Raw genomic sequence first — 57,671 nt, 5'->3', positions numbered from 1 at the left:
CTGATCGGCGCGGCTGCCGAATTCGGCCAGCACGTCGCCCGGCTGGTACTCGCGCTGCTCGAAGCGCCCGGCGAGCTCGGCCAGCGCCGCCTCGTCGTCGAATCCGCGCAGCGGCGCGAGTTCTCCTAGCTCGGGCGGGATGACCCGGACCTCGGACCCGCTGGTCACGAACGTGACCCGGCCGTCGCCGACGGTGTAGGACAGCCGCCGGTTGACGCGGTACGTGCCCGCGGACACCTCGACCCACGGCAGCACCTTCAGCAGCCACCGCGAGCTGATGCCCTGCATCTGCGGGACGGACTTCGTGGTCGTGGCCAGCTGCCGCGCCGCCGCGCGGCCTAGGCTCAAGGGTTCCCGGTCTTCCACGTCCGCGGAGTCGACCGGATCGGTGACAGTCACAGCGAAACCACCTTGTCTGGGAAACGTTGCCTTGGCTCAGGAGTTCTGGGATCAGGAGCGGTAGCGAGGGTTCGTGGCGTGCCATTCGAAGCCGCCGCCCATCCAGTCGCGGACGCCGGCGAGGAAGCGCTGCAGTTCCGGCGACGGGATCGAGAGCAGGGCCCGGTGCCCTTCCTCGAACTCGCGCACGATCCGGTTGTGCAGCGCGACCGTGGCCTCGACCGCCTCGGAGACCGGGCAGTCCCGGTCGGCGGCGATCTGCAGCACCATGTTGCAGACCGGGTTCTCGTCGGCGGCGTCCTTGGCCACCGAATGGAGGTCGTTGACCAGGACCGTCGCGGTGCCCGCGCGCATCATCGCCTCCCGCACGCGCGGGTCGTAGTAGAACGGCGCGGGCAGTTCGTACCCGCCGACGGCGTCGATGAGGGTCATCGAGGTGTAGAAGCTGTCGTGCTGGCGGGCCGCGAGGTACTCCCAGGCCGGGGGATAGCGGCCGGTGTGGCGCCACGCGGCGTAGGCGTCCCAGCTGACGAACATCGCGAACGTCGAGTAGCACACCCGCTGGACCAGCACCGGCGAACCGTGCCGGCCCAGGTGATCGACCGCGGAGTGGAACCCGACCCGGATCGGATCGGCCCGCAGCGCCTCCTCCAGCGGCTCGGAGAACTCGCCGGCCGGCGCGACCGGGTCCATCGCGGCCATGACAAGCGCCAGCCTCGGCGGGAGTTCGGTCGGCGACGCGCCGAGGGAACTGTCGTCGGCGTAGTAGTCGTCGGCCGCCCACCACACCGCGTTGAGCTGCGCGGCGATCAGCAGCCGGTCGGGATCGGAGGAATCGGGATGGGCGAGCATCACCAGCCTGCCGAACGTGGCCCGCGCGATCTGGTCCAGCCCCTCGCCCTCGAACCCGCAGTCCTCCGCCCACGCGACGAGCCGCCGGTCGACCTCCTCGGCGAGCGCGTCGTCCACCCGGCGCACGGCCGGGCAGTACAGCGGCGAAGCGCTGCCGTCGCCCCATTCCCGTTCCGCGTACGCCGGATCCTGCCCGCGCGGCGGCGCGAACTGGGCCGCGATCCGTGCCGCGGAGGTGCCCAGCCCGAGCGGGCCCGCGAGCGCGAGGTCCGGGCGGACCGCTGCGATTCCGGACATGTCGGCCCGCCCGGTCAGACGCGGTCGGCGGCGATGAGCAGGTAGTGGAAGCTGCCCTCGCGATAAGCGGTCAGGAACGGCCCTTCGATGCCGGTCGCGACGGACGACTGCTCGCGCAGCTCCCAGTACGGGATCGTCGCCTCGGTGAGGTCGACGACGCTGATCGGGACGAATCCGTTGGCGGTCAGGGCTTTGAAATAGTCGCCGCGGGCGTGGATATTGCAGATGTAATGCTGGTCGATCTGGCTCACCGCGCGCGAGCGCCCGCCGGTCAGGTCGTTGTAGCAGCCGGTGATGGTGACGAATCGCCCGCCGGGGGCGAGCTGCCGCGCGTGTTCGGCGAAGAGTTCGTGCAGATCGACGTACATCGTGCTTTCGTTGTTCCAGATTCCGGCGAAATCGCCGCTTTCGAATCCGGTGTCGAGCATGTTCCGGAGATGGAATTGCACCGCGCCGTCGATTCCGCGCAGCCGCGCCTGTTCATTGGCGAATTCGACCTGCTGCTCGGAAATGGAGATCCCGTCCACCCGGCAGCCGAACCGCTGGTGCGCCTGCACGCTCGTGCCGCCGCGCCCGCAGCCGGCGTCCAGCAATCGTGCCGTGGGCCCGATGTCGCCGAGGTGGCGCAACAGGAACTGCGACTGCGCGGTCTCCAGCCGGTGCATTTCGGCGATGATCGCCTTGTCCCGGCTCTCCCCGGTTCCGTTCAGGACGGACGGGTCGTAGTCGCCGATTCCGTAGTGGTGGTGGTAAAGCCCGTCGACGTCGCCGAGGCGCAGGTTCACCGGATCCTTTTCGGCATTCCAGTAGTCGGCGACCGACTGCTGATACGCGGTGCGGGCAACCGGACGGGCAACAGACGTCATCATGTACTCCCTTTTCGGACCGCAATTTCCGCCTCGGCGCGCGGTGAACTGTGCCGGCCCGCTCCCGGGGCGGTGCGACGCGGTCGGCATTTCTCCCTCTGCGTCCGAGGCTAGCGAGGATTCTTTTACCTGGACAAGACGATTCGAGGGAATTCACTCGCGGGCTGGCGCGAGCCGTTCGGCGTGCCTCTTCTGGCCTAGGAAGCCACTCGTGCGTGGTGTTCGCGCGCCGGTGGCCGGGGCACGATCGATGCCGCTGAGGACACGGGAGGATGACGGTGGGCAACAGCCTGTGGACGATCCCGGCGGACGGGTGACGCCCGATGGGCCTAAGCGGTTCCGGACCCCGGAATTTCGGGGCCCGCCGGTCCCGGGCTTCGCGGCTCCGGGACCGGCTCGGGCCGTCACGCGGCTCGGGCGGTCAGTTGAAGGAGGACTACCCCTCCGACAATCAGCGCGAGCGCGAGGATCCGCGGGAGGCTGACGGGTTCGCGGAGCCAGAAAATCCCGACTATGGCGGTGCCGACCGCGCCGATCCCGACGAACACCGCGTACGCCGTCCCGACCGGAACCGTCTTCATGCCGACGTTCAGCACGTACAGCACGAGGACGGTGAGCACGCCGCAGACGAGCGTCGGGACGAGTTTGGTGAAGCCGTCAGTGAGGTGAATGCTGTGCGCCCAGGCGATTTCGAGCAGCCCGGCCGTGACTACGGCGATCCAGCCCATCGTCAGGCCTCGTCGAGCGCTGCGCGAACGTCGGACGGCAGGGCGAGCCGCTGGGCGGCGACGAGGTCGGCGAGGTGGTCCGGGTCGCTCGTGCCCGGGATGACGGCGACGTTGGGCGCGAGGTCCAGAAGCCAGGCGAGGGCCAGCGTCGCCGCCGAAACACCGAGCCGCCGGGCGTGCGCTGCCAACGGCGAAGTCTCCTTCGCCAGTGCTCCGTTGCCCAGCGGACGGAACGCCAGATACGGGATCCCGGCAGCGGTGGTGGCGTCCAGGACGTCCCGGCCGCCGGAGTGTCCGAAGTGGAACTCGTTCTCCACGGACGCGATCGGCGAGACCGCACGTGCCTGTCCCAGCAACTCGAGGGTGACGTTCGAGACACCGACGTGTTCGAGCAGGCCCTCGTCGCGCAGTTCGGCGAGCGCTCCGACGGTGTCCGCCCACGGCACTGTGCTGTCGGGCATGAACCTGGCGTGCACCAACGGAATCCGTTCGACGCCAAGCTGCGCGAGGTTGTCCCGGACGGCTGCTTTGACCGCCTCCGGCGTGGCATCGGCGACGAAACCTCCGTCCGGGCTGCGGCGCGCGCCGACCTTGGTGGCGATGAGCAGGTCGTCCGGGTAGGGCCGGAGCGCCTCGGCGAGCAGGCGGTTCGCGACCTCGGGCCCGTAGTAGCCGGAGGTGTCGATCAGCCGGATGCCCGCCTCGACGGCGGCGCGGACGGCCGCCTTGGCGCGCTCCGGATCGGCCGGTTCTCCCATGGCCTTCGGTCCCGCGAGCTGCATGGTCCCGTAACCGATCCGGCCCACGGCGCGGCCGGCGAGCGTGAACGAGTGCATTGGTCTGCCCCCATCTGTCATGTGGACACTGTGTCCACTTATGACTGTACTCGATCCGGACACGCTGTCCAGATACAGTGACGGGGTGAACAGCAAGCCAGTGACGGAGCGGGCGGACGCCGCGGCGAACCGGCAGCGGATCCTCGCCGCGGCCGAGGACCTGTTCGCCACGAGAGGCCCGGACATCACGATGGGCGACCTGGCGACCGCGGCGGGGGTTGGCCGCGGGACGCTGTACCGGCGCTATGACAGCGTCGCCGCGGTGGCCGTCGCGCTGCTGGACGAGCACGAACGCCGGTTGCAGGAGGCGATGTTGTCCGGACCGCCGCCGCTCGGGCCGGGCGCCGCGCCGCGGGAACGGCTGGTGGCGTTCTACGACGCGATGATCGATCTGCTGGAGCGGCATTTGCCGCTGGCGCTGGGCGCGGAGACCGGGGCGCGGCGGTATCAGACCGGCGCGTATGGGTTTTGGCGGGTTTTCGTGGCCGCGCAGGTGCGGGAGGCCGGGTTGCGGGACGAGGCGCTGCCGGACGTGCTGCTGGCTCCGCTGGCGCCTGATTTGTATCAGAATCAGCGGCATGAGCGGGGAATGTCGGTTGCGGCGGTGAAGAAGGCGCTGCATCGGCTGGCTTACGCGCTGCCGTCGGAGTGAGTTTCCTTTGGATTGAGTTCGCCGGGCGGACGGTGTCGTGCTGATGGGGATTGACTGATTTGTCCCGCGCCTGAGGCGGAGTGAGTTCGCTGGTGCGCTTGAGCTGCCGCCCGTCGGGAAGGGCGGCGGCAGAGCGGCCCGGAACCGGCGAAAGCGGAGTAAATTCGCCGGATGGACAGCGGCACGCCGATGCGGATCGGCTGGATCTGCCTCGCGGTGGTCAGCGCCGGGATCCTCGGTTTCGGGATCGTGGTCGCCATCGCGCCGCCGGCCGGGGACTCGCTGCTCTACCGCGCCGACGCGCTGGCCACCGCCGGGCTCGGGCTGTTCGGCGGGCTGATCGCGGTGCTCCCGTTCCGCGCTGGCGAGCGGTGGGCGTGGTTCGCGCTGTGGTTCTACCCGGTGTTCTGGCTCGCGCATCTGGTGTTCCGGCTTCCGCCGGGCACCGATCACGTGCACCAAATCGTGTTTGCCGTGTTGTCGTTGGCGGGCTTGCTGGTACCGGTGCGGTCGTTCTTCCGGACTCCGGTCGAGGGTCATCACGCGCGCCGGTAATCCGCAATCGCGCCCGGCGGCGCGCCCGCCGTGTCATCATTCCCGGCGTGTCCACGAGAAAGCCCGTTGCGGCAAGGGATTCCGCCCGGAAAACGACTCCGGCGAGCGGTCGAGCCGTCGCGCTGCGTGCCGGGTTGTGCTGGCTCGTCACGATAGTGCTCGGCGGCGCGGCGGCGGTCGGCTTCGTCAGCACCAGCACAGTGGCGTCCGCGGCGGGCTTGCTTTTCGGGCTCCTGCTCGCCGCACTGGCGACGTCGGCGGTGTTCATGTTCTCCGGACGCGGCTGGTTCCTCGTCGGAGGCTTCCTGCTGACCGCGTTCTACCTGGCCTGCGTCGGGGTGACCGCGGTCGGCCACCTCGCGGCGGACGGCAATCGGTACCGCGCGATCGCGGTGTCCTCCGAATGCCACCACGTCAAGGGCGGCACCGCCTGCACCGCGCGCGTCAACCGCCCGGACGGCACGCTGCTGGCCGAGGACCTGCCGGTGGAGTCGCGGATGAAAGCCGGCGAGAAAGTCGACGTCGTCGAGGACCGGGCGGGCATCGTCAAGACACATCGCGCGGACGAACTGGACCCGGACGCGCTGCCGGTCGACCTGATGTTCCTGGCGACGTCGGCGGTGCTGCTGGCCGGGTTGTTCGGGTGGAGTGCTTGGGTGGGGTTCCGGAGGCCGGTGTCTCGCCGCTGACATTGCGGGGATGTCTGCTCGTTCGTCTCTGGCCCCCGCCCGAAGCCCTGGTCATGCTCCAGTCGGAACCGTTCGACGCGGGAGGACGCCTTCATGACCATGCAGCCTGAACGCGGCGCGGCCGTGCCGTTGCCCGACTTGTGCGTGCACGAGCTGTTCGCCCGCTACGCCGCCGCGGCACCGGAAGCCGCGGCCGTCTTGTACGGCGGCGAACGGCTGGACTACGGCGAGCTGGACCGCCGGGCCAACCAATTCGCGCATCTGCTGCGGGCGCGGGGAATCGGGCCGGAGACGCCAGTCGCGCTGTGTCTGGAGCGCGGGACGACGCTGCTGGTCGCGATGCTCGGAATCCTCAAGGCGGGCGGCTATTACGTCCCGCTCGATCCCGGTTATCCGGCCGAACGGCTCGCGTTCATGCTCGGCGATTCCGGCGCGACGGTCGCGGTCACCGAAGCGGCGCTGGCGGACCGCGTCCAGGCCGCGCCGGCGGTCGTTCTCGCCGACGAGGCCGACCTCAGCGGCTGGCCGGACACCCCGCCGGTCACGAATCTGGTGCCGGACAACCTGATCTACCAGATGTACACCTCCGGTTCCACCGGTCTGCCGAAGGGCGTGCAGGTGACGCACCGCGGGGTGGTCCGGCTGGTGCATGGCTCCGGATTCGCCGATTTCGGGGCGGGAGAAGTGTTCCTGTTGCTGACGTCGTTGTGCTTCGACGTCTCGACGTTCGAGCTGTGGGGCGCGCTCGCCACCGGTGCGGCGCTGGCGGTCCTGCCGCCCGGTGTGCCGACCGCGGCGACGATCGAGGAAGCGGTGCGCAGGTTCGGGGTAACAACGGTGTGGCTCAGCTCCGGATTGTTCGGGCACGTGGTGGACGACCGGGTCAGCGCGCTCGCCGGGGTGCGGCACGTGATCGCGGGCGGCGACGTCGTGCCGCCGGTGCAAGCGCGGCGGGTGATCGAAGAACTCGGGGCCGAGATGAGCAACGGCTACGGTCCGACCGAGTGCACCACTTTCGCTTGTGTACACCGGGGAATGACGGTCGCCGACACCTCCGGTCCGATCCCGATCGGCAAGCCGATCGCGAACACGCACGCGTTCGTCGCCGATGCCGACGGCGTGCCGGTCGAGCCCGGTGAACGAGGCGAATTGCGGCTCGGCGGTCCGGGTGTCGCGCGCGGCTATTTCCGTCGCTCGGCGCTGACCGCGGAGCGATTCGTTCCCGACCCGGCGGGCGGCGGCGGTCGGCTTTACCGCACTGGCGACGAGGTCGCGCTCCGCCCGGACGGGACGTTCGCGTTCTTCGGACGGCTTGATCAGCAGGTCAAGATCCGGGGTTTCCGTGTGGAGCCGGGCGAGGTGGAAGCGGCGCTCACGGCGCATCCGCTCGTGCGGTCGGCCGTGGTGGTGCCCTACGATCGCGACGGCGGCGACCGGGTCCTGGCGGCGCACGTGGTGGCTGAGCGGCCCGCGGTGGCTGAGCTGCGGGAATTCCTGCTCGCCCGGTTGCCCGCGCACGTGGTGCCGTCGCTGTGGTCCTGGCTCGACGAACTGCCGATCACGCCCAACGGCAAGGTGGATCGCGCGGCGCTGCCGGAACCGGAGGAAGCCGGGCCGACGGGGGAGTTCGTCGCGCCGAGGACGCCGGTCGAGGAGGCCGTCGCCGAGGTGTGGCGGGAATTGCTGGACCTGCCCCGCGTCGGGGTCCACGACGATTTCTTCGCCGATCTGGGCGGGCATTCGCTGCTGGCGACCCGGGTGGTGGCGCTGCTGGGGGAGCGGTTCCCGGTGGAGCTGCCGGTGAGCACGGTTTTCGAGGCGTCGACGGTGGAACTGCTGGCGGCGGAGGTGCATCGCGCGGTGGCGGAGTATGTGGCCGGTCTGTCCGATGTGGACGTCGAGCACGCGCTGGGCTGAGCGAGCGGGCAGCGCCGTCAGCGCCGCACAGTGGTGAGCATCGGAGTGATGCTCTTGAGCTCGCCGAGGAGGTGCGTTGCGCCGCGCCGCACCTCCTCGTTCGCGCTGCGCGTGAGCGGCTCGCATATCCCGACTGCCGCGTCACGGTCGCCGGAGGTGACTCCCAAGACCTCGGTGATCGCTCGCTCGATCCAGTCTGCGTGGTTCAAGTCAGCCGTCAGGAGCGCTGTCGCCACCAAGCTGAGGCCAATGGCGTCGAGACGCCGCAGCAGGGCTTCCGTCGTTTCGTAGGTGACGCCGGTGTCTTTGCTGTCCAGCACGAGTTTCACCAGGACCGGTTGAGCCTCGGCGACCTCGGCGAAGCGTACCAGGCCGCATCCGGCGTCGATCCTGTCCTGGTAGGCCGGACTGCTCGCCAGCGCGACCAGCGAAGCCACGCACGCGTGTCTCTTTCCCGTATCCACGAGTACACCTTCCACCGGTGACGGTTTTGGAGCAACGGAATACCGGAAGTGACTGGTCTCAGGCTTGTTCGATGACCGTCGCCAGCTCCGCGACCGTCCGGGCAGCGAACAGGTCCCGCAGCGAGACCCGGACCCCGAGCTGTTTCCGGATCCGCGCGAGCACCCGGGTCGCCAGCAGGGAATGCCCGCCGATACGAAAGAAATCGTCGTGCACGCTGATTTCCTCCACCCGCAGCACCTCCCGCCAGATATCAGCTAAAGCGTGCTCCACCGCCGACGACGGTTCCGCGATCGGTTCCGCGCGTACCGCGTTCTCGACCGCCGGATCCGGCAACGCGGCCCGGTCCACCTTCTTGCTCGGCGTCAGCGGCAGCGCGGCCATCGCGACCCACTGCGCCGGGACCAGATAATCCGGCAGCTGCGACCGCAGGCTCGCTCGCAGTGCGGCGAAATCCGGCTCACCGGACGCCGCGACGACATACGCGACCAGCGTCCGCTCCGGCAGCTCCTTCACGACCACGGCAGCGGCGCGCACCGCGGGATACGCGTCGAGGGCGGCTTCGATCTCGCCGAGTTCGATCCGGAAACCGCGGATCTTCACCTGGCGGTCGAGCCGGCCGAGGAACTCCACCGTCCCGTCCGGGCGGAATCGCGCGAGGTCGCCGGTGCGGTACAGCCGGGCGCCGGTCGAGTGCGGGTCCGGCACGAACTTGTCCGCGGTGAGCCCGGGGCGGCGGAGGTAGCCGCGCGCCACCCGGAGGCCGCCGAGGTGCAGTTCGCCGGGCACGCCGGCGGGTGTCGGCTGCCCGGCGGCGTCGAGGATGTACGCGGTGGTCGCGGCCACTGGACGGCCGATGGGCAGGCTGGGGGCGTCGAGGTCGGCCTCGTCGGCCCACTGCAGCATGCTGGAGATCGTCGCCTCGGTCGGGCCGTAGCAGGCGAGGAAGCGGCCGGGCAGGCGCAGGTCGCGCCAGCGTCGGGCGTCCTCGGTGGTCACGACGTCCGCGCCGACGTTCACCATGTTCAGCCAAGCGACTCGCGGATCGCGCGGGGTGAGCACGCCGAGCAGTTCGCGGTAGTAGGCCGGGGTCAGGTTGACGCTGGTGATCCGGTGCCGGCCGAGCTGGTCGGCGAGTTCCTCCGGCTCCCAGAACAGCGGATCGCTCAGCACCACCGACGCGCCGGCCAGCAGCGGCGCGCCGATCTGCTCGAGCGAACCGTCGAAGGCCAGCGAGGCGAGCGAGAGCACCCGGTCGGCCGCGGTGATTCCGTACTCACGGGCGATGAGCTGCGCGTGTTCCGCATAGGAGTCGTGCTGGATCTGGACGCCCTTCGGACGTCCGGTCGAGCCGGAAGTGTAGATGACGTAAGCGAGATGCTCCGGATTGATCATCCAATCAGGACTGTCCGAAGAGGTCGCAGCGGTGTCGTCGATGGTGACGACCGGGCAGCCCGCGAACAGTCCGGCGTAGCGCTCGTCGGTGACGACTGCGGCAGCGCGGGCGTCTTCGACGAGGTAGGCGAGCCGCTCAGGCGGGTTGGCCGGGTCGAACGGGACATACGCCGCGCCGGATTTCAGCACGCCGACCAGCGCGACTACGGCGTCGACGCTTCGTTCGAGGCAGACACCGACCGTCGATTCCGGGCCGAGTCCGCTCGCGCGCAGGTGCCGGGCGAGGCGGTTGGCCGCCGCGTCGAGTTGGGCGTAGGTCAGTTCCTGGCCGCCGCAATGCACAGCGAGGCGGTCCGGGGTTTCGGTCGCTCGCTGGGCGAACAGGTCGGGGAAACAGCCCGGTGCCACCTCGTAGCCGGGTGCCGAGCCCCAGCCGGACAGCAGAGTCAGTTCCGAGTCCGGCGTCAGGCGCAGTTCGCTCAGCCGTTGCGCGGGATCGCTGGCGATGCTTTCCAAGAGGCGCTGGAAGCGTGCGGCCAGCCGGTGCGCGGTGGCGGGCTCGAACAGGGCGGTCGGGTAGGTCAGGGTCCCGGTCAGCGAGCCGTTCGGGCGGTGTTCGAATTGGAGTCCGAGGTCGAACGACGCGGCCGTCCAGTCCACATCGGACTCCTCGACGTCCAGCCCGGGCAGCCGGAACCGTTGCCCGGGCACCTCGTGCAGGCCGAAGAACGCCTGCACCAGCGGGTTGCGGGACAGATCGCGGTCCGGTTCGCATTCGCCGACGAGCCAGTCGAAGGGGACGTCCTGGTTGCCGAAGGCGTCCAGCGCGGTTCCGGCCACCTGGTCGAGGAAAGCCGTGAAGGCCGGATCGCCGCCGAGGTCGGCGCGCAGCACGAGGGTGTTGACGAAGAACCCGGCCAGCCCCTCGACCTCGGCGGGGGCGCGACCGGCGACCGGGCAGCCGACGGCGATGTCCGTGCCGCCGGTGTGCCGGGCGAGAAAGACCTGGTAGGCGGCCAGCAGGACCATGAACGGCGTCGCCCGGCGGGACCGGCCGAGCGCGGTGAGGGCCTCCGCGAGCGCGGCGGGGACCTCGATCCGGACGGCGGCCCCGGCCGGATCCCACACCGGTCCGCGGGGACGGTCCGCCGGCAGCTCCAGCGGGGTCAGCCCGGCGAGCCGTTCGCGCCAGTAGGCGAGCTGGCCCGCGAGCCGGGTCTGGGCGTCTTCCCGTTGCCAGAGCGCGAAATCGGCGTACTGGACCGGCAAGGCGGGCAGTTCGGGCAGGGCACCGGCGTGGAACGCGCGGTAAAGCTCGGCGAGTTCGGCGGCGAAGACGTCCCAGGACGCGCCGTCGAACGCGATGTGGTGCACGACGACCAGCAGCACGTGCTCGCGCGCGTCGAGGCGGAGCAGCCGGGCCCGCAGCGGCAGGTCGGTCGCGAGGTCGAAGGGCACGGCCAGCTCAGCCGCGACGACGGTGTCCAGCTCGTCCTCGGCGACGCCTTCGATCGGCAACGGCACCGGCTGAGGTTTCCCGACCACCTGGACCGGCACGCCCTCGCGGCTGCGATACCGCGTCCGCAGCACCTCGTGCCGCGCGACGAACGCGTCGAGCGAGCAGCTCAGCGCGGCCACGTCCAGCTTGCCGCGCACGCGGAGCGTCAGCGGGAGGAGGTATTCGGTCCCGCCGGGCCGCAACGTGTCGAGGAACCACAGTCTTTCCTGCGAGAACGACAGCGGCAGGTCGCCGGGCATGGTCATGGCGACAGGGTGGCCGTTCTTCGCCGGCGTGCCCAGAGCCGGGACGGCGCGTGCGTTGCTGCGCGTTCTTCTCTGTCGCGCCGCCGTACGCGCGGGAAGGCTCGGCTCGCGACGGGACGGGTGTGCCCGGCGCGAAGACGAGGAGGACCGCATGAGCGAGGACGAACGCACCTACGGCGTCGTGCTCAACGACGAGGAGCAGTACTCGATCTGGCTGGTCGACCGCGAACTGCCGGCGGGCTGGCGGTACGAGGGGAAGCGCGGCCCGAAGCAGGAGTGCCTCGACCACATCGACGAGGTGTGGACCGACATGCGTCCGAAGAGCCTGCGCGACCGGATGCGCGCGGACGCCTCGGCCTGACTTCGCCCGCCACGTCCGTGAGGGGAACCCTGATGGACTCAGATTCCCTCAGGGTTCCCCTCACGGACGTTCGCCAGCACCGCTGATCGACCCGCAGGGGGAGCGATGACCACCGAACAGTCCCGGCGCGACGAGCTGCTGGAGCGCTATCTGGCCAAGGCGCCGGCCCGCCCGGCGACGGCGATGCGGGCCGATCGCAGCCGCCGGTTGCCGCTTTCTCCGGCGCAGCAACGGGTCTGGGTGCTGGACCGGCTCCGGCCCGGCGGTACCGAGTACGTGGTGACCGCGGCGTGGCGGCTGCGCGGCCCGCTCGACGTGTCGCGCTTGCGGGCGTGCTGGCTGACGATCGTGGAGCGGCACGAGATCCTGCGCTCCACCTACGTCGAACGGGACGGCATCCCGGAGCAGCTTGTCGGGGAGCCCGAGGTCGAGCTGACTGTCCAGGACGTCGCGGCGGAGGACGTCGAGGCGGTCACCCGGGAAGCAGCGTCGGTGCCGTTCGATCTGGCGCGGGATCGGCCGTTGCGGGTCCGGGTGCTGCGGCAGTCCGAGACGGAGCACGTCTTGCTGCTCGTCGTGCACCACATCGCTTACGACGGGTGGTCGACGTCGGTCGTCGCGCGGGAGCTCGGGGCGCTCTATGGCGGGGAAACCTTGCCGGAGCTGCCGGTCCAGTATGCCGATTTCGCTTCCTGGCAACGGAAGCACGCGACCAGTGAGCGAGTGACGGAGCAGATCGAGTTCTGGCGTCGCCGTCTTGACGGTGTTGCGCCGTTGACCCTGCCGACCGACCGTCCTCGCCCACCGGTGCACGATCCGCGCGGGAACATCCTGCGGTTCACTGTGGACGCCGAACTCGGGGCTGCCGTCGCCGCGCTCGGCCGGGCGCAGCGGGCGACCACATTTATGGTGCTGCTGGCCGCGTATCAGATTCTGCTGAGCCGGTATTCGGGTCAGGCGGATGTCACGGTCGGCACGCCGGTCGCCGGGCGCACGCGAGCTGAAACGCAGGGGTTGATCGGGCTCTTCCTGAACACTCTCGTGCTGCGGGCCGAGGTGGACGGTTCGTTGTCGTTCAGGGATTTCCTCGACGGAGTTCGGCGGGACACCCTTGACGCTTACTCCCATCAGGACGCGCCGTTCGAGCGACTGGCCGACGAGCTGGCACCGGACCGCGATCTGTCCCGCAATCCGCTCTTTCAAGCCATGCTCGTGCTGCAGAACACCGCTGACGCCGGGTTCGCGGCGGCCGGAGTGCGCGGCGAGCAGATCCATTCTCCTTGGCACAGCGCGAAGTTCGACCTGACGATGGAATTGACCGAGCGGGCGGACGGCAGCCTGGACAGCGTGCTGGAGTATCCGGTCGCGCTGTTCGATCGGTCCACCGTCGCGCGGATCGGCGGGCATTTCACCGAATTGCTGCGCGGGATTGTCGCGAATCCCGGCGCGCGGTTGTCGGAGCTGCCTTGGATGAGTGCCGCTGAAGGTGCGGAGCTGGCGCAGTGGAACGACACTGATGTCCCCTTCGAAGGCGGGACGTTGCTGTCGCTCATCGCCGAAGGCGTGGCTGCCGGTGGAATCGCGGTGGTGGCGGACGGCAGAGAAGTGTCCTATGTGGAGCTTGACGACCTGTCGAACCAGGCGGCGCATTGGCTTCGGGCGCGTGGAGCGGGGCCGGAGTCGGTGGTGGGGGTCCGGCTGGAGCGCGGCTTGGAGATGGTGGTCGCGCTGGTCGGGATTCTCAAGGCCGGGGCGGCGTATTTGCCGTTGGATCCGGATCATCCGGAGGACCGGCTGCGGTTCATGGTCGAGGATTCCGGTGCCGGGGTGGTGATTGAGCCGGGTGACCTCACAGCTCTCGAGAAACCTCGATATCCGGTGGATGTTCTGGTGCGGCCGGAGAACGCGGCGTATGTGATCTACACGTCGGGGTCGACGGGGCGGCCTAAGGGTGTGGTGGTCGAGCATCGCGGGATTGTGAATCGGCTGCGGTGGATGCAGGAGGAATACGGTCTGACGCCTGCGGATCGGGTGTTGCAGAAGACGCCGTTTGGCTTTGATGTGTCGGTGTGGGAGTTTTTCTGGACTCTCTCCGTTGGCGCGACGCTGGTGATGGCGCGGCCGGGCGGGCATCGCGATCCGGTCTATCTGGCCGAAGTCATGGCCGAGGGAATCACCACGGTGCATTTCGTGCCGTCGATGCTGCGGGCGTTCCTGGCCGGTCCGGTGCCTTCGCTGCGCCGGGTGCTGTGCAGCGGCGAGGCATTGCCGGACGAGCTGGCGGAACGGTTCCATCAAGTCATTGACGCCGAGTTGCACAATCTCTACGGGCCGACAGAGGCCTCGGTGGACGTCACGGCGACCCGGTGCTTGCCGGGGGAGACTGTCACGATCGGCCGCGCGATCGCGAATACCCGGGTGTTCGTGGTGGACGCCGAGTTGCGCGAGGTGCCGGTGGGCGTGCTCGGCGAGCTGGTCATCGCCGGGGTGCAGCTGGCGCGCGGCTATCTGAACCGGCCGTCGCTGACCGCCGAGAAGTTCGTCCCCGACCCGTTCGCGCGGCAGCCCGGTGAACGGCTGTACCGCACCGGCGACCTCGCCCGAAGGCTGCCGGACGGCCGGATCGAGTATCGGGGGCGGCTCGATCACCAGGTCAAGATCCACGGCAACCGGATCGAGCTCGGCGAGGTCGAGGCGACCCTGCTGACCCACCCCGACCTGCGCGCGGCTGCGGCCGCAGTGCACGATGACCGGCTGGTCGGCTATTTCGTGGCCGAGCCCGGCCGTACCCCGGACTCGGCCGAACTGCGCGCGCATCTGGCCCGCACACTGCCGGAACCGATGCTGCCGTCGGTGTGGCTCGCGCTCGACGCGTTGCCGTTGACCGCGAGCGGCAAGATCGATCGCAATGCTTTGCCGACGCCAGAAGGCGGACAGACCGCGCGTTACGTCGCGCCGCGCACCCCGGCGGAGGCGGCGGTGGCCCGCGCGTTCGCGGCGGCGACCGGCGTCGAGCGGGTCGGGGCGGAGGACAGCTTTTTCGCGCTGGGCGGGGATTCTCTGCGCGCCATCCGGGCTGTTGGGCTGCTGAACGCGGAGGGGATCGAAGCGAGCGTCGCGGATCTCTTCCGCCGGCAGCGGGTGGCTGACTTCGCCGCCCAGCTCGGCGGTCTTGCGGCTGCAGTGGAGGCGGTCGAGCCGTTCGCGCAGCTTGCCGCTGATCAGCGCGACGCGTTGCCGGACGACGTGTTGGACGCTTATCCGTTGTCGCTCGCGCAGGCGGGCATGGTGCACGAGATGCTCGCCGGAGCCGACCGCGGGCTCTACCTGAACCATCTCGGCTACCCGGTGCACGAGGAGTTCCGGCTGGACGTGTTGCAACAGGCGGCAAACCGGCTGGTCGCGCGGCACGAGATCCTGCGCACCTCGATCGACTTCGCCGCGGTTCCGCCGCTGCAGCGGGTGCACGAGACCGCCGTGCTGGAGGTGACCTGCGAGGACCTGCGTGCGTTGTCCGCCGACGAGCAGGCCGCGAGGGTGCGACAGTACCCGGAGGAAGACCGGGTTCGGGGCTTCGACCTGCTCCGTCCTTCGCTGCTGCGCCTTCATGTCCACTGGCTCGCCGATCGCGAGTGGCGGTTGTCGTTCAGCTACGTGCACGCGATTCTCGACGGCTGGAGTCAGAATTCGCTGGTCGCGGAGCTGATTTCGGAATACCGGGCCGGTGCCGCCGGGCCGGTCGAACCGCCGCCGCCGGTCCGGTTCGCGGACACGGTCGCCAGGGAGCGGGAGTCACTGGAGTCCACAGTGGACCGCGACTTCTGGGCGGCCAGGGCGAGTGCGGCCGAGCGGTTCACCGTCCCGACCGGCTGGGCAGGCGAGGACGACGGGGTGTATCGCACGGTGCGGGTGCCGTTCGACGACCTGACGGCCCGGTTGCGGGTGGTCGCTTCCTCGGCCGGGGTTCCGTTGAAGAGCTTGTTGCTCGCCGCGCATCTCACCGTGCTTCGGACGGTCGCTGGGCACGACCGGCCTTTTCAGACCGGTGTGGTGACCAACAGCAGGCTGGAACGTGTTGGTGGGGACCAGGTGCGGGGCATGTTCCTGAATACCGTCCCGTTCGTGGTTCCGCCGGATGCGCGGGACTGGCCGGAGCTGGCTCGCGCGGTCTTCGCGGAGGAGACCGCGATGTGGCCGCATCGGCATTTCCCGTTGCCCGCGATGCAGGCCGCTTGGGGCGGGCAGGCTCCGCTCGTCGATGTTTTCTTCAACCACACGGATATGCACGTGCTCGCGGAGGCTTCGGTCGACCTTGCCGAGGTTGCCGACAGCACGCCCAACGAGTTCGGGCTGTCTGTCTCTACCGTGCCCGGTGCGTTCGTGCTGGAGGCGTTCACTTACCGGATTTCCGTTGCGCAGCTGGAGTTTCTCGCCCGGTTGTACCGGCACGTGCTGGAACGGATCGCCGCCGCGCCGACGGCCGATCCGCGCCGATGCGGGCTGCCCGCCGGGGATCGGGCCGCGCTGCTGCGGAATCCGGCGCGGACCGAGGCTGCGGGCCGGATGCTGCCGGAGTTGTTCGCCGCCACTGCGGCCGAGCATCCGGACGCGCCTGCCGTGCGGTGCGGCGAGGTGACGCTCACTTATCGGGAATTGTCGGTGCGGGTGGTTAGGCTGGCGAGGTATCTGAGAGAACACGGGGTGCGACGCGGGGCGCTGGTGGGCGTGCTGCTCGATCGCGGTCCGAGCCTGCTCGTCGCGCTGCTCGCCGTGCATCGGGCGGGGGCGGCGTATGTGCCGATCGACCCGCGTTATCCGGCGAAGCGGGTCGGTTACGTAATGGCTGATTCGGGTGTGGAGGTGGTGCTGAGCGAGGAGCCGCTGGCTGGGCTGCTGGAGGGGACGGGCTGTTCGGGGGTGCTGCTGGACCGGGATGGCGCGGTGGTTGAGGTGCGCCCGGGGGTGCTGGTGGATCCGGATGCCGGGACGGTTGGGGCGAGCCCGGTGGTGCGGTTCGGCCGGGATGCTGTGGCGGTTGAGGCGTGTCCGGCGGTGCCGTCGGGCCTGGATGCTGCAGTGGGCGGGGCCTGCTCGGGGGTGCTGTCGGATCGCGGTGCGGCGGCCACCGAGGGTGGCTCGGGGGTGCCGTTGGATCGGGAGGCCGGGGCAGTTGAGGCGAGCCCGGCGGTGCAGCCGGGCCGGGATGCTCCGGCAGTTGAAGCGCGGTTGGTGCCGCAGCTGGACCGGGACGCGGTGGCCGTAGAAGGCAGCCCGGCGGATGTCCCACCCCCTCGGCCGGACGGGGACGAACTCGCTTACGTCATCTACACCTCCGGCTCCACTGGTCAGCCCAAGGGCGTCCAGATCAGCCACGCCGCGCTTGCGAACTTCCTGCTGTCCATGCGCGAACGGCCTGGTCTCGCGCCGGGCTCCGCGGTGCTCGCCTTGACCACGGTTTCGTTCGACATCTCCGCGCTGGAGCTGTACTTGCCGCTGGTGGTCGGCGGGCAGGTGATCGTCGCGACGGCGGAGGAGTGCATTGATCCGCAGCGGCAGGCCGCGCTGATCGAGCGGACCTTGCCGTCGGTGGTGCAGGCGACGCCGTCGGGCTTGCGGCTGCTGGTCGATTCGGGCTGGACTCCTCCCGCGGAACTCACCGTGTTCGCCGGCGGCGAGAAGCTCCCGGGGGATCTGGCCCGCCGGCTCACCGCGGGCGGGGCGCGGCTGTGGGATCTCTACGGTCCGACCGAAACGACGATCTGGTCCACCGTCGCCGCACTCGACGGGGATGTCGTCGTCGGCTGGGAACCGGTCGCCAATACCGACGTTTACCTGCTCGGCGACGATCTGGAACCGGTGCCGCTGGGAGTGGTCGGCGAGGTGTGGATCGGTGGGGACGGGCTTGCCCGCGGTTACGCCGCCCGCCCCGGGCTGACCGCGGAGCGGTTCGCGCCCGATCCGCACGGGCACCGGCCCGGCGGGCGGCTCTACCGCACCGGCGACCTGGCCCGGCGGCGGCCGGACGGGGCGGTGGAGATCCTCGGCCGGGCCGACGACCAGGTGAAGGTCCGCGGGCACCGGGTCGAACCGGGCGAGGTCGAGGCTGTGCTGCGGGCCGACCCGCGAATCCGGGACGCGGCGGTGCAGCCGACTCCTACCTCCGACGGTGGCCTGGAGTTGACCGCCTACGTGGTCGCCGTCGGGGAACTGTCCATTGCGGACGTCCGAAAGAGACTTTCCGGGATCTTGCCGGATTACCTGGTGCCCAGCGGTTTCGTCCTGCTGTCGGAACTGCCGCGGACTCCAGCCGGGAAACTCGACCGGGCCGCGTTGCCCGCGCCGGAACCGGTTGCGCGGGAGCGTCCGCATGTCGCGCCGCGCGGGCCGGTGGAGGAACTGGTCGCGGGGGTGTGGGCGGAGGTGCTCGGCGCCGAACGGATCGGCGTACGGGACGATTTCTTCGACCTCGGCGGGCATTCCGTCGCCGCCACGCGAATCTCGGTCCGGTTGCGCGCCGCGTTGGACGCCGACGTTCCGGTGCGCGCACTGTTCGACCATCCGACCGTCGAGGCGCTCGCGGCCGCGGTCGCCGGGTATCCGCGGCTCGCGCCGGAACCGGCGGCTCGGGCGACGATCCGGCCGCGTGCGGCGGTGCGGCCGGTGAGTGAGGACGTATGAGCGAGACATTGCTGAACCTGGTTGCCGAGGGCGTGACTGCCGGTGGAATCGCCGTGGTCGCGGACAACCGAGAAGTGTCCTACGCGGAGCTGGAAACCCTCTCGAACCAGGCAGCGCACCGGCTCAGGTCGATGGGGGTCGGTCCGGAGTCGGTGGTGGGAGTGCGGCTCGAGCGCGGCCTGGAGATGGTGGTCGCGCTGCTGGGAATCCTCAAAGCGGGAGCGGCCTACCTGCCGTTGGATCCGGACTATCCGCAGGACCGGCTGCGGTTCATGGTCGAGGATTCCGGCACCGGAGTGGTGGTCGGGCCGGGTGATCTCACGGATCTCGACGAGCCGACGGCACCGGTGGATGTCGCGGTACGGCCGGAGAACGCGGCGTACGTGATCTATACCTCGGGGTCGACGGGGCGGCCCAAGGGTGTCGTGGTCGAGCATCGCGGGATTGTGAACCGGCTGCGGTGGATGCAGGACGAGTACGGTCTGACACCGCAAGACCGCGTGCTGCAGAAGACGCCGTTCGGTTTTGATGTGTCGGTGTGGGAGTTTTTCTGGACGTTCTCCGTTGGCGCGACGCTCGTGATGGCGCGGCCGGGCGGGCACCGCGACCCGGTCTATCTCGCCGAAGTCATGGCCGAGGGAATCACCACGGTGCATTTCGTGCCGTCGATGCTGCGGGCGTTCCTGGCCGGTCCGGTGCCTTCGCTGCCGGTCCGGCGAGTCTTGTGCAGCGGTGAAGCGCTGCCGGACGAGCTGGCGGAACGGTTCCATCAAGTCATTGACGCCGAGTTGCACAATCTCTACGGGCCGACAGAGGCCTCGGTGGACGTCACGGCGACCCGGTGCTTGCCGGGGGAGACCGTCACCATCGGCCGTCCGATCGCCAACACTCGCGTTCATCTCCTCGAAGGCGAGCTGACCATCGCGGGAGTGCAGCTGGCGCGTGGATACCTGAATCGTCCGGCGCTGACTGCCGAGAAGTTCGTGCCCAATCCCTTCGCGCAGAAGCCTGGCGAGAGGCTCTACCGCACCGGCGATCGCGCCCGGCAGCGCGAGGACGGCGCGTTCGAGTACCTGGGCCGGTTCGACCATCAGGTCAAGATCCACGGCAACCGGATCGAGCTCGGCGAGGTCGAGGCCGCGCTGCACGCACACCCGATGATCGCCGCGGCGGCGGCCGCGGTGCATGACGAGCGGCTCGTCGCTTACTGCGTGTACCGCGACGGAGCCCCGCCCTCGACGTCCGAGCTGCGGGCGCACCTGGCCCGCACCTTGCCGGAGCCGATGCTTCCGGCGGTGTGGACCTCGCTGGCCGCGCTGCCGCTCACCCCGAGCGGCAAGATCGACCGCAACGCGCTGCCCGCGCCCGACAGTGCCCGTCCCGCGCTGGCGGTCGCGTACGCCGAACCCCGGAGCGCGACCGAAAAGGCGATCGCCGAGATCTGGGCGGACGCGCTCGGGATCAGCCCGGTCGGCGTCCACGACCCGTTTCTCGAACTCGGCGGCCGTTCGCTGGCCGCTGCCCGGATCTGCGCCCGGGTTTCCCGCAGCACCGGTCGGCGGTTGTCCGTCGCGGATCTGTTCGTCGCAAAGACGGTCGCGGAGCTGGCCGAGGTGGTCGCTTCGGCGCCGGCCACCGAGGTCCACAGTGGACAGAAAGAGATTTCGGCGGCACAGCACCGGATGTGGTTTCTCGACCAGCTGTCCGGACCTTCCTCGACGTACACCATGTACGAGGCCTATCGATGCACCGGAGAGCTGGACGTCGAGGCGTTGCGGCGTGCGCTGGCCGAGGTGGTCCGGCGGCACGAGACGTTGCGTACGACGTTCCGGAGCCGTCGCGGCGAGCCGGAACTTGTCGTTGCCGCCGAATCCGAGGTGTCGTTGACGGTGGTGGACGGTTCGGCGGAGGAAACCGTCGACGCCGAGATCTCGCGGCCGTTCGACCTGGCTCGCGGGCCGTTGCTGCGGTGCACGGTGATCCGCGGCGGGCCCGGCCGGTTCACGCTGCTCGCGGTGCTCCACCACATCATCGCCGACGACACCTCGATGGAGATCTTCTGGCGCGACCTCGCCGAATGCTACGCGGGGCGGGCGTCCGCGCTGCCGGAGCTGGCCGAGTCCGCTGTCCTGCCGGACCGTTCCGGCCTCGAATACTGGAAGTCCGCGCTGGAAGGCGCGCCTCCGGCGATCGAACTCCCGGAGAGCCTTCCGCGGCCGGCTCGTCAAGCGCAGCTGGAAGGCACTGTCGAATTCTCGTTGCCACGCCACGTCATCTCCGCGCTCGACGCGGTCGCCACCGAGGCGGGCGCGACGGGGTTCATGGCTCTGCTGGCCGCTTTCGTTCTCGACCTGCGCCGTGCCACCGGCCAGGACGATCTCGTCGTCGCCACGTTCGCCGGCAACCGGCCGTCGGTCGAGGCCGAAGACCTGATCGGGCTGTTCGTGAACACGCTCGCGCTGCGCGTGCGCGTCCCCGGCGATCCGGCGTATCCGGAGGTGCTCGACGCGGTGCGGGAGGCGGTGCTCGGCGGGTTCCGGCACCAGGACGTCCCGTTCGACCAGGTGGTGACGGCGCTGCGGCCGCCGCGCGATCTGAGCCGGAATCCGGTGGCGCAGGTGGCGTTCCAGTCGCTCGGCTCGCTCGCGGACCGGCTTCGGCTCGACGGCGTTCGCGCTGAGCCGTGGCGGGCCGGGCAGGGCGGGAATCCCTTTGACGTGCTGGTGACGGTTCGCGAGCATCCCGACGGCGTGGCCGGAACGCTGCATTACGACCGGGCGCTGTTCACCGAAGCCGCCGCGAAGACGATGGCCGATCGGTTCGCCCAGGTCGTGCACACGGTCGCGGCCGACCCGGCCACGCGCGGTTCGGAGCTGCCGGGATGAGCGGATCTCCTACACTGGCCGGGTGGACGGGGAAGCGGCGTACCGGCCGCAGCTCGGCGAACGCGAGCTGCGGGTGCTCCGGCTCGTCGCCGACGGGTACAGCAACAGCGAAATCGCGGCCGAGCTCGGCTGGTCGGAGCACACGGTGAAGAACGCGCTGTACGACCTGATGGCCACGCTGGGAGTGCGGAACCGGGCGCACGCGGCGGCTTATGCCGTGCGGAACGGCTTGATCTAGGCCAGGCCCGGCGTCCGTGAGGGGAACCCTGAGGGAATCAGATTCCCTCAGGGTTCCCCTCACGGACCTTGGCGGCGCGAGCCTAAATAAGCCCCTGCCGAAGCGCGAAAGCGACCGCGTGCGCGCGATTGCGCAGCCGCAGCCGATGGGTGATGTCGTGCACGATCGCCGTGACCGTCCGGGCCGAATAGGCCAGAGCGGACGCGATCTCCGCGGTCTCGTGCCCGTCGGCGACCATGCGGAGGACGTCGCGTTCCCGGTCGTCCAACGTCGGCACTTCGGGCTCCGCGCTCTGCCGTGACTCGAACAGGTCGCTCAGCAAGTCCGGCGGCATGGTGCCGTGGCCGGTCGCGGCCGCGCGCACGGCGGAGACCAGCGTCTGCTCGCAGGCCTGTTCTCGCCGCAGCACCCCGCAAGCGCCCGCCTCGATCGCGCGCGCCGCCCGGGCCGCGTCGACCTTGCCGGTCACCAGCAGCACGGTGGCGTTGCGTTCCTTCGCGGTCCGGATCGCCTCGACGGCCGCGTCGTCGACCTCGTCGACAGCCAGCACCGCGACCCCGCCGTCGCCGCCGGTGAACTCGGCGCGGCCGTAAAGGGCGCTTTCCAGTCCGGCGCGCAGGAACGGGTCGGCGGCGAGCACGCGCACCGGGATGGTCCGTTCGAGGGTGGTCATTTTCCCTTCTCCTCTCCGATAGTCGCCACCGCGGCGGGTTCTGGTTCGGGTTCTTCGAGCAGGTCCGGCAGTTCTTCCACGCGGCGCAGCGAAGGCCGGGCCGCCAGCGCGCCCAGGACGACCAGCAGCAGTCCGGCGAGCAGGAACATCAGCGCCATGCCGCGGCCGGGACCGGTGCCGATCAGCTGGCCTGCGGAACCGGCCAGCGCGCCGTCCGGGCGCATGAGCGGCTCGAACACGCCGTCGGCGAGCGGGCCGGCGACGAGGTAGGCCACCGGGCTCGCGGCCTGCGACACCGCTCGCGAGGTCGCCATGACCTTGCCGAGGTTGGCCGGGTCGACCTTGCTCTGCAGCACGGTCTGCGCGGTGCCGGTGATCACCGGCAGGGTGAAGAGGAAGAACGGCCCGATCGCGATGACCAGCGCCAGCGACGGCGCCAGCGAGTGGACGGCCAGCGCGATCCCGCCGAACGCCATGAAGGCGGCGATCCCGCGCATCCGCTTCTTGGGCCCGCCCCAGACGCCCATCACCAGGCTCCCGGCGAACAGTCCGCAGCCGCCCGCGAACACCTGGAAACCGAGTCCGGCGGGGCTGGCGAAGGACAGCACCAGCGGGCGGACGAGCGTCCCGGCGACGCCGAAACAGAAGTAGAACCCGGCGAGCACGCCGAGCAGCCCGGTCAGCCCGGGACGCCGCCGCAGCTCCGCCCAGCCCGCCGGGACCTGCCGCCAGATCGACGGCGCACCCGGCTCCGGCGCGGCGGTGCGCACTGCCGCGCGGGGCAGCGGAACCAGCGCCACGACCAGCAGCGACGCGGCGAACGTCACGAGGTCGATCAGCACGACCCCGCGCAGTCCGGCGAGCGCGAGCAGCGTCCCGGCGACGACCGGCGCGGCGATCTGCGCGCTGAACACCACCTGCGACAGCCCGTTCGCCCGGCTGAGGTGCTGTTTCGGCACCAGGAGGGGGATCATCGCGCTGAAGGTGACTTGCTGCAGGGTTCCGCACATCGCGGTCAGGGCGGTCACGACGTAGACGTGCCAGGTCTGCAACTGGTCCGCGTTGATCAGCAGCGCCAGCGCCCCGACCGAAACGAGCGCGACGCCGTCCGCGGCGACGAGGATCCGGCGGCGGTGCAGCCGGTCGGCGAGCGCGCCCGCGAACGGTGCGATCAGCAGCGCGGGGATCGCGCCGGACAGCATGATCAGCGCGAACTGGGTGGCCGAGCCGGAACGCTCGTAGGTCCAGACGCCGAGGACGAACCCGGTCAGCGCGGAGCCGACGATCGAGACCAGCTGTGCCGACCAGAGGAGGACGAATCCTCGCGTTCCCATCGTGGTCAACGGTGCTCCTTACGGGTTGCCGCCTGGCTGGGGCCGGATGCGCGGGTGCGGTGGGACGGGTGGTCCGTGAGGGGAACCCTGAGGGACTCTGAGTCCGTGAGGGTGGCCCTCACGGACGGTCTCGCCGGGGCGGGAAGGTGTCCAATGTGGACGTAATGCGCCAGATACCGCTGCAGCAGAGCACGATCCGCGGGAGGGCAGACCAATCCGCCCGCCGCGACCACGACCTCCGTGTGCGAACAGTCGAAAACCGTCCGCCGGGGCGGCGACGTCCGTTCGATCATCGCCGTGATCGCGCTCAGCGCCGGGTCCGCCGTTTCCACGGCAGCCGCTGCCAGCGCGGTGTGCCAGTCCGAGAACGGCACCGCCTCGACGGGGTAGCCGAACGAGCGCATCCCGGCGACCACCTCGCCGAACCGGATCGTGCGCTGGTTGTGGAAGTGGAAATCGCAGCCGTAGCCGGCGCGCCGTCGCGAGAGGTGGCCGATGGCGGCGGACACGTGGTCGACCGGGGCCATGTCCTCCTCGATGTCGAAGTCCTCCGCCGGTGCGGTTCCGAGCAGCGCGAGGCAGCGCAACAGGTTGGCGAACCGGTCGCCGAGCGGGCCGATGCCGGTCCGGCTGTGGCCGGTCACCCGGGCCGGGCGGTGCACGGTCACCGGCAGGCCGCGTTCGCGGGCGGCCCGGGCGAGCCGGTCGGCGGCCCATTTGCTTTGTTCGTAGCCGCGATCCAAACCGGCTGGGTCGTCGGGCGGGACGTCCTCGGTGATCACTGCGTCGCGGTCCAGCGGATAGACGCCCAGCGACGACACCAGGTGCACAGGGGTTCCGCCGCTTCGGCAAGCCAGCCGGAGCAGTTCTACGGTGCCGAGGACGTTGCCGGGCCGCAGTTGGCCGTATGGGCGCAGGAAGTTCGCTTCGCCGCCGCAGTGGAAAATGACGTCGAGGTCCTCGGCCAGCGCGTCAAGCTCAGCTGCGGACAGACCCAGGCGAGGCGCGCTGAGGTCGCCGGGGATGGCGACGATCCGGGGGCGGAAGCTGTCGTCCCACAAAAGGTGGTCATGGAGTACTTGCTCGATCCGCGCGGCACCCTCGGCTGCGTCGGCAGCCCGGACCAGGCAGCGCACCACGACGTCGCTGTGCCGCAGCAGATCGGCGAGCAGGTGCGGGCCCAGGAAGCCGGACGCTCCGGTGAGCAAGGCGATCCGCGGGGCCATCGCGCGCTGGATCGCGGCCTCGGCTTGCGCGGGCGAGCAGCGCGGGTCGAGGTCGGCGGGCAGCACGGCGTCGGCCAGGACCTCGGCGAGGCGGTCGTCTTCCCGGTCGCCAGGGGTGCGGACGGCGTCGGCGAAGGCGGCGAGGGTGCTGGCTTCGAAGAGGGTTCGCACGGGGACCTCGGTGTCCAGTTCCGCGCGGATCTTCGCGATCAGCGTCCCGGCCAGCAGGGAATGCCCGCCGCGCAGGAAGAAGTCGTCGTCGCGGCCGATGCGGTCCACGTCCAGTACTGCGGCCCAGATCGCGGCCAGCCGTTGTTCGAGTTCGCCCTCGGGTTCGGTAAACCCGACTGTCGTCTCTGTCGGTTCGGGGAGTGCGCGGTGGTCGACTTTGCCGTGTGCGTTCAGCGGCAATTCCGGGAGCACCGCGAAGGCGTCCGGGACCAGGTATCCGGGCAGCGCGGCGCGCAGTGCGGAGCGGACGGACAGCGGGTCGAGGCTGTCGTCGCCGACGAGGTAGGCGACCAGTCGGTTCGCGCGGGCGGTGACCAGGACGTCCTGGACGTCGGCGTGGCGTCGGCAGGCCGCTTCGACTTCGGCCGGCTCGATACGGTGGCCGCGGACTTTCAGCTGCCGGTCGACGCGGCCGAGGAATTCCAGCCGTCCCGCGCCGTCGAGGCGGGCGAGGTCGCCGGTGCGGTACATCCGCGCGCCGGGTACCGGGGAGAACGGGTCTGGCACGAACTTCTCCGCAGTGGCGCCGGGCCGGTTTCGGTAGCCGCGTGCGGGCGCGTCGCCGCCGAGGCAGAGTTCGCCGGGGGCACCGGGCAGCACTGGACGCAGCAGGTCGTCGACGACGTAGGCGCGGGCGTGGGGGAGCGGGGTGCCGATCGGCAGCTGCACCCGGCCGTCGAGTTCGGTGGCGTCGAGGGTGCGGTAGCTGGTCGCGCAGACGGTCGCTTCGGTGGGGCCGTAGTGGTTGTGCAGTTCGACGCGGCCCTCGGTGAGTGCCGCCCACGTCCGCACGGCGGTGGTCGGGACGGCCTCCCCGCCGACCATCATCGTCCGCAGTGGACAGTCGAACGGGGTGTTTTCCGTTGCCAGTTCGGCAACCCACTTCTGCCAGAGTGCGGACGGCACGTCGGCCATGGTGATGCCGCGGTCGCGGCAGAGCTGGACGACGCCGGGGCCGGTGAGCGACGCCGGGTCGCGCCAGGGCAGCAGGGCGGCGCCGGAGACCAGTGCGGGGAAGATGTCGCCGGCGGCGGCGTCGAAGGTCAGCGGCGGGATCATCAGCACCCGCTCGCCGGGGCCGAATCCGTGCAGCTGACGGAAGGCGTCGGCCAGTTCGGCGAGTGCGCCGTGGCAGACGGCGACTGGCTTCGCGGCACCGGTGGAGCCGGAGGTGTAGATGACGTACGCCAGGTCGTCCGGTCCGAGGTCGACCTCAGGCGGGACAGCGGTACTGGGGAGGTCGTCGGTGTGCAGCACCGGCCCGTCGAACGGGAAGGTGTGTTCGCGGCGGGTGACGAGGGCGGCGGGGGCGGCGTCGGACAGCAGTTCGGCCAGCCGCGCGGGCGGGTGCCCAGGGTCGAGCGGCAGGTAGGCGGCACCGGAAAGGAGCACGCCGAGCAGCCCGGCGATGGCGTCCGGGCTCGCGGGCAGGCCGAGGGCGACGACGTCGCCGCGCCGGACTCCGGAGGCATGCAAGGCCCCGGCGATTCGTCGCGCACGGGAGACGAGTTCGGCGTAGGTGAGAGTGTCTGCCACGGCGATAGCGTCGGGAGTCTGCGCGGCTTGGCGGGTGATGAGCGTGGTGACCAGGGTTCCGTCGGTGACCACGGGCGGGGCCGGGTGGCCGCCGTCGCGCAGCCGGGTTCGCTCGGCGAGCGGCAAGGCGTCCACTGTGGACACCGGAGCGTCCGGGGCGGCGAGCAGGGCCCGCAGCAGGTGTTCGTACTGGTCGGCGAACCGGGCGACGGTGGCGGCGTCGAACAGGTCGGTCGCGTAGTCGAACTGCCCCTCGATCCCGTCCGGGGTGGTGGCCAGCGCGAGCGTGAGGTCGAAGCGCGCGGTGGTCACGGGGAGGTCGAGCCAGTCCGCGCGGATGCCGGGCAGTTCGAGCCCGGCCCCGGCGGAGTTGAGCACGAACATCACCTGGAACACCGGGTTGTGGCTGAGGTCGCGCGCCGGCCGCAGGTCTTGCGCCACACGCTCCCACGGGTAGCTCTGGTGCTCCAGCGCGCCCAAGCAGGCGTCCTGCACCTGCGCGAGCACTTCGGCGACGGTCGGGTCCCCGGCCAGCCGGGTCCGGACGGCGACAGTGTTGGCGAACATACCGACGCACTGTTCGATCCCCGGCACGGTCTCGTCTCGCATCGGCATGCCGACCACGACATCGTCCTGGCCGGCATGCCGGGCCAGCAGCAGCACGTAAGCGGTCAGCAGCACGGTGTTGGCGGTGACGCCGTGGCGGCTGCAGAAGGCAGCGAGGTCGGCTGCCGCGGACAGCTGGAAGGAATGACCGTTGCCGCGGAACGATTCGGCGGGCGGGCGCGGTCGGTCGGTCGGCAGTTCCAGCAGTGCCGGAGCGTCGTGGAGGTGTTCGCGCCAGTACCGCTCGCCCGCTTCCAGCGGTTTGGCCGCTTGCCAGGCCGCGTAGTCGCCGTAGCGCACGGGCGGTTCGGGCAGCGCGGGCGCGTTCGCCGGGTAGAGCGCGGAAAGCTCGCGCAGCAGGATCCCGACGGACGCGGCGTCGGCGACGATGTGGTGCAGCGTCAGGACGAACAGGTGCACGTCGTCGGCGAGGGCGACCAGCAGGCCGCGCACCAGCGGCGGTCGCGTCAGGTCGAACGGGCGGGCTCGTTCGGCGGCGAGGACCGGATCCGCGGCCTCCGGCGAGCGGCGAAGGTCTACATAGGACAGTTCCGGCGCGGTTCCGGGCGGCGCGGCGATCTGCACCGGCTCTCCGTCGGATTCGGCGAACCCGGCCCGCAGCGCCTCGTGCCGGTCGACGACCGTGGCCAGCGCCCGCCGCAGCGCCTCGACGTCGAGTGCGCCGGCAAGCCGCCAGGACTGGGAGATCGTGTACACGCCGTCGCGCGCGCCGAGCCGGTCCAGGAACCACAACTGCCGTTGCGCGGGCAGCAAGGGAACGGGCGCGTCGCCGGTCCGGCGGGGAATCGAGCCGGGTGCGGCGCCGAGCCCGTCGCGCGCGGCCAGCAGCCGGAACAGCTGCTCTCGCTCGTGCTGTGTCATCGATGCGCTCCTGGAGGGGAATCGGCTTGGAGCAGGGCGAGAACCTCGTCGTCGGGCAGCGCGGCGATCCGTTCCCGCAGGAGCGCGATCTCGTCGGTGACCCCGGGTTCGGCTTCGGCGGCCCGCAGCGCCGCGGCGAAGGCGGCGATCGTGCGCGCGGCGAACAGCGTGCGCAGCCCGACGCCGGACTGGAAGTGCTCGCGCACCTTGGCCAGCAGCCGCGCGGCGAGCAGCGAATGCCCGCCGAGGTGGAAGAAATCGTCGTGCACGCCGAGGTCCTCGACGGCCAGCACCTCTCGCCACAGCCCGGCCAGCTCCCGTTCGACGGCGTCGCGCGGGGCGACCCGGTCCGTTTCGCGGGACTCCCAGACGGGTTCCGGCAGCGCGGTCCGGTCGGTCTTGCCGTTCTTGGTCAACGGGAGCGCGGGCAGGAAGACGGCGGTCTGCGGGATGAGATACGCGGGCAGCTGGCTGGACAGCCGGTCCCGCAGCGGCGCCCATTCGGTGTCTTCGGAGACGACGTAGGCGACCAGCCGCACGTCGTCCGGACCGGCTGAGCGAGCCAGCACGACCGCGTCCGAGACCTGGGGACCGGCCCGCAGCCGGGCTTCGATCTCGCCGAGTTCGATGCGCAGGCCGCGGATTTTCACCTGGTGGTCGGTCCGGCCGAGGAACTCCAGCGTCCCGTCGGCGCGTCGCCGCGCGAGGTCGCCGGTGGCGTAGAGGCGGCTCCCGCCGGCGGCGAACGGATCCGGCACGAACCGTTCGGCGGTCAGGCCGGGACGGCTGCGATAGCCCCGGCTGACCCCCGCGCCGCCGACGAAGATCTCGCCTGCGACGCCGGGCGGGACCGGGTTCAGCCCGGCGTCGAGCACGTGCAGCCGGGTGTTCGGCAACGACGGGCCCAGTGGCACCACCGGCCCGCCCGGACCGACCTCGCCCGCCGAGACGATCATCGTGACTTCCGTTGGGCCGTAAAGGTTCCACACCCGGCCGTCGGACAGCGCGTCGACCAGTTCGCGGTCGAGTGCTTCGCCGCCGCACAGCCGTTCCCGGACGTTCGCGGGCACTCCGCCGGACGCCAGCAGCATCCGCCAGCGCGTGGGCGTGGCCTGCAGGATCGTCGCGCCGCAGTCCGCCAGCCGCCGCGACAGCGCGACCGGCTCGGCGGAGTCCTCGGTGCTGATCACCGCGACCGAGCCGCCGCGGATCAGCGGGATCAGCAATTCCCGCACCGACATGTCGAACGCCAGCGTGGTGACGGATGCCCAGACGTCGTTCTGGGTCACGCCGAGCCGGTCGGCGAAGCCGGTGAGCAGGTTGACCACGCCCCGGTGCGGCACCGCGACGCCCTTGGGCCGTCCGGTCGAGCCGGAGGTGTAGATGAGGTACGCCAGATCGGCCGGATCGTGCGCCACGGCCGGAGCGGTGTCCGGCTCGGCGTAGTCGAGGTCGACGTCCAGCACGGTCTCGAACCGGGGCAGCCGGCCAGCGTTTTCGCGGTCGACGACGGCGATCCGGACGTCGGCCTCCTCGACGACATAAGCGTGCCGTTCCAGCGGCCATTCCGGGTCGAGCGGAACGTAGGCGCCACCGGCCTTCCAGACCGCCAGCAGCGCGACCACCATCTCGGCGGAGCGGCGCACGCAGAGCCCGACCGGGACGTCCGGGCCGACCCCGTGGCGACGCAGGGCGTGGGCGAGCCGGTTCGCGCGGGTGTCCAGCTCGCGGTAGCTCAGCGAACCGGCGATCGCGGTCGCCGATCCGCGTTCGCGCACGTGCGGTGCGATGAGGTCCAGCGCGGTGGCTGCGGTGGGCAGGGCGGTGTCGTTGTCGAGCGCTTCCCGGTGTTGCGCGGCGTCCAGCAGGGCGACTGCGTCGATCCGCTGCGTCGGGTCTGCGGTGACCGAGGCGAGGAAGGTACACAGGTGCTCGGCGAAGCGGACGACGGTGGCTTCGTCGAACAGATCGGCGCGGTATTCGAGGTATCCGTGCAGGCAGTCGCCTTCGTCGCGGACGCCGAGCATCAGGTCCAGCTTCGCGGTGCCGGTGTGCGGACCGGCGAAGTCGGTGACCGTCGCTCCCGCCAGCTGTGGCAGCGCGCCGTCGCCGTGCCCGTTGAATCCGGCCTGGCAGATCGGCGAATGGCCGAGGCTGCGTTCCGGGCGGACCGCCTCGACCACGCGCTCGAACGGGATTTCCGCCCCGCCGAGGGCGTCGACCAGTGCGTCGCAGACATCGACGAGCAAGTCCGCGAAGGCCGGCGCGCCGGAGGTCGAGATCCGGACCGGGACGGTGTTGACGAAGAAGCCGATCAGGCGCTCGGTCTCCACCTGCGAGCGTTGCCCGACGACGGTGCCGACGACGACGTCGTCCTGACCGCTGTACCGGGCGAGAAGCGCGTGGTAGGCGGCCAGCACGGTCATGAAAACCGTTGCGCCGGAAGCGTTCGCCAGCGCGCGGACGTCCTCGGTGAGCGCGGGCGGGAACCGGAACTCGTGGATGCCGCCCGCGTAGGACGCGTTCGCGGGCCGGGGCCGGTCGGTCGGCAGGGTGATCAGCTCGGGGGCGCCGCGCAGCCGGTCCGCCCATTCCTGCAGCAGCTCGGCGCCTTCCGGGCCGTCGAGGTGTTCTCGTTGCCAGCGCACGAAATCCGCGTACTGCATCGGCAACGGCGGCAGGTCCGGTCCGGTGCCGGACAGCTCGGCCCGGTAGCTCTCCGCCAGTTCGTCCAGCAGCAGCGAGACCGACCAGCCGTCGGCGATCGCGTGGTGCAGCGTGACGACCAGAACGTGCTGCTCCTCGGCCTGGCGCAGGAGCAGGACCCGGGCGAGCGGCCCGGAGGTCAGGTCGAACGGGGTGCGGATCTCCTCCGAAGCCGCCGCCTGTGCGGCCGCGTCGTCTTCGACCGCGCGGACGGTGAAGGAGAAGCCGTTCTCCGTGACGACCTGCTCCGGAACGCCGTCCCGCTCGCGGAAGACGGTCCGAAGTGCCGCGTGCCGGGCCGAGATTCTCGTGAAGGCGCGGCGCAGGGCGTCGGCGTCGAGTGGTCCGGACAACCGCAGCGCGGTGGGCACGTGGTAGACGGGCGAGCCGGGGTCGAGCCGGTCGAGGAACCACAGCCGCTCCTGGCCCGGGGAGCACGGGAAGACGTTCACGGCGCCCCGATCCCGGCCTGGTCGGCCTCGGTCCCGTCCAGCTCGCGGGCGAGCCGGTCGTGCTCCACCAGTTCGCGCAGCTGGACCGGCACCTGGTCGCCGAACAGCCGCAGGTACGCGCGCGCCTGGTCCGGATCGGCGCGCAGGAACGGGTAGTCGGTCGGCACCATGTGCCGGACCACCAGCATCGGCACCGGGCTGCGCAGCGGACGGAACGCGGGGTTCCACAGCCCGCCCTTGTCCGGCGGGCCGTTGTGGAACTCGCCGATCATCAGGCCCTCGGCGACGTACTCCGACTTCAGCGCGTGCTGCACGGTGTCGACCACGCCGGAGCGGTCGTCCGGCGGCGCGTCGGGGAACAGCAGGAGGATCGTGGTCAGCTGCGCGCCCGGGCGCCCGCGCGGCGCGAGGTCGAGGAACCAGTCCCGGTAGCAGTGCAGGGTTTGCCGCAGCCGCGCGCCCGCGGCCGGGACACCCGGTTCGACCGCGAGGTAGAACCGGCCGCGCTCCAGCGACGGCTGCGCGAACGGGCAGACGTTGCCGCCGCGGCCGAGGTCCGGATGCGGGCCGGACAGGTAGCCGCGGCCCCAGTCGAAGATCGCCCGCAGGTGGACCTCGTACCGCAGCAGGCGTTCGGGAAGGGCGAGCGGGTCGAGGTCGTGCCGCTCCACCAGGACGCGGCCGGGGTCGGTCGGATGGGTGAGCATCAGCTTCGGTCTCCAGGCGAGTGCGGTCCGGCGGCTTTCCGGCGGGCGAGCGCGCCGCCGGTCAGGGCGAGGGCGAGCGCGGCGCCGCCGCTGCCCCAGGCCAGCGCGGCGTGCTGGCGCCGGGCGCGGCGCAAGGCGTCCGCGTACGGGATCGTGGTGTGCGAAACCATGGTGTAGAGCGGCATCCAGCGCTTCGGGAAGACCCGGCTGAGCACCAGGTCCGCTTTCTTGCGGGCCAGGAACAGCGGCGAGGCCACCCGGGTGCGCAGTTCGTCGAAGTTCTGTTCGGAAAGGTCCGCGAGGACGTCGGTGTGCGGCTTGCGGCGTAGTTCGAAGGTGCGGAGCGCTTCGGCCCAGTCGTCGTTGGCGAGGCAGTCGCGCAGCACCGCGCAGTCCTCCAGAGCGGAGTTCATGCCCTGGCCGTAGAAGGGGTACACCGCGTGCGCGGCGTCGCCGATCAGCACCACGCGGCCTTCGTGCTGCCACGGTGAACTCCGGACGGTCACGAGATGTCCTGTCGGGTGCGCGAGGAACTGCTCGACGATGTCGGGAACCAGCTCCCGGACGTCCGGGAACCGGGTGTCGAACAGCGCGCGCACCGACTTTTCGGTGGTGAGCGTGGCGAAGCTCGGGTCGCCGGACAGCGGGAGGAAGACGGTCGCGGTGAGGGAGCCGTTGATGTTGGGGTGCGCGACGACCAGGCCGTCGTCGCCCGGCCAGACGTGCAGCGCGTCCGGACTGCTGCGCACCTCGCCGGACGGGCCCGCGGCGATCGCGAACTCCTTGTAGCCCCAGGGCAGGATTCGCTGCCGGAAGTCCGCGGGCAGGCCGCGCAGCAGCCGGGTGCGCACCGCCGAGAACGCACCGTCCGCGCCGACGACGAGATCCGCCGAAGTATGGTATAGACCACTGTCGCCGTCGAAAGTGCAGACCGGTTTCGCGGTCGCGCTGCCGCGGTCGAGATCGGTGAGCGTGACGCCGAAGCGGGCGCTGACGTTCGGGTATTCCAGGGCTTTGGCGAGCAGGATCCGGTTGAGGTCGTCGCGCAGCACCGAGCGCAGGATCTGGTCCTCGTGGCAGCCGTAGGGCTGGAAATCCAGCTCGCCGTCGCGCTGGTGGATGACCCGGCCGCGCATCGGAGCCGCCGCGGCCAGCACCGGGCCGAGCAGCCCGACCTGGTCCAGGGCACGGATTCCGCGCTGGGAAAGGCCGAGGTTGATCGACCGGCCGCCGCCCGCGCCGGCGCCGCGCGGGTCGGGGCGGCGTTCGTGGATCTCCACGCGGTGCCCGAGCTGGGCGAAGTGGATCGCGGCGAGCGAACCGGCCAGCCCGGCCCCGGCCACCAGAACCCGTTTGGCGCTCATTCCGGCCGCCGCGGCGTCGCGTGAGGGCAATTGTGCCGTCGCCGTTCGGCGCGCTTATCCGTTGGCCGGTTATCGGCACCCGGACGCGCAATTCGGCCGATCGGAGCAGTTTTGCGAGAACTTCCTCGCCGGTGCTCACCAGTGGTGCTCCGGAAGAACTCCGGAGTAATTGCGAGCGAGGCGTGTCCGGTCGGCTGCGGAAAGTGTCCGGGCCATTTCGGTAACGTTCCGGCGGCGCGTTCCGATCGAACGCCCGGCCCCCGTCCCGGTCGCGGTAAACGCCCAGGTCCGCTGCTGCTCACCGATCCTCCTGCGAGATTCGTGGCGGGCTCGGCGCGCGGCCGAGGTTCTCCCTGTTGGCCGATAGCCCCGGCCGGGGCGCGGGCACTAACCTGTTCCCGCTTGCCCGGATTGTTTACCGGGTTTGTCCCGGGCCTCAAATAAACCGGAAGATAACGGGTGCCAGCATCCGTAGAATTACCGCAATTCGCTGGTCGGGCGAAGGGGGAGAGCGTGGTCGAGAAGGAGTTTGTCGGCAGGTCGGCGGAACTGGCCGCGTGCCTGGACCGCTCGGCCGCGGTGACCGTGGTGGAAGGGCGGCCGGGGATCGGGAAAACCCGCCTGCTGGCCGAAGTCGCCCGGCGGGCGCCGGACCCGGTGTGCGCGGTGCCCGCGGCCGGACCCGGGGGATCGCGGGGGTTCGGCCGCCGCCTCGCGCAGGTGCTCGGAACGGAATCGCTGGTGGTCGTGGACGACGCGCAGTGGGCCGACGAAGCGTCCTTGCGGCTGTTGATGTCCCTGGTCCGAAGACCGGACAGCGACCGGCGGCTGGTGTTGTCCGTGCGCGACGGGCAGCAGCAGCCCGCGCTGACCCGCCTGCTGCGCTCTGAACGGGTCCCGGCCCGTTACGTGACCTTGCCCGCCTTCACCGACGACGAGGTGGCCCGGCTTTTGCCCGGGCACGACGACGTCGAGCGGGCGCGGATCGCCGCCGCGGCCGAGCGCATCCCGCTGTACCTGTTGCTGCTGGCCGATTTGCCGCCGCACGAGTGGCCGGGGCAGGACGGCGGCGCGGCGGTCGAAGACCGGCCGATGCTGCCGGCGGAACGCGTGCTGTTCGCCGAAGTGTCGGCGCTGCCGGAGCCCGAGCGGCTGGTCGCCCAGGCCGCGGCGTGCGGCGGCACGACGATCGACGCGGACCTGGTCCAAGCGATGACGGTGCTGCCAAGGGCCGAGGTCGGCCGCGCGATCGAACGGCTGCTGTGCCGCGGCGTGCTGGCGGGAGGGGCGACGGGGCTGCGGTTCCGGCATCCGCTGGTCCGTGCCGCTGCCGCGCGGCTGGCCGGACGCGGCTGGGCGGCGGGCGCGCACCACCGGGCGGCGGCGTACCTGCGCGAACTCGACGCGCCGCTCGCCTTGCGCGCCTATCACCTCGAGAAATCCTTGTACCGCCACGATCTGGTCGCGGTCGGCGAGCTGGCTTCGGCGGGGGAGGAGGTGCTCGGCACCGATCCGGCGGCGTGCGCCCGCTGGCTCGGCGCGGCGGTGGCGAACCTGCCGGAGCGGATGCGCGGCGGGCACGAACACTGCCGGTTGTCGGTGCTGCGGGCCGAAGCGCTGTTGGCGTCGGGACAACCGGTCGGGGCGCGGGCGCTGCTGGCGACCCTGCCGGACTCGCCCCGGGTGCTCGCGCTGCTTTCCCGGTGCGAGCACGCACTCGGCCGGACCCGGCGCGCGCGGTCGATCGCCGAGGCCGCCATTGCCGCGTCGGGCAAGGCCGACGCGCGAGCGCAGCTCGAACTGGCACACCTGGAACTGCTGGACGGCGACACCGCCGGGGCACAGGAACGGCTCCGCCGGACCGCGGCCGACCCGAGCGCCGGGCCGGCGGTGCAATCGGCGATCGCGGCGCTCGCCGCCATCGGGCTGGCCTGCGCCGGGCGGACCGCCGAGGCCCGGCACGCCCAACAGGCCGCCTCCGACGGATTCGACCTGCTCGACGACAGCGAGCTGCGTTCGGTGCTCTACACCGTGCCCGCGCTGTGCTGGGCCTCCTGCTTCCTCGACGACGACCGGCGCGCGCTCGCCCTGCTGGACCGGGCGCTGCCGTTGAGCGCCGCCGGACTGCGGCAGGGCCTGCCGTTCCTGTATTCGGTGCGCGGCTATGTGCTCTGGAAACTGGGCCGGCTCGCCGAAGCGGCGGAGGCCGCCGCCGAAGCGGAAACCGCCGCGACCCGGTTCGGCCACCACGACGTCGTGCCGATGGCCGCCGCGATCCAGCTGCGGGTCCTGCTCGCGACCGGAGATCGCACGGCGGCCGAACAACAGTGGCGGACGGTGGAGAAGATGCCGCGCCCGGCCGTCGAGTGGTGGCGGCGGACGGTCGAGCACATCCTGGCCGAGGCCGGTTTCGAACTCGGCATGTTTCCCGGGGCCGTCGAGCAGCCGGTGGAGCGGACGGCGAATCCGTTGCTGGTGGCCAGATTCGCGCAGGACTGCCGGGTCGCGCTCGCGGAAGGAGCGCCCGCGGACGCGCGCCGGTGGGCCTCCGACGCGCTGGAACGGGCCGCGGTGACCAGGCTGAACAGCGACTTCGGCATCGCGCTGCTGGCGCGCGCGACGGTCCTGGCCGCGGAGGCCGATCTCGCCGCCGCGCTGACGGACGCTTCGGCCGCGGCGGTGGCGTTCGGCCGGGCGGGGATGGTGCTGCACCGCGGCCGCGCGATTCTGCTGGTCGCGGAAGTGCTGGGCAGGCAGGAAAACTTCGATGCGGCGACCCAGCGGATCGGCGAGGCGCGGGAGGTGTTCCGGAGCGCGGGCGCCAACGCGTTGCTGCGCGAGACGACGAAGGTGCAGCGGCGGCTGGCCGGGCGGCGCAAGCTGCGGTCGCCGGCGGACGGGCGGGCTCTTTCGCGCCGGGAGCGTCAGGTGGCGGAGATGGTGGTGCGCGGGCTGACGACCAAGGAGATCGCGGCGGAGTTGTTCCTCAGCCCGCGCACGGTGGACGCGCATGTGGCTCGGGTGCTGAACAAACTCGACCTCAGCACCCGCGCCGGGATCGCCCGCCGGCTGATCGGCTGACGCGGGCGATTCGAGTCCCCGGCCCGAGGCGCTCGAGGATGTTTTCCGATTATCACCCCGTTTCCGGGGGACCGGCCCGGGCCGGGACAGTTGTCCCGGGGCATGGAACAAGCGGCCGGTACCGGAGCCGCGCCGTTGTACTGTCAGCCCGGAAAATCGCGGAAAGCGCTGTTTTCGTGGATGCGACGGATCAGGGTGACTCATGAACTGCTGCGCGACGAAATACGCCATTCTGGACTTGGACGGAACTCTTCTTCCCGGGCACACTTCGAGGCATTATCTGCGGGTTCTGATCGACGACGGCACCTGCGACCGGCAAGCGGGGCTGTCCTGTCTCGAGGCCATCGACCGGTTCGCCGCCGAGGAGAAAGCGCCGCTCGGGCTGATGGACGAGATCTACCGGCTGTACGCGCTCGCGATGAAAGGCGCTTCGGTCGCGCAGGCCCGGTTCGCCGCGGAGAAAACCTGGCGGGCCAGCCGGGGGAAACTGTTCTCCTTCGTCCCGGAACTGCTCTCGCTGCTGCGGGCGAGCGGATACCGGATCCATCTGCTGTCGGGCAACCACGATTTCCCGGTGCAGGAGGCGGCGATCGACCTCGGGCTGTCCGGCGGGCACGGCGCCGTCGTGGAAGTGGCCGACGGCAGGTTCACCGGACGTCTCCTGTCCGCACCCGGCGCGCCCGGGGGCAAACTCGCGTTCGTGCGCTGCCTGGCCGAGGCGGCCGGGTTCGGCGCGGAGAACTTCCTCGCGATCGGGAATTCCGCCTCGGACGCGGAAATCTTCCCGTGCGTGGGCAAGGCAGTGGCCTTCGAACCGGACGCGGAGCTCCGGCGGCTTTCGGCCGGAAAGCCCTGGCCCGTCGTCGACCGGCGCACGATCCTGGGGGTCTGCGAACGAGTGGTCGCCGGCCCAGAGGCCGCGTGAACGGCGCTCCTCGTGCGTCGGGAAGACCGCGCGCCCGCTTCGGATTCGCGCGATGGCGGAGAAGAACGCGTTGTATGCCAACACAATCGTGGTTGTACTCCACTACAATCGCGATGGACGGCGTAGTCCGGCTGACGCGGTCCCGCGAGTCGTGTGTTCGTTCGCCGTGCTGAAGTCAAGGCCCTGTTCCGCGAGCTGGAACATCGCTCTGCGTCCTCGTTTGGTCGCTCGCCGTCGACTGAGTGCTGGTATGGTCTTTCGGCGGAGGCGCGGCGGGAGCCGGAGACGGTCCCGCTGATTCTCCCGATGTCGGCACAGACGGCACCACCCCCCGCCGTCGTGGCCGGCTCGCCCGATCGTGGTTTCGGAGCCGGATTCGCCCGCCGATCGCGGGGACGCCGGGGCCGAAGCGGCGGCCCCGCCGCCCCCGGAGCCCGCCGCCGCGCCCCGGCGAAAACGCGGGATTGCCCAGAATATTCTCTCCGGCCTGGCGGATTAGGCGCCGGGTTTTCGTGCGACGTTTCCGTCAGGTTCTCCGACGGACGAAAACAGGGGATGCGCGATTGTCACAGTCCGCGAACACGACGGCGCGCGAACGCGCAATGGCGACGCAGGGTGACCGGTCGCGCCCGGTTCGGGGCAGGGGCGGGTCGCCTGGCGAGGCGTGCAGGCCAACGCGCTGCGCCACTGGGGCGATCTGTTTCAGTGAACGGGTGCGTCCGGTTGTGCCGGACGCGCTCCTGGGCAAGCATGAAGCTGGCGGGCGTCCGGCGCGAGAACAGGACTGCATCAGGAAAGACGCCGGTGGCGGACGAATCGGGCGGCAGCGAGGCGCGGTGCCGCCCGCGAGCGGCGGAGCGCGACGGGACCGCACTGGGCAGCGGTGCCGGGGCGGCGCCCCGCGTGCGGGAGCGGGACTCCCCGGCGTCGCGCGCACGAGGGACTTGTGGATTCGGTGGAGGTTGCGGTCGTGACTGTGAGCGACGATAACGGACGGTGGGCTTGTACGAGCGTGGTGCCGCGAAGGCCGATTCCCCGCGCGCTTTCGATCCTGAGCGCTATTCGCGATTCGGGCGGGATCGAAACGCTGAGCGAGATATCGCGGTCGACCCGGCTGCCGAAAAGCACGGTGCACCGGCTGCTGGCCGAGATGCAGGGATACGGAATGGTCGTGCGGGCCGGATACCATTACCGGCACGGGGAAGCCGTGTGCCGGCTCGCGAGACCCGGTTCCACGCAGGAACTGCAACGTCTTCGAAGAGGCATTCTCCCGTCCCTGATCGACATTCACTGGCGGACCGGCTACGTCGTCGGCCTCGGGGTGGCCAGCGGCAATGTCGTCGATTTCGTGCACCTGATCTACAGCAGCGGCTACTGTTCGCTCGCCGAGGGCATCGAAAACGATTCCCAGCTGGCGAACAGTGCGGCCGGGAGGGTGCTGATGGCGTTCGACCCCGGGCTCGCCGCGCGGTTCGCGGTGTTCGCCGGCTACCGGGGCGAGGACGAGAACGGCGGCGGCCTCCCGGCGTGGCTGAGCGCGGAACTGCGGGAGATCCGGCGGCGCGAGGTGTCGTTCAACCCGCGGGTCCCCGGCGCGCTGCTCGCCGCGGCGGTCCCCGTCTTCAACGTGACCGGGACGGCGGTGGCCGCACTGAGCGTGGCGGCCCCGCGGCGGGTGTTCAATTCCCGGGAAGCGCATTCGTCGCTGCAAGCGACCCGGATGACGGCGCAGCGCATCCTCCGGGAAACCGTGGCGGCTGATTGGCGGAGCGCGAAATCCGGCCGTCCGGTGGAATCGCCGCGGCGTTGAGAGCGTCCGTTAGGCGGAATGCCGTTCGGGAGACGGCGCAATTTCGCGGGGGCGCGCCGAACGGTCCGTGACGGCGGCGCCGCGCGGACTTTCGGCGAGCCGCCGCTGCTCGGTTCCGGGCCGCGTCGGCGCGCGGTGGCCGCTGGTGCTCGGTGGCGGCGAAAGCAAGCGGGGCTGTCCTGCATGGGTTTTCGGTTCGATATCGGCTGATCGGTCCACGCCGTGCCATCACGCGGTGCGTCGGCGGGTCTGCTGGACGGCGGGGCGAGCGGGGAGATTCCGGTGTGCCGGACGGGTTTTCGGCGTTCCTTCCGCTGATCAGCGCAGGTCCTGCCAGCGGGCGGAGCCACAACCCGCCCGCTGAACCCGTGCGAAGGGCCGCAGCGCCTTTCGCACTGGGACCAAAGACTCCCGCGCCGCGGACGTCCGCCCGCAGTGGGGCCGGGGCGGGGCGGCCTAGCGTCGCCGCTGGACTACCAGTGACCGGCCGGAGGAGGCATGTGATGGACAAGGAGCGGAGGGCCCCGTCACCCGGGGCCGCCCGCAGCCGGCCCGCCGAGCGCGGCAAGCACGGCGCCGTGCTCGGCCGGCGAGCGGGAGAACGGGACGCGGGCGAGGAGAACCGGGAGCGATGGCGGTGAGCCGGCCGGTGGTCGTCGGGGCCGACGGGTCCACGGCGGCGCTCGCGGCGGTCCGCTGGGCGGCGGTCGAGGCCGGACGGCGCGGGACCGGGCTAGTGGTGTTCCACGCCGAACTGTGCGACGACCCGGACCTCCTGCCGCACGGGAAGCCGCCCGGCGACGCCGAGCTCCTGATGGGGCCCGCGCGCCGATTGCTGCGCCAGGCGGCGGAAACCGCCCGTCAGGCCGCGCCCGCGGTCCCGGTGCGGATGTGCGTCCGGCTCGGGACGGCGGCCGAACTGCTGGCCGCGCTGTCCGACGAAGCCGGGCTGCTCGTGCTGGGCGCGCACGGGCTCGGCGGCGCGCGCGGAGGGGCGATCGGGTCGGTGGCGCTGCGGGCGGCCGCGTCCGCGCGCTGCCCGGTGGTGGTGATCCGAGGCAACGCGGCGGCCGACGGCCCGGTGGTGGTCGGCCTCGACGACTCCGACGGCGGCGAGCGCGCACTCGCTTTCGCCTTCGACGCCGCCGTTTCGCGCGGGGCCGGGCTCGAGGCGGTGCACGCGTGGCACGGCGGCCGTTCGGGCCGGGAAGCCGGATTGCGGGAGCAGGTGGCCGCGTGGTCTCGCAAGCATCCGGTCGTGCCGGTGCGCGTGCACGTGGTGCGGGTGCGCTCGGCGGCGCGGGCGCTGTCCGGGATTTCCGCTGGTGCGCAGCTGATCGTCGCGGGGGCCAGGGCGCGCGGCCCGGTGGCGGGCGGGCTGCTCGGTTCGACGGGGTATTGGCTGCTGGCGCACGCGGTGTGCCCGGTCGCGGTGGCTCGCTGAGCTCTCGGCGCCCTCCGGCATGTCCGGCCGCGGACTCCGCACCAGCGGGTCGCGCGATCGGGTTCGTTCGGTCCTCAGTGGACAGTCGGCCGGGTGCTCGCCGGAGCGCGGCCGGTCCGGTGTGTGACTTTCGGCCTTCGGCTTCGGGCAGTCCGGCCGCGTCGCGGCGGCGGCCGAAGCGGTTTCCTTGAGGGGCGACACCGTTCCCGAGAAAGGAGTGCGCAATGACGTCACTGTTGCCCGGTTCCCGGATGGCGCTGCCGAACATCGCCGCCTGGCTCGACCGGCCGTGGCCGTTCGCCGACCACAACCCGGTGCGCATCGAGGAGTCCACCGACGGCAGGACCTACACGGTCCGCGCCGAACTGCCCGGGTTCGACCCGGAGAACCACATTTCCGTGACGACCCACGACGGGATGCTGACCGTCGAGGCGGACCGCGAGGAGCGCAAGCACCTCGACGGCCGCAGCGAATTCTCCTACGGCAAGTTCAGCCGCACGGTCCACCTGCCCGCCGGGGCGGTGACCGCCGAGGTGGCCGCCCGCTACACCGACGGCATCCTCGAGGTCTCCATGCCGCTGGTCGGGCAGCCGCACGAGAAGCAGATCAAGATCGAGGTCGAGTAGCGCGCCGGCACCGGACGGTCCACTGTGGACCGTCCGGGCGGCTGGGCGCGGCTCGGACTGACCGGAGGCGAGGAGAAGCTCATGACCGCCGCGAACGAAGGCGAGATCGTCGTCGGCGCGGACGGCTCGCCGGGCAGCGCCGCGGCGGTGCGGTGGGCGCTGTCCGAGGCGGCGGCGAGCGACCGGACGGTCGCGGCGCCGCGGGCCTGGACCTTCGACCCGCTCGCGGACCTGGAACCGGCGGTCGCGCGTTCGTACGAGGAGATCGCGTCCCGGTACCTGCGCGAGCTGGACGCGACGGTCGCCAAGGCTTGTCCCGGCGCGGATCCGGGGCGGGTGCGGACCGGAGCGATCGACGGCGCACCCGGCCCGGCGCTGGTCCGGGCGGACGCGGGCGCGGCGATGCCGGTGCTGGGCAGCCGCGGGCACAGCCGGGCGCCGCGCGTGCTGGTCGGTTCGGTTTCCGAGTACTGCCCGGTGGTCGTCGTCCCGGCCCGCTCGGCCGGGGAACGCGGGCCGGGCGCCGCTCGCCCCGATCCCTCGCTGTGAGGAGCCCGAGATGAGGAGAACCCGCCAGGTCCGCGCGGTGATGACGGCCGACGTCGCCGCGGTCGGGCCGCAGACGCCGAGCAGGGCCGCCGTCGCCGTGCTGGTGCGGCGGGGCGTGGCCAGCGCGCCGGTGGTCGGCGAGGACGGCCGGGTTCTCGGCGTCGTCACGCGCGGCGATTTGTCGAGACGGCGGTCCGGCCGTCGCTTCGGAGGCCTCGGCTGGCGCAAGGCCGGCACGGTGGCCGAGGTGATGTCGACGCCGCCGGTGACGATCGGCGTGGACGACGACGTCGTGTGCGCGGTCCGGCGGATGAACGCCAGCCGGGTGCACCGCCTGCCCGTGCTCGGCGCCGACCGCACGCTGGCCGGCATCGTCTCGCGCGGCGACCTCGGGCGGGTGTTCCTGCGGCCGGACAACGAGATCCGCGACGAGGTGCGCGACGAGGTCCTGGACCGCGAGCTGTGCCTCGACCCGGCGTCGCTGGACATCGCGGTGCGCGACGGCGTCGTGTCGCTCAGCGGCACGGTCGAGCGCCGCAGTGTCCTCCCGGTGATCCCGGTGATGCTGGCGCTGGTCGGCCGCGTGGACGGCGTCGTGGCGGTGAAGGAGCATTTGCGGGTGGGAGTGGACGCCCGGATCGTCCTGGCCGACGAACCGGCCGCGGGCGCAGTGCCCGGGTGACTCCCGGTTCCCCGTCGTCCGACGGGAAGAGCGGCCGCTGTCCTTTTCGGACGGTGGCCGCTTCCCGTTCCGGGCGGTCTCGGACTTGCTTTTCCGCGGGTGGCCGGGAACGGCCGCCGGATCGCGGACGGGAGCGAGTGTCCGGAAGGCAGTTGCCGAGGCGGCGGGGAGCGGGCGGCGATTCGCGACCGCGTTCGTGCGCGGAGGGGCTTGAAACTGTCCACAGCGGAATGTGATGGGTGCGGAGTTACCTGCCCGCTGGGCATGCTTACTGAGGTCCGGCAGGGTGCTGCGGTGCGGTGGAGCCGGTGGAGGGGGAGTGGCCGTGGGAATCGGGGCCAGCCCCGTCCGCGACCCCGCGGTTTGCCAGCGGGCCTGCGCGCAGCCCCCCGCCCGCCGACCGCTCGCGCCACCGGCCTGCGCGCAGCTCCGTCCGCCAGCCCCTCGCGCCACCGGCCGGGGCCCGCCGCGCAGCTCCGCCCGCCAACTCCGCGGCGTCGAGCAGTTCGGCGATCTCGCGGTCTCCCAACGCGACCGACCCCGGCCGCGGGAACAGGGCCAGCCCCATCCGCGACCCCGTGGTTCGCCACCACCGGGGCCTGCGCGCAGCCCCCCGGCCCGCCGACCCCGGCGCCACCGGCCGGAGATGCGCTTTCGTCCCTGCGGGAAGGGACTTCGGCCCCTGACGGAGTCCTCCCGGGTGGGCCACCGTGGACCCCGCCGCCGGAACCGGCGGCGGGAAGGGGAGGCGGCGGTGTCCCGGAAGAAGCCCGGCAGCGGGGTGCTGGTCGGGGTCGACGATTCGGAGGCCTCGCTCGCGGCGGTCCGCTGGGCGGCCGCCGAGGCGATGCGCCGTGACTGCTCGCTGCAGCTGTTCCAAGCGGGAACGGCGGCCGCCGACCAGGAAGCGCGCGAGCGGTTCGCCCGCGCGCACCGATGGCTGGGCCGCGCCGCGCAGATCGCCGACGAGACGGTGCCGGGAGTGGCGACCCAGCCGGTCGTGCGGGCCGGGCCCGCGGTCGACCTGCTCGTCGAGAGGTCGCGGTCGGTGTCGCTGGTGGTGCTGGGCTCGCACGGGCTCGGCGGGCCGCGCGGGGCGGAGATCGGCTCGGTCGCGTTGCGGGCGGCGGCGGCCGCGCATTGCCCGGTGGTCGTCGTGCGCGGGCGCGCGGCGGCGGGAGGGGCGGTCGTGGTCGGGGTGGACGCCGACGAACGCGTCGGGGAGTTCGCCTTCGAGGCCGCGGCGAGCAGGCTGGTGCCGCTCGTCGCGGTGCACGCCTGGCAGTCCGACCGGCCGGGCCGGGCTGTCGAGGAGGACCGCGCGCTGCGCGAGTGCACCGCCGCCTGGGCGGACAAGTACCCGGAGGTCGCGGTGCGGATCCGGGCGGTGCGGGAGCGTTCGCCGGGGCGGGCGCTGCTCGCGGTCGAGGGCGCGCAGCTGCTCGTGATCGGCAGCCGCGGCCGGGGCCCTTCCGCCGGCGGGCTGCTCGGGTCCACCGGGAACCGGCTGCTCGCGCACGCGGCGTGCCCGGTCGCGGTCGTCCGGGGGAGGTTCCGGTGAGAGAGCGGGGAAAAGCCTTGCGAGCACGGGACATCACGACCCGGCCGGTGGTCGTTCTTCAGCCTCGACGGTTCGTGTCCGCCCTCGATCGGTTCGCTGATCGGCACCCGGATCCAGCACCGTCGAATCAGCGATGCCGGCCCGGGCGCAGCGGCCGAGGACGGCGACCGGATGCTCGGCGTCCCGGCGAGCTGGCCGGGCTCGTGAGCCCCCGCGAGGCCCGCGGGGACCACACCGGCACGATCCGCGGCGCGTTCTCCGGCGAAGCCGGACGGCGCCTCGGCAAAGCTCTGGCTCTGACCGCAGAAGGCGTTGCCGCGGCGGCGATCGCCCGGACCGAGGAGGAGCGATGCGCGCACAGCCCGGCGACTGGCTGGTGGTCAAGAGCGCCCGGGCGGAGTTCCCGGACCAGCACGGCCGCATCGTCGCGGTCGGGACCCCGGACGGCGGGCCGCCGTTCACGGTCCGCTGGTTCCTCGGCGGCTACGTCTCGACGATCTTCCCCGGCCCGGACGCGGTCGTGCTCACCGAGGCCGAACGGAAAGCCCTTGCGCCGGACGGCGGAACGGCCCGGCACTCCCGCCGCGCCGGGAACCGCCCCCGGCGCGGCACTGAGGACGTTGGTCCTTCGCGCCGGTGACTCCGGACCAGCGTGCCCGGCCGGTCCCGTCGCCTACTTTCGAGCCAGTGCCGGGGAAAGGACGGGTCTGATGCGCGCACGCGATCTGATGTCCTCGCCTGCGGAGACGGTCCGTCCGTGGACCTCCGCCGACGAGGCCGCCGGGATTTTGGCCGAACGCGGCTTCCCCGCGCTGCCGGTGGTGGACGACGACGAGCGCCTCGTCGGCATCGTCACCCAGGCCGACCTCGGCCGGACCCCGGGACAGCCGCGGGACCGGAGGCGCCGTCCGCACCGCCCCGGCGCGATCGAGACGACCGTCGGCGCGGTGATGACCTCGCCCGCCGCCGGCATGCCGCCCGGAGCCGACCTCGCCGACGTGTGCCGGGAGCTGGTGGACGCGAAGAGCCAAGCGATGCCGATCGTCGAGGGCTCCCGGGTCGTCGGCATCGTGACGCGCGGGGACGTGGTCCGCGTGCTCGCCCGCGCCGACACGGCGATCGCGGCGGACGTGCGGCACCGGCTCGAGGTCTACGGCGGGACCGGCCGCTGGAAAGTCGAGGTGCACGAAGGGATCGTGCGCATCACCGACCGCTACGACGACGAGACCGACCGCGACGTCGCGACGCTGCTGGCGCTCGCGGTGCCCGGCGTGGTGGGAGCGGGCCCGGCGAGCGACGGGGCGGGCAGATGACCGGCCGGAACCGCACGGTGCTCGTCGGGATCGGCGGATGGGACGGCGCGGCCGAAGCGGTCCGGTGGGCCGCCCGGCTCGCCGCGGGCCGCGATCTCGAACTGGAGCTCGTGCACTGCCTGCAGACCGCGGTGCCGGCCGGATTCGCCGGGCCCGGACCGCTTTTCGAGGACGCGCCCTCCGACGGCGGGCTCCTCGCGCCGGTCGGGGAGGACCTGGCGGCCGACGCGCTCCGCGTCCGCAACGAGGTCTACACCGATTCCGCGCCCGCCCTGCTGATCGACCGGTCCCGCGACGCCCGGATGGTCGTGCTCGGCCGCACCGGGACCGACGGGTTCACCGGCATGCTGGCGGGCGCGGCGACCGCGGCGGTCGTGAGCAACGCGGGCTGCCCGGTGGCGGTGGTCCGCGGCCGCCGCGGCGACGGCCCGGTTCCGCTCGACGGACCGGTCGCGGTCGGCGTCGACACCAGCCCGAACAGCGAGGCGGCGATCGCGGCGGCGTTCGAGGAGGCCAGTTTCCGGCAGGTCCCGCTGCTCGCCGTGCACGCCTGGGCCGGCGTCGTCTGCGACGCGATGGAGCGCACCGCGAGCCCGGTTCCGGAGCGGGAGACCCGCCGCCAGCCGGTCGAGGAACGGATGCTCGCGCACCGGCTCGACGGCTGGCAGGAGAAGTACCCCGACGTCGAGGTGCGCCGGAAGCTGGTCCGCGACCCGCCGCGGCAGGTGCTGCTCGACGAGTCGGAGCGGGCCCAGCTGATGGTCGTCGGCAGCCGCGGCCGGGGCGGGTTCGCCGGGATGCAGCTGGGGTCGACCAGCCAGGCGCTGATCCACCACGCCTCGTGCCCGGTCCTCGTGGTGCGGCCGGAGGCGCGGCGCTGACCGGCGCGCCGGCGCGCGGACGGCTGGCGAAAGGACAACAACTCCGGGAATCCGGAGAATGCCCGGACGGAGCAACCGGCGAATTGCTTCCCGGCCGCCGCCGGTGATCGGGATTTCCGCCGGAGGAACCATTCCGCCGCCGTTCGCGCCCGCCCGCCGGGGCAGGCCGACCACGCCGTTCGGCCTTGTGGCGCACCGGCGGGCGCACCGCTCCCGTCGGGCGGGCGGGCGATCGCGACGGCCGGGCCCGCCGCGGTCAAGACGTTTTTCCCGCACGGTTTACCGGCGAAGAGAGAAATCGGCACGCCCGTTTTCCCGTGCAGCGCCGAAAAACGCCGCCGGTCCCTTTTCGCGCGCTTGACGGCCCCTCGTGCGAGCCGCAAGACTGAATTCCCAGTGGCGCCGCGCGGACGGGACGCGAGGGCCGGACGGGCAGGAGCCGGGGTGAACCAGCGGGACACACCCGAAGAAGCGAGGTTGACGTTCCCCGATCAGCCGAGGATGGAACTGGACCAGCTCCTCGGCGAGCTGGTGGAACGCGCCCAGGAGGTCATCAGCACGCAGGGCAGGCTGCGCGGGCTGCTGCGCGCGACCCAGTCCATCACCGGCAGCCTCGCGCTGCCCGCGCTGCTGCGCCGGCTCGTGGAGTCCGCGTGCGAACTGGTCGGGGCGCGGTACGCGGCGCTGGGGGTGATCGGGCCGGACGGGCGGCTGGCCGAGTTCGTGCACACCGGGATGGACGCCGAGGCGGTCGCGCGGATCGGGAGGCTGCCGGAGGGCAAGGGCTTGCTCGGCGCGGTCGTCGAGGACCCGCGCCCGGTGCGGCTGGCCCGGCTGCAGGACGATCCCCGCTCGACCGGGTTCCCCGAGGGGCATCCGCCGATGACGCGCTTCCTCGGCGTCCCGGTCCGGGTGCGCGGCGAGGTCTTCGGCGACCTCTATCTCGCCGACGCGGAACAGGGCCAGTTCAGCAAGGAGGACGAACAGCTGGCGCTCGCGCTCGCCGCGGCGGCGGGCAGCGCGATCGAGAACGCCCGGCTGTACGAGACCGCGCGGAACCAGCAGGAGTGGCTGCGGGCGTCCGGGGCGGTCACCCGGGACCTGCTGTCCGCGGATCTCGGCGATCCGCTGGCCCGCATAGTGGACTACGCGCGGGCGCTCGCGTCCGCGGACCTGGTTTCGGTGACCCGCCCGGCGGAGCGGGAGGGCTATCTCCGCGTCGAACTCGCCGTCGGGGCGGGCTCGGAGCAGCTGGCGGGCCGGGAACTGCGCATCGAGTCCACGGTGGCCGGCACGGTGTTCGCCAGCGGCGAACCGAGGATCGGTTCGTGGCCGGACGAACTGTCGCGGCTGCCGGCTCCGTCCGTGCTGACCCTGAACCTGGACTCGATGCTGCTGGTGCCGCTCGCCGGTAACGGGACGGTGGCCGGGGTGCTGACCGTCTCGCGGCTGGCCGGCCGCCCGGCGTTCACCTCCGACGACCTGGAGATGGCCGCCTGGTTCGCCGGCCAGGCGGCGGTGGCGCTCGAACTCGCGCGGGCGCGGGCCGAACGCGAGGACGCCGCGCTGCACGACGAGCGCGACCGGATCGCGGCGCGGCTGCACAGCGAGATCCTGAACCGGCTCTACGCCACCGGGCTGTCGCTGCAGACCACGGCCGGGCTCGCCAAGTCGGCGGTGGTCGCGACCCGGCTGCGCGAGACGATCGCCGATCTGGACGACGTGATCAATCACGTGCAGCAGACCGTTTTCCGGCTGGACGACGTCCTGCCGCCCGGCCCGGAGCCGATCCGCGACCAGGTGCTGCGGGTGCTGGCCCAGGCGCGCGAGGAGCTGGGGCTGGCGGTGTCCACGCAGCTGACCGGGAAGCTCGATCCGGTGCCCTCGGACGTCGTGGTGCCGTTGCTCGCCGACGCGCTGCGGCTCGTCGCCCGGCACACCTCGGCCGAGGCGGTGGAGGTCGAGCTGCGGGCGGAGGAGGCGCGGGCGACGGTGACCGTCCGGTACGAGGGCGGCGGCGATCTCGCCGCGACCGCCGCGCCGGAGATCGCCGCGCTGGCGGAGCGGGCCAGCCGCCGCGGCGGGACGCTGACCGTGGCGGGCGGTTCCCGGCTGAGCTGGTCCGTGCCGGTGAAAACCCCGCCGCGGACCGGCGATTGAGGACTTTCGGCACCGCCGGGGCGCGGCGGCGCGCCGTACTCTCGACGGACGGACGAGCCCAAGGTGGGAGAAGGACCGATGCTGCGGGTATTCCTGGTGGACGATCACGAGGTGGTCCGGCGCGGGGTCGCCGACCTGCTGGAGGAGGACCCGGAGATCGCCGTGGTCGGCCAGGCGGGCGACGTTTCGCAGGCGCTGGCCCGGATTCCGGCGCTGCGGCCGGACGTCGCGGTGCTCGACGTGCGGCTGCCCGACGGCAACGGCATCGAACTGGCCCGCGAACTGCGGTCCTGGTCGCCCAGCCTGAAATGCCTGATGCTCACCTCCTACACCGACGAGCAGGCGATGCTCGACGCGGTGCTGGCCGGCGCCGCCGGGTACGTCATCAAGGACATCAAGGGCCTCGACCTGATCTCGGCGGTCCGCGACGTCGGGGCGGGCAAGTCGCTGCTGGACGCGCACGCGGCGGCCGCGCTGATGGCGAAGCTGCGCGACGGCGCGGAAAAACAGCGGGGCCCGTTGGCCCAGCTGTCCGAACAGGAACGCACGCTGCTGGGGCTGATCGGCGAGGGGCTGACGAACCGGCAGATCTCCGAGCGGATGTTCCTCGCCGAGAAAACGGTGAAGAACTATGTGTCGCGGTTGCTGACGAAGCTCGGCATGGAACGGCGCACGCAGGCCGCGGTGCTCGCGACGGAGCTGCGCGGCCATCCGCGCCGGCCGGGCGCTTAGACGCTGAGCGGCGACGGGGTGACGAGGACGTCTTCCAGCGCCCGGCGGGGTGTTCGCGGGACTGGTGCGCCGTAGCCGAAGCGGAGCACGATCTGCGGCCAGAGCCCGCCGCCGAGCAGATCCCGGAGCCGGGCGCGGATCGCGGGCACTTCGACCGGCTGGGAGATGAACGAGGCGTCGATTCCGCGGGCGGTGGCGGTGAGCAGGACGCGTTGCATCGCTTGTCCGGCGCGGAGCCGGTCGATCGGCTGGTCGGCGAACGTCCCGACCACGACGACCAGCGGCGCCGCGCCCGGTGCGCGGGAGCCGTCGCCGTAATCGCGCAGGACCCAGGTGTCGTCGGCGGTGACGGCCCCTCCCGCGGCGAACGGGACCCCGTCGCGCCGGTTGCGTCCGCGTCCGGTCCAGCGCTGCCATTCGGACCGGAAAGCCGGGTCGCCGGTCTGGAGCCGGTGGCTTTCGCGGATCAGCTCCTTGAGGCCGCCGAGCTGGTCCTCGTCGAGCCGCGGCAGCCAGGCGTGTTCGACCTCGGCCGCGTGCCGCAAGGCCCCCAGCGCCCCGCCGGGAACCGGTCTGGCGGTGAACGGCGTGCGGTTGGTGTGCCGCAGCGGGATGGCCTCGGCCAGGGAAGCGAGCTTGCGGTCGGTCGCGGCGGCGGCCCGCGGGCGCACGAGAGCGAGCAGATCGGGATCGCCGCGGCGGGGGAAGTAGCTGATGGCCGGATGGACGCCGGTCGAGTGGATCGCGGCGCGCAGGTTGAACAGCGCCGCCCCGCAGGAAAGCAGCAGCTCGCGCCGGTCCGGGTCGGCGACGGGCAGCGTGCGGTCGGCGTCGGCGTGCACCTCGATGCCCGCCGGGCCGACGCTGAACAGCCAGGGCTGGGTGTTGTGCGTGGACGGGGCGAGCGTGGCGCTCCGCAGCACCGACACCACCTGTTCGGCGCTGAGCTGGCCGGACGGCGCCACCTGAAGGGTCATCCTTCTCCCCTGGACCGCGAAACGCGCGACACTGTGTCGTGTGTGGTTATTCGCTTCAGCATGCGTCCGCGGGGCAGGGGCGCACAGGGGCGAAAGTCATTTGTCTTCAGGACGCCGAGCTCCGAAAGCAGGTCTGATGCCGGAAACCGGAGAGGGCGCCCGGAAGCTGTCCGGAACCCCGTCGCAGCTGCGGCTGCGGGAGACGCTGCGCGATCTCCAGGAGCGGATCGAGCTCTTGATCGGCACCCGGGACAAAATGGACGGCCTGCTGGAGGCGGTGCTGGCGGTCGCGTCGGGGCTCGAACTGGACGCCACGTTGCGCCGGATCGTGCAGGCCGCGGTGGACCTCGGCGAGGCGCACTACGGCGCGCTGGGCGTGCTCGGCGACGACGGCGCGCTGGCCGAGTTCGTCTACCTGGGCATCGACGCCGAGACGCGGGAGCGGATCGGGCATCTCCCGGAGGGGCACGGGCTGCTGGGGCTGGTGATCGATGACGCGAAACCGTTGCGGCTGACGGAGATTTCGGCGCATCCGGCGTCGGTGGGGTTCCCGGCGAACCATCCGCCGATGCATTCGTTCCTCGGCGTGCCGGTGCGGGTGCGCGACGAGGTGTTCGGGAATCTCTACCTCACCGAGAAGAAGGGCGGGGCGGAGTTCACCGACGACGACGAGGTGATCGTGCAGGCGCTGGCCGCGGCGGCCGGGATCGCGATCGAGAACGCGCATCTCTACGAGCAGACCCGGCTGCGGCAGCGCTGGCTCGGCGCGACCAGCGAGGTGACCACGGAACTGCTCGGCGGCACGGACCCGGTGGACGCGCTGGAGCTGATCGCGGGCCGGGCGCTGGAGCTGACCGGTTCGGACGTCACGATGCTCGCGCTGCCGGGCACGGGCCGGCTCGGCGCCGACGAGGACTGGGAATCCGATTCCGCCGAGCTGACGGTCACCGTGTGCGCGGGCGGCGGCGACAACCTGACCGGGCTGCGGATCCCCGTCGCCGGGACGGTGGCGGGCGCGGTGTTCCGGGACCGGACCCCGCGCCGGATGGCCGAGCTCGAGCTGTTCCCCGGCCGGGGCCGCGGCCCGGCGCTGGTGGTCCCGCTGCGCGCGGGCGACCACACCTCCGGGGTGCTGATCGCCCTGCGGGACCTGGGATCCGCCCTGTTCGAGACGGCGCAGCTGCCGGTGCTGGCGTCGTTCGCGGACCAGGCGGCGCTGGCGTTGCAGCTGGCGGCGCAGCAGCGGGCGGCGCGGGAGCGGGACGTGCTGTCCGACCGCGACCGGATCGCCCGGGACCTGCACGATCACGTGATCCAGCGGTTGTTCGCGGTGGGGCTGGCGATGCAGAGCACGCAGCGGCGGACCAAGACGCCGGAGTTGCAGCGGCGGTTGCAGGAGAGCATCGACCAGCTGCACGAGATCGTGCGCGAGATCCGGACCGCGATTTTCGACCTGCACGGCGGGGCGGCGGGCGGGGTGCGGTTGCGGCACCGGTTGCACGACGCGATCGCGGAGCTGACCGACGACGCGCCGCTGCACCCGACGGTGAGCATGGCGGGACCGCTGGACGCGATGCCGGCCCAGCTGGCCGAGCACGTGGAAGCGGTCGTGCGGGAGGCGGTCAGCAACGCGGTCCGGCACGCGGAAGCGTCGGCGCTGTCGGTTTCCGTAGCGGTCCGGGACGAGGTGGTGCGGATTTCGGTGACCGACGACGGGACGGGGCTGCCGGAGGGCGTTTCGCCGAGCGGGCTGGGGAATCTGCGGGAGCGGGCGGAGTCGATGGGCGGGGAGTTCGGGCTCGGGACGGGTCCGGGCGGGGGTGTGCGGCTGGACTGGTCGGCGCCGTTGGCGTGAGCCGCCGGGAGGGGCCGGCCGGGACGCGGCGGGGGAGTGGCCGGCGGAGCCTGTCCGGCACGCGGGTGTGCGATGCGGATTCCGGTGCCCGACGACGGCGACCCGCCCGGCGGGCCGGGCGAACCGCGGGACGTTCACGCGCGGAGCACGTCCGGGCGGTGGTCCGCCGGCCGGCTGGCCGGAACCACCGCGCTGAGCTGGTGCATTTCGGCGTCGACGTCGATGACGACCGCCTCCAGCAGTTCCTGGGAAAGGTCGCACAACGCCCGTCCGGCGGCGAGATACCCGGGCACGTGCGCGAGGCCGCGGCCCTCCGCCGGGCTGTGCGCGAGGCCCACACCGGAGAATTCGTCCCCGTCGGCGGTCCGCAGCACCGCCTGGGCGCGGGTGTAGTGCACGGTCCGGTCGAACGCGATCGCGAGCGTCCACTGCTCTGGGTTCTCGGTCATGTCAGCTCCGTTCCGGGTTCACCGTCGCAGCCCGTCCGGGCGGCGGAAAGGGCCGGAAGTCCTCTGCGTGCCTCCGTATTCCGTCGCGGGGACCGGCGGTGCCTTCTCCCCGGACGCCCGGAGCCGATCGTGCGGCACGGCGCGCGGGCGGGGATAGGGCCGGAGGTCACCACCGTCCCGGCGGATGTCCGCGATGCCGGGGACCGCCGCTCTTCCCGTCGTCCGCAAAGGACAATGCGAGGCGCGGGTCCACTGTGGACCGAAGGGCGCGTTCCGGTGCGCCGACTGTCCTTTGCGGACGGTGCCGGTCGTCGCCGCGAGACCGGGTCCGGTTCCGGCGAGGCCGCTTCGGAGGGAAGCCGTGCCGGGGTAGGGTGGGAAAGCGTCCGGCGTTGCTGCGGTATTTGATTGGTTCCGTACCTGGGAAGGCGGTGAACGGGCAGTGACCGGAGTAGGGGATTTCGCTGAATCCCTGTCCGCTTTGCTTTCGGAGCTGCTGGCCGCGCTGCGCGAGGGCCGCGACGTGACGGCTCCGCTGGAGCAGGCGTGCCGGGCGATCGTGGAATCGATGCCGGTCGACGGCGCCGCCGTCTCGCTGATGGCCGACGGGCAGCACCGCGAGCTCGTGCTGGCCAGCGACCCGGTGATCGAGTACCTCGACTCGCTGCAGTTCAGTCTGGGAGAAGGCCCGTCCTTCGAGGCGTACGAGACCGGAAGGCCGGTGCTGGTGCCGGACCTCTCGCAGCGCCTCCCCCCGGCCTGGCCGGTGTTCGCCACCGAAGCGGGCGCCGCCGGGTTCGCCGGCATATTCGCGTTCCCGCTGCGGCACGGGGCGGCCAAGCTCGGCGCGGTGGACACCTACCGGCGCGCCCCCGGCTGGCTCTCGGACGAGGAACTCGGGACCATCCTGCGCGGAACCGACCTCGTGACCAGCGCGTTGCTGGCCGTGGCGACGGCGTGCGTCTCCGGGGAAGCCGGCGGCGAGGTCGTCCGCGGGCTGGTCCGGAACCGGGCCACGGTGCACCAGGCCACCGGGATCGTGATCGCGGAGTTCGGGATTCCCGCCGAGTCGGCACTTGCCCGGTTGCGGGCGTACGCGTACTCCGAAGACAGGCTGCTCGACGACGTCGCGCGCGACCTTGTCGAGCACCGGTTGCACCCGAGGGAACTCGAAGGGTGAGACCGGGCACGACGCTGGGTTCCCCGCAAGGCGGGCGGCCGCCGCCGGGGACTGGAAGACGAAGGAGGAACACCGATGAGCGACGAGTTCGCCGGCACGGTCACGCCGGCCGGCGAGAACGACCTGTTGCGGGCGTTCGTTGACATGGCCGACACGCTGGTCGACGAATACGACGTGGTCGACATGCTGTACCGGCTCGCGAAATACTGCGTCTCGCTGCTCGGAGCCTCGGCAGCCGGACTGTTGCTCGTGGATCAACGCGGCGGCCTCGAAGTGGTCGCCTCGTCGGACGAGAGCACCCGGATGCTGGAGCTGCTGCAGCTGCAGACCGAGCAGGGACCGTGCCTGGACGCCTACCGCAGCGGCGAGCCGGTGGTGGTCGAGGACCTGGTCGTGCAGGCCGGGCGGTGGCCGGGGTTCGTGCCGGAGGCGACCAAGGCGGGGTTCCGTTCGGTGCACGCGCTGCCGATGCGGTTGCGCAGGCAGGTGATCGGCACGCTGAACCTGTTCGGCCGCGGCCGGAGCCCGCTGACCGGGTCGGCGCTGAGCGTGGCCCGCGCGCTGGCGGACATCGCCACGATCGGGATCCTGCAGGAGCGCACGATCCGGCGGGGCGAGCTGCTGACCGAGCAGCTGCAGCACGCGCTGAACAGCCGCGTCGCCATCGAACAGGCGAAGGGCGTGCTGGCGCACGCGGGAAGGCTGGAGATGGAGGTGGCGTTCGACCGCCTCCGCGCCTACAGCCGCGGGCACAACCGGCGGCTCAGCGAGGTGGCCGAAGCGGTCGCGAGCAGCGAAATCCGGCCGGACCAGATTCTCGGCGAGAGCACCGCGGACTGATCCCGCCGGGCACGCCGCGTCACCCGGCGTGCCCGGGAATCCACCCGGAATGACGGTAACGGCCCCGCTCCGTGCACCTCCGAACTGGGCAGGAGGGGCTCGGCGGCCCTAACGGACGTCTTGGCAAGGCCGGGCGGTCGCCGTTACTGTGGGTTTCCCGGACCGGGTCCCCCGCGGGTCCCGCCCGGGAACGTGCAGATGCCACGTGCCCTGGCCCTTGGCTTTCTGACATCTGCGACAACGGAACCCGTGCGGACAGTCCGGAGTACCTGATGTCGCGTTCGTCCCCCGAAGTGGTTTTCCACAGCCGGCGCAGGAAAGCGTGCGAGCGCTGCGGCGAGCAGATCCTGCCCGGGAAGCTGCAGACCGCGCTCGTCCCCGATACCTCGCGCGTCGATCCCACCGATCTCGCCGGCCACGGCCAGCGGATCGTCTACGCGTGCGGCGACGAGCACATGGCCCAGCTAGTCGAGAAGGCCCGGCGCGACTGGGTCGACGAGCAGTGGTGGTTCGGCCTGCTGTGCCAGGCGAGCCGGGCCGCGCGCCAGGCGTCGTTGCCCGAACTCGCCCGCCAGGCCCGGCTGTCCGACGGGCAGCTCGACGCGGCGCTGGAGTGGAACGCCGCCGCCGAGCATCCGCTGCGTTGTTTGCCGGGCGGGCAAGCCTGCTGACCGCGGCCCGGTCCGCGCGTTCGCCGCCGTCAGCGCCCGCGCGGGTGCTTCGCCGCGCCCGGCGAACCGGACGCTCCAGCTGATCAGCAGCACCACGATCAGGAGGCCGGCCGCGGACGCCACGAGCCCGCCCGCGTGCACCAGCCAGCCGCCGAGCATTCCCAGCGTTCCGGCCGCGGTGGCGGTCAGCAGCCTTCGCCGCAGCTCGGGCTTGCGGAAAAGGCTCCCCGGGCGGATCGCGCACACCAGGACCGCGCCGGTCGCGAGCGCCAAAGCCGGGGCGAACAGCCGTGCGGGCAGTGCCGGGCTGAGCGCGCACACCAGGAACACGCAGCTGCAGACGAGACGCCATTCGATTCGAGCGGACACGGCACACCCCGGTTTGTCGGGCTTTGTCTTCGAGGTGCCGCCCACAGTAGGTACGCGCCGTTCCCGGCGGGCAGGGCCGGAGGACCCGATTCGGAGGGTCTCTCGAGAGCCGGGAGGCCCTAATCGGACAAAAAGCCGGCCGGGTCCCGGCCCGGCGCGCGTATTCCCGCGGATTTCGTTCTCGGCGGCCCCGCGGATTAACCGCATTCGACGCCCGGACCCGCGACGGGCTCGCGGCACGCGGTTCGGCGGCGGAATCCGGATCCCTGACAAAGACCATTCTGCCCGGGAATTTGACAGTTTCCGCGCGACCGAACGGAGGTTGTGCCTTTTCCCGCCGAGCCCAGACTGGAGTGCGGCGGGAACGAGCGGTCTGAGCCGTTCTCGCGGCGGTGGCCGGGGAACGGCCGCCGGTGAGGTCGAGCCCATGCCGGCAGGCCGCCTGTTCGGTGCGTGGACGCCGCTCGTCGTGTCCCGCGTCCGCCGCTGCGCTCTCCCGGCGAGGCAGGAGCGAAGGAGGACGGATGAGACTTGACGGGAAAGCAGGAGTCGCGCTGGCGGCGGTCGCGCTGGCGGCGGTCGCGCTGGCGGCGTCGTCGCTGGCCGGTTCGGCGTCCGTGGCAGGCGGCCGGGCGGACGCCGCGCCGCCGCCGGCGCCGGCGTGCTCGCCGAACACGACGGTGGCGGCCGACGACGGCCCGGTGTGCGGGATCGCCGGACCGGACGTCCGGTCGTGGGAAGGAATCCGGTTCGGCGCGCCGCCGGTCGGAAATCTGCGCTGGGCTCCGCCGCAGCGGCCGGCCAAGTGGACCAAGCCGTTCGCGGCGACCGCGCCGGGCAACGCCTGTCCGCAGCTGGCCGGCCTCGGCCCGGGGTCGGAGACCGAGGACTGCCTGAACCTGAACGTCCGCGTGCCCGCCGATTCCGGGCACGGGAAGCTGCCGGTGATGGTGCAGCTGCACGGCGGCGGATTCCTGTTGCTGCAGGCGCAGAACGCGAGCCGGCTGGTGACCGAGGGGCGCGTGATCAGCGTCGAGGTCAACTACCGGCTCGGGATTTTCGGGTTCCTGGCGCACGGGGCGTTCGGCGAGCACGCGGGCGACTACGGGCTGCAGGACCAGCAGGCCGCGCTGCGCTGGGTGCAGCGCAATATCGCGAAGTTCGGCGGCGACCCGCACAACGTGACGATCTACGGTGCCTCCGCGGGCGGGTCGAGCGTCTGCGACCACACCGTCTCGCCGACCGCGGCGGGCTTGTTCCAGCGCGGCATCAGCCAGAACGGCGAGTACAACTCGTTGCTGGGCACGGACATCCAGTGGCAGCCGCAGGACTGCAAGGCGGATCTGCCCGACGAGGAGCAGGCCCAGCAGGCCGGAGCGCGGTTCGCGAAAGCGCTGGGCTGCCAGGACAACGCCGGTGCGTGCTTGCGCAAGGCGCCCGTGGCGGCCTTGTTGAAGCAGGCGGGCAACGGGATGAAACCGGACAGCGGCACGATCGCGCCGATCGTGAACGGGACCACGCTGACGATGTCGCCGGGGGAGGCGTTCGCCAAGGGCCGGGTCAACAAGGTGGCGCTGATGCACGGCGTGGCCCGCGACGAGGTCCAGCTGCCGTCGGCCTCGACGCCGGAGGACTACCGCAAGATGGTGGCGCAGCAGTACGGCGAGCACGCCAAGGAGGTCAGCGAACTCTACCCGTTGAAACGATTCCCGAACCCGGCCCCGTTCCTCGCCTTCCGGACCGTCGTGGCCGACTCCAACTCGGTCTGCCCCGCGGTGCTGAACGACGAACGGTTGTCGCGCCACATCCCGGTTTTCGCCTACGAGATGGACGACAACGACGTGCCGCCCGCGTTCTTCCTCGACCCCGCCAAGCCGAACGGCGCGTACCACGTGGCCGAGGGGATGCTGCTGACGCCGCCGCCGGGAATGAAGCTCACCCCTAACCAGAATGTGCTCTCCGACCAGCTGGTGGGGCAGTGGACCGGCTTCGCCCGCACCGGAAACCCCACCGTGGACGGCACTCCGCGCTGGGATCCCTTCACCGAAAGCAACCCGGCCGTGATGTCCCTCAACGCGGCCGGGGACAGCCAGCTCACCACCGAGATCCCGCGCCAGCACCACTGCGACGGACTCTGGAACCCACTAACCCCATTCGCCCAACACCGCTGACCAGCAGATACCGACAGGCTTCCCACCCGACCTAAACCAGCCACAACGCGGGATCGCGTCGGCGTGTGGAGGGGCAGTGTGCACGGCCCCCAGGCCGGGCACAC

General features: G+C 71.7%; 41 protein-coding genes and 1 pseudogene (1 of these 42 only partly in view). 26 read left to right on the top strand and 16 right to left on the bottom strand.

Features of this window, described 5'->3' with window-relative positions:
* From ACZ7SW_RS35500 to ACZ7SW_RS35480, 5 genes are all read right to left on the bottom strand, one after another.
* Nucleotides 1-399 carry the 5' portion of a family 2B encapsulin nanocompartment shell protein gene (locus tag ACZ7SW_RS35500; RefSeq protein ID WP_470234739.1) on the bottom strand. The gene continues 1,017 nt to the left of window position 1, outside the view, so the window shows 399 of its 1,416 coding nt (coding positions 1-399); the start codon lies at nt 397-399; the stop codon falls past the left edge of the window.
* Nucleotides 400-450: 51 nt separating this feature from the next.
* Entirely contained in the window at nt 451-1,548 is a 1,098-nt protein-coding gene (locus tag ACZ7SW_RS35495) for a family 2 encapsulin nanocompartment cargo protein terpene cyclase (RefSeq protein WP_470234738.1), read from the bottom strand.
* Nucleotides 1,549-1,562: 14 nt separating this feature from the next.
* A complete protein-coding gene (locus ACZ7SW_RS35490) occupies nt 1,563-2,414 on the bottom strand; it encodes a geranyl diphosphate 2-C-methyltransferase (RefSeq protein WP_470234737.1) in 852 nt (283 codons plus the stop codon).
* A gap of 404 nt (nt 2,415-2,818) precedes the next feature.
* Entirely contained in the window at nt 2,819-3,142 is a 324-nt protein-coding gene (locus tag ACZ7SW_RS35485) for a DMT family transporter (protein WP_470234736.1), read from the bottom strand.
* A 2-nt stretch (nt 3,143-3,144) separates the two neighbouring features.
* The gene (locus tag ACZ7SW_RS35480; RefSeq protein ID WP_470234735.1) at nt 3,145-3,978 is read right to left on the bottom strand and encodes an aldo/keto reductase; all 834 of its coding nucleotides are present in this window, start codon (nt 3,976-3,978) and stop codon (nt 3,145-3,147) included.
* 40 nt (nt 3,979-4,018) lie between these two features.
* On the opposite strand from ACZ7SW_RS35480, the gene ACZ7SW_RS35475 reads away from it, so the two are divergent.
* The 4 genes from ACZ7SW_RS35475 to ACZ7SW_RS35460 all read left to right on the top strand — a co-directional run bounded on the left by ACZ7SW_RS35475 (nt 4,019) and on the right by ACZ7SW_RS35460 (nt 7,791).
* Nucleotides 4,019-4,630 carry a TetR/AcrR family transcriptional regulator gene (locus tag ACZ7SW_RS35475; protein ID WP_470234734.1) on the top strand — a complete coding sequence of 204 codons (612 nt, stop codon included), beginning with the start codon at nt 4,019-4,021 and terminating at the stop codon, nt 4,628-4,630.
* A gap of 171 nt (nt 4,631-4,801) precedes the next feature.
* Nucleotides 4,802-5,185, top strand: a complete 384-nt coding sequence (locus ACZ7SW_RS35470) for a hypothetical protein (protein ID WP_470234733.1) — start codon at nt 4,802-4,804, stop codon at nt 5,183-5,185.
* 47 nt (nt 5,186-5,232) lie between these two features.
* Nucleotides 5,233-5,874 (top strand): hypothetical protein, encoded by a 642-nt coding sequence (locus tag ACZ7SW_RS35465; RefSeq protein WP_470234732.1) that lies wholly within the window; start codon nt 5,233-5,235, stop codon nt 5,872-5,874.
* Between the two features lie 93 nt (nt 5,875-5,967).
* The gene (locus ACZ7SW_RS35460) at nt 5,968-7,791 is read left to right on the top strand and encodes an amino acid adenylation domain-containing protein (protein ID WP_470234731.1); all 1,824 of its coding nucleotides are present in this window, start codon (nt 5,968-5,970) and stop codon (nt 7,789-7,791) included.
* Between the two features lie 17 nt (nt 7,792-7,808).
* Here the strand turns inward: ACZ7SW_RS35460 and ACZ7SW_RS35455 are convergent, their stop codons facing one another.
* Together ACZ7SW_RS35455 and ACZ7SW_RS35450 are read right to left on the bottom strand one after the other, a co-directional pair.
* Nucleotides 7,809-8,228, bottom strand: a complete 420-nt coding sequence (locus tag ACZ7SW_RS35455) for a hypothetical protein (RefSeq protein WP_470234730.1) — start codon at nt 8,226-8,228, stop codon at nt 7,809-7,811.
* 85 nt (nt 8,229-8,313) lie between these two features.
* Nucleotides 8,314-11,412: an amino acid adenylation domain-containing protein gene (locus tag ACZ7SW_RS35450; RefSeq protein ID WP_470234729.1), complete on the bottom strand. Its 3,099-nt coding sequence runs from the start codon at nt 11,410-11,412 to the stop codon at nt 8,314-8,316.
* 151 nt (nt 11,413-11,563) lie between these two features.
* Here ACZ7SW_RS35450 and ACZ7SW_RS35445 point away from each other — a divergent pair, with 151 nt between their 5' ends.
* From ACZ7SW_RS35445 to ACZ7SW_RS35430, 4 genes and pseudogenes are all read left to right on the top strand, one after another.
* The gene (locus tag ACZ7SW_RS35445) at nt 11,564-11,773 is read left to right on the top strand and encodes an MbtH family protein (RefSeq protein WP_470234728.1); all 210 of its coding nucleotides are present in this window, start codon (nt 11,564-11,566) and stop codon (nt 11,771-11,773) included.
* 105 nt (nt 11,774-11,878) lie between these two features.
* The gene (locus ACZ7SW_RS35440) at nt 11,879-18,451 is read left to right on the top strand and encodes an amino acid adenylation domain-containing protein (protein WP_470234727.1); all 6,573 of its coding nucleotides are present in this window, start codon (nt 11,879-11,881) and stop codon (nt 18,449-18,451) included.
* Between the two features lie 5 nt (nt 18,452-18,456).
* A pseudogene (locus ACZ7SW_RS35435) lies at nt 18,457-21,336 on the top strand (amino acid adenylation domain-containing protein); the annotation flags it as partial.
* Between the two features lie 22 nt (nt 21,337-21,358).
* Nucleotides 21,359-21,574, top strand: coding sequence for a response regulator transcription factor (locus ACZ7SW_RS35430; RefSeq protein WP_470234726.1), 216 nt, complete (start codon nt 21,359-21,361; stop codon nt 21,572-21,574).
* A gap of 82 nt (nt 21,575-21,656) precedes the next feature.
* On the opposite strand, the gene ACZ7SW_RS35425 is transcribed toward ACZ7SW_RS35430, so the two are convergent.
* The 6 genes from ACZ7SW_RS35425 to ACZ7SW_RS35400 are packed head-to-tail and all read right to left on the bottom strand — an operon-like array spanning nt 21,657 to nt 33,291.
* A complete protein-coding gene (locus ACZ7SW_RS35425) occupies nt 21,657-22,247 on the bottom strand; it encodes a helix-turn-helix transcriptional regulator (protein ID WP_470234725.1) in 591 nt (196 codons plus the stop codon).
* Nucleotides 22,244-23,581, bottom strand: a complete 1,338-nt coding sequence (locus ACZ7SW_RS35420; RefSeq protein WP_470234753.1) for an MFS transporter — start codon at nt 23,579-23,581, stop codon at nt 22,244-22,246. The genes ACZ7SW_RS35425 and ACZ7SW_RS35420 overlap by 4 nt, the downstream gene beginning before the upstream one ends.
* A gap of 5 nt (nt 23,582-23,586) precedes the next feature.
* Nucleotides 23,587-28,062: a non-ribosomal peptide synthetase gene (locus tag ACZ7SW_RS35415; RefSeq protein ID WP_470234724.1), complete on the bottom strand. Its 4,476-nt coding sequence runs from the start codon at nt 28,060-28,062 to the stop codon at nt 23,587-23,589.
* Nucleotides 28,059-31,220, bottom strand: a complete 3,162-nt coding sequence (locus ACZ7SW_RS35410; protein WP_470234723.1) for an amino acid adenylation domain-containing protein — start codon at nt 31,218-31,220, stop codon at nt 28,059-28,061. Before ACZ7SW_RS35410 ends, ACZ7SW_RS35415 begins: the two co-directional genes overlap by 4 nt.
* Nucleotides 31,217-31,927: a DUF6875 domain-containing protein gene (locus ACZ7SW_RS35405; protein WP_470234722.1), complete on the bottom strand. Its 711-nt coding sequence runs from the start codon at nt 31,925-31,927 to the stop codon at nt 31,217-31,219. Before ACZ7SW_RS35405 ends, ACZ7SW_RS35410 begins: the two co-directional genes overlap by 4 nt.
* Complete coding sequence (locus tag ACZ7SW_RS35400) at nt 31,927-33,291, bottom strand: FAD-dependent oxidoreductase (RefSeq protein ID WP_470234721.1); 1,365 nt, start codon at nt 33,289-33,291, stop codon at nt 31,927-31,929. The genes ACZ7SW_RS35405 and ACZ7SW_RS35400 overlap by 1 nt, the downstream gene beginning before the upstream one ends.
* Before the next feature lie 513 nt (nt 33,292-33,804).
* On the opposite strand from ACZ7SW_RS35400, the gene ACZ7SW_RS35395 reads away from it, so the two are divergent.
* The 14 genes from ACZ7SW_RS35395 to ACZ7SW_RS35330 all read left to right on the top strand — a co-directional run bounded on the left by ACZ7SW_RS35395 (nt 33,805) and on the right by ACZ7SW_RS35330 (nt 49,055).
* Nucleotides 33,805-36,372 (top strand): helix-turn-helix transcriptional regulator, encoded by a 2,568-nt coding sequence (locus tag ACZ7SW_RS35395; RefSeq protein WP_470234720.1) that lies wholly within the window; start codon nt 33,805-33,807, stop codon nt 36,370-36,372.
* Nucleotides 36,373-36,574: 202 nt separating this feature from the next.
* Nucleotides 36,575-37,297, top strand: a complete 723-nt coding sequence (locus ACZ7SW_RS35390) for an HAD family hydrolase (RefSeq protein WP_470234719.1) — start codon at nt 36,575-36,577, stop codon at nt 37,295-37,297.
* A 970-nt stretch (nt 37,298-38,267) separates the two neighbouring features.
* Nucleotides 38,268-39,107 (top strand): IclR family transcriptional regulator, encoded by an 840-nt coding sequence (locus tag ACZ7SW_RS35385; protein ID WP_470234718.1) that lies wholly within the window; start codon nt 38,268-38,270, stop codon nt 39,105-39,107.
* Between the two features lie 503 nt (nt 39,108-39,610).
* Nucleotides 39,611-39,748 carry a hypothetical protein gene (locus tag ACZ7SW_RS35380; protein WP_470234717.1) on the top strand — a complete coding sequence of 46 codons (138 nt, stop codon included), beginning with the start codon at nt 39,611-39,613 and terminating at the stop codon, nt 39,746-39,748.
* Nucleotides 39,739-40,551: a universal stress protein gene (locus tag ACZ7SW_RS35375; RefSeq protein WP_470234716.1), complete on the top strand. Its 813-nt coding sequence runs from the start codon at nt 39,739-39,741 to the stop codon at nt 40,549-40,551. Before ACZ7SW_RS35380 ends, ACZ7SW_RS35375 begins: the two co-directional genes overlap by 10 nt.
* Nucleotides 40,552-40,775: 224 nt before the next feature.
* Complete coding sequence (locus ACZ7SW_RS35370) at nt 40,776-41,177, top strand: Hsp20/alpha crystallin family protein (RefSeq protein WP_470234715.1); 402 nt, start codon at nt 40,776-40,778, stop codon at nt 41,175-41,177.
* A gap of 81 nt (nt 41,178-41,258) precedes the next feature.
* A complete protein-coding gene (locus tag ACZ7SW_RS35365) occupies nt 41,259-41,726 on the top strand; it encodes a universal stress protein (protein ID WP_470234714.1) in 468 nt (155 codons plus the stop codon).
* Between the two features lie 10 nt (nt 41,727-41,736).
* Complete coding sequence (locus ACZ7SW_RS35360) at nt 41,737-42,408, top strand: CBS domain-containing protein (protein ID WP_470234713.1); 672 nt, start codon at nt 41,737-41,739, stop codon at nt 42,406-42,408.
* Between the two features lie 754 nt (nt 42,409-43,162).
* Complete coding sequence (locus ACZ7SW_RS35355) at nt 43,163-43,969, top strand: universal stress protein (RefSeq protein ID WP_470234712.1); 807 nt, start codon at nt 43,163-43,165, stop codon at nt 43,967-43,969.
* A 349-nt stretch (nt 43,970-44,318) separates the two neighbouring features.
* Nucleotides 44,319-44,609 carry a DUF1918 domain-containing protein gene (locus tag ACZ7SW_RS35350; RefSeq protein WP_470234711.1) on the top strand — a complete coding sequence of 97 codons (291 nt, stop codon included), beginning with the start codon at nt 44,319-44,321 and terminating at the stop codon, nt 44,607-44,609.
* Between the two features lie 70 nt (nt 44,610-44,679).
* The gene (locus ACZ7SW_RS35345; protein ID WP_470234710.1) at nt 44,680-45,282 is read left to right on the top strand and encodes a CBS domain-containing protein; all 603 of its coding nucleotides are present in this window, start codon (nt 44,680-44,682) and stop codon (nt 45,280-45,282) included.
* Complete coding sequence (locus tag ACZ7SW_RS35340; protein WP_470234709.1) at nt 45,279-46,163, top strand: universal stress protein; 885 nt, start codon at nt 45,279-45,281, stop codon at nt 46,161-46,163. The genes ACZ7SW_RS35345 and ACZ7SW_RS35340 overlap by 4 nt, the downstream gene beginning before the upstream one ends.
* A 444-nt stretch (nt 46,164-46,607) precedes the next feature.
* Nucleotides 46,608-48,323 (top strand): sensor histidine kinase, encoded by a 1,716-nt coding sequence (locus ACZ7SW_RS35335; protein ID WP_470234708.1) that lies wholly within the window; start codon nt 46,608-46,610, stop codon nt 48,321-48,323.
* Nucleotides 48,324-48,401: 78 nt separating this feature from the next.
* A complete protein-coding gene (locus ACZ7SW_RS35330; protein ID WP_470234707.1) occupies nt 48,402-49,055 on the top strand; it encodes a response regulator in 654 nt (217 codons plus the stop codon).
* On the opposite strand, the gene ACZ7SW_RS35325 is transcribed toward ACZ7SW_RS35330, so the two are convergent.
* Entirely contained in the window at nt 49,052-50,032 is a 981-nt protein-coding gene (locus ACZ7SW_RS35325) for an Acg family FMN-binding oxidoreductase (protein WP_470234706.1), read from the bottom strand. The genes ACZ7SW_RS35330 and ACZ7SW_RS35325 overlap by 4 nt on opposite strands.
* Nucleotides 50,033-50,168: 136 nt before the next feature.
* Between ACZ7SW_RS35325 and ACZ7SW_RS35320 the strand changes: the two genes are divergently transcribed.
* Nucleotides 50,169-51,887, top strand: a complete 1,719-nt coding sequence (locus tag ACZ7SW_RS35320) for a sensor histidine kinase (RefSeq protein ID WP_470234705.1) — start codon at nt 50,169-50,171, stop codon at nt 51,885-51,887.
* 134 nt (nt 51,888-52,021) lie between these two features.
* On the opposite strand, the gene ACZ7SW_RS35315 is transcribed toward ACZ7SW_RS35320, so the two are convergent.
* Nucleotides 52,022-52,336 (bottom strand): dsRBD fold-containing protein, encoded by a 315-nt coding sequence (locus ACZ7SW_RS35315; RefSeq protein ID WP_470234704.1) that lies wholly within the window; start codon nt 52,334-52,336, stop codon nt 52,022-52,024.
* A gap of 442 nt (nt 52,337-52,778) precedes the next feature.
* Here ACZ7SW_RS35315 and ACZ7SW_RS35310 point away from each other — a divergent pair, with 442 nt between their 5' ends.
* Nucleotides 52,779-53,516, top strand: a complete 738-nt coding sequence (locus ACZ7SW_RS35310) for a GAF and ANTAR domain-containing protein (protein WP_470234703.1) — start codon at nt 52,779-52,781, stop codon at nt 53,514-53,516.
* A 75-nt stretch (nt 53,517-53,591) separates the two neighbouring features.
* Nucleotides 53,592-54,356: a GAF and ANTAR domain-containing protein gene (locus ACZ7SW_RS35305; RefSeq protein ID WP_470234702.1), complete on the top strand. Its 765-nt coding sequence runs from the start codon at nt 53,592-53,594 to the stop codon at nt 54,354-54,356.
* 464 nt (nt 54,357-54,820) lie between these two features.
* Here the strand turns inward: ACZ7SW_RS35305 and ACZ7SW_RS35300 are convergent, their stop codons facing one another.
* The gene (locus tag ACZ7SW_RS35300; RefSeq protein ID WP_470234701.1) at nt 54,821-55,396 is read right to left on the bottom strand and encodes a hypothetical protein; all 576 of its coding nucleotides are present in this window, start codon (nt 55,394-55,396) and stop codon (nt 54,821-54,823) included.
* Nucleotides 55,397-55,920: 524 nt separating this feature from the next.
* On the opposite strand from ACZ7SW_RS35300, the gene ACZ7SW_RS35295 reads away from it, so the two are divergent.
* Nucleotides 55,921-57,567, top strand: coding sequence for a carboxylesterase/lipase family protein (locus ACZ7SW_RS35295; RefSeq protein ID WP_470234700.1), 1,647 nt, complete (start codon nt 55,921-55,923; stop codon nt 57,565-57,567).
* The last annotated feature ends 104 nt before the right edge of the window (nt 57,568-57,671 follow it).

The organism is Amycolatopsis sp. NPDC114484 (genome assembly GCF_055633755.1).
The sequence above is the reverse complement of the archived record's forward strand: the minus strand, read 5'-3'. Positions and strand labels throughout refer to the sequence as shown.

Coding starts and splice junctions, on each gene's coding strand:
- ACZ7SW_RS35495 (WP_470234738.1), bottom strand. CDS start 1,548: ATGTCCGGAATCGCAGCGGTCCGCCCGGACCTCGCGCTCGCGGGCCCG.
- ACZ7SW_RS35490 (WP_470234737.1), bottom strand. CDS start 2,414: ATGACGTCTGTTGCCCGTCCGGTTGCCCGCACCGCGTATCAGCAGTCG.
- ACZ7SW_RS35485 (WP_470234736.1), bottom strand. CDS start 3,142: ATGGGCTGGATCGCCGTAGTCACGGCCGGGCTGCTCGAAATCGCCTGG.
- ACZ7SW_RS35480 (WP_470234735.1), bottom strand. CDS start 3,978: ATGCACTCGTTCACGCTCGCCGGCCGCGCCGTGGGCCGGATCGGTTAC.
- ACZ7SW_RS35475 (WP_470234734.1), top strand. CDS start 4,019: ATGACTGTACTCGATCCGGACACGCTGTCCAGATACAGTGACGGGGTG.
- ACZ7SW_RS35470 (WP_470234733.1), top strand. CDS start 4,802: ATGGACAGCGGCACGCCGATGCGGATCGGCTGGATCTGCCTCGCGGTG.
- ACZ7SW_RS35460 (WP_470234731.1), top strand. CDS start 5,968: ATGACCATGCAGCCTGAACGCGGCGCGGCCGTGCCGTTGCCCGACTTG.
- ACZ7SW_RS35450 (WP_470234729.1), bottom strand. CDS start 11,412: ATGACCATGCCCGGCGACCTGCCGCTGTCGTTCTCGCAGGAAAGACTG.
- ACZ7SW_RS35445 (WP_470234728.1), top strand. CDS start 11,564: ATGAGCGAGGACGAACGCACCTACGGCGTCGTGCTCAACGACGAGGAG.
- ACZ7SW_RS35440 (WP_470234727.1), top strand. CDS start 11,879: ATGACCACCGAACAGTCCCGGCGCGACGAGCTGCTGGAGCGCTATCTG.
- ACZ7SW_RS35425 (WP_470234725.1), bottom strand. CDS start 22,247: ATGACCACCCTCGAACGGACCATCCCGGTGCGCGTGCTCGCCGCCGAC.
- ACZ7SW_RS35420 (WP_470234753.1), bottom strand. CDS start 23,581: ATGGGAACGCGAGGATTCGTCCTCCTCTGGTCGGCACAGCTGGTCTCG.
- ACZ7SW_RS35415 (WP_470234724.1), bottom strand. CDS start 28,062: ATGACACAGCACGAGCGAGAGCAGCTGTTCCGGCTGCTGGCCGCGCGC.
- ACZ7SW_RS35405 (WP_470234722.1), bottom strand. CDS start 31,927: ATGCTCACCCATCCGACCGACCCCGGCCGCGTCCTGGTGGAGCGGCAC.
- ACZ7SW_RS35400 (WP_470234721.1), bottom strand. CDS start 33,291: ATGAGCGCCAAACGGGTTCTGGTGGCCGGGGCCGGGCTGGCCGGTTCG.
- ACZ7SW_RS35390 (WP_470234719.1), top strand. CDS start 36,575: ATGAACTGCTGCGCGACGAAATACGCCATTCTGGACTTGGACGGAACT.
- ACZ7SW_RS35380 (WP_470234717.1), top strand. CDS start 39,611: ATGGACAAGGAGCGGAGGGCCCCGTCACCCGGGGCCGCCCGCAGCCGG.
- ACZ7SW_RS35375 (WP_470234716.1), top strand. CDS start 39,739: ATGGCGGTGAGCCGGCCGGTGGTCGTCGGGGCCGACGGGTCCACGGCG.
- ACZ7SW_RS35370 (WP_470234715.1), top strand. CDS start 40,776: ATGACGTCACTGTTGCCCGGTTCCCGGATGGCGCTGCCGAACATCGCC.
- ACZ7SW_RS35365 (WP_470234714.1), top strand. CDS start 41,259: ATGACCGCCGCGAACGAAGGCGAGATCGTCGTCGGCGCGGACGGCTCG.
- ACZ7SW_RS35360 (WP_470234713.1), top strand. CDS start 41,737: ATGAGGAGAACCCGCCAGGTCCGCGCGGTGATGACGGCCGACGTCGCC.
- ACZ7SW_RS35350 (WP_470234711.1), top strand. CDS start 44,319: ATGCGCGCACAGCCCGGCGACTGGCTGGTGGTCAAGAGCGCCCGGGCG.
- ACZ7SW_RS35345 (WP_470234710.1), top strand. CDS start 44,680: ATGCGCGCACGCGATCTGATGTCCTCGCCTGCGGAGACGGTCCGTCCG.
- ACZ7SW_RS35340 (WP_470234709.1), top strand. CDS start 45,279: ATGACCGGCCGGAACCGCACGGTGCTCGTCGGGATCGGCGGATGGGAC.
- ACZ7SW_RS35330 (WP_470234707.1), top strand. CDS start 48,402: ATGCTGCGGGTATTCCTGGTGGACGATCACGAGGTGGTCCGGCGCGGG.
- ACZ7SW_RS35325 (WP_470234706.1), bottom strand. CDS start 50,032: ATGACCCTTCAGGTGGCGCCGTCCGGCCAGCTCAGCGCCGAACAGGTG.
- ACZ7SW_RS35320 (WP_470234705.1), top strand. CDS start 50,169: ATGCCGGAAACCGGAGAGGGCGCCCGGAAGCTGTCCGGAACCCCGTCG.
- ACZ7SW_RS35315 (WP_470234704.1), bottom strand. CDS start 52,336: ATGACCGAGAACCCAGAGCAGTGGACGCTCGCGATCGCGTTCGACCGG.
- ACZ7SW_RS35305 (WP_470234702.1), top strand. CDS start 53,592: ATGAGCGACGAGTTCGCCGGCACGGTCACGCCGGCCGGCGAGAACGAC.
- ACZ7SW_RS35295 (WP_470234700.1), top strand. CDS start 55,921: ATGAGACTTGACGGGAAAGCAGGAGTCGCGCTGGCGGCGGTCGCGCTG.